Annotated in this window: 61 protein-coding genes, 1 tRNA gene and 1 pseudogene (2 of these 63 running past the window's edge); 31 read left to right on the top strand and 32 right to left on the bottom strand. The window is 62.6% G+C overall.

The genetic code is table 11. From position 1 onward, the window contains the following. A protein-coding gene (clpP, locus tag NKJ18_RS16755; RefSeq protein ID WP_023682306.1) for an ATP-dependent Clp endopeptidase proteolytic subunit ClpP crosses the window boundary here: on the bottom strand, positions 1-558 show its 5' portion. 72 nt of this gene lie to the left of the window's left edge; the window shows 558 of its 630 coding nt (coding positions 1-558); it begins with the start codon at positions 556-558; the stop codon falls past the left edge of the window. A 309-nt stretch (positions 559-867) separates the two neighbouring features. On the opposite strand from clpP, the gene NKJ18_RS16750 reads away from it, so the two are divergent. Both NKJ18_RS16750 and NKJ18_RS16745 read left to right on the top strand, forming a co-directional pair. Further along, a complete protein-coding gene (locus NKJ18_RS16750; protein ID WP_352758901.1) occupies positions 868-1,458 on the top strand; it encodes a hypothetical protein in 591 nt (196 codons plus the stop codon). A 107-nt stretch (positions 1,459-1,565) separates the two neighbouring features. After that, on the top strand, positions 1,566-2,813 hold the full coding sequence (locus NKJ18_RS16745) for a cytochrome P450 (protein ID WP_352758898.1): 1,248 nt from the start codon (positions 1,566-1,568) through the stop codon (positions 2,811-2,813). A 44-nt stretch (positions 2,814-2,857) separates the two neighbouring features. On the opposite strand, the gene NKJ18_RS16740 is transcribed toward NKJ18_RS16745, so the two are convergent. From NKJ18_RS16740 to NKJ18_RS16705, 8 genes are all read right to left on the bottom strand, one after another. Continuing rightward, positions 2,858-3,160: a type II toxin-antitoxin system RelE/ParE family toxin gene (locus tag NKJ18_RS16740; protein WP_352758896.1), complete on the bottom strand. Its 303-nt coding sequence runs from the start codon at positions 3,158-3,160 to the stop codon at positions 2,858-2,860. Then, on the bottom strand, positions 3,157-3,447 hold the full coding sequence (locus tag NKJ18_RS16735) for a ribbon-helix-helix domain-containing protein (RefSeq protein ID WP_352758893.1): 291 nt from the start codon (positions 3,445-3,447) through the stop codon (positions 3,157-3,159). The genes NKJ18_RS16740 and NKJ18_RS16735 overlap by 4 nt, the downstream gene beginning before the upstream one ends. A gap of 100 nt (positions 3,448-3,547) precedes the next feature. Beyond that, positions 3,548-3,874 (bottom strand): cupin domain-containing protein, encoded by a 327-nt coding sequence (locus tag NKJ18_RS16730; RefSeq protein ID WP_502906165.1) that lies wholly within the window; start codon positions 3,872-3,874, stop codon positions 3,548-3,550. Between the two features lie 175 nt (positions 3,875-4,049). Then, positions 4,050-5,330, bottom strand: a complete 1,281-nt coding sequence (locus NKJ18_RS16725) for an O-acetylhomoserine aminocarboxypropyltransferase (RefSeq protein WP_352758888.1) — start codon at positions 5,328-5,330, stop codon at positions 4,050-4,052. 167 nt (positions 5,331-5,497) lie between these two features. Then, positions 5,498-6,019, bottom strand: a complete 522-nt coding sequence (locus NKJ18_RS16720) for a CoA-binding protein (RefSeq protein ID WP_023669414.1) — start codon at positions 6,017-6,019, stop codon at positions 5,498-5,500. Then, a complete protein-coding gene (locus NKJ18_RS16715; protein ID WP_352758885.1) occupies positions 6,016-6,798 on the bottom strand; it encodes an AAA family ATPase in 783 nt (260 codons plus the stop codon). The genes NKJ18_RS16720 and NKJ18_RS16715 overlap by 4 nt, the downstream gene beginning before the upstream one ends. Before the next feature lie 8 nt (positions 6,799-6,806). Beyond that, positions 6,807-7,229 carry a VOC family protein gene (locus tag NKJ18_RS16710; protein WP_023689472.1) on the bottom strand — a complete coding sequence of 141 codons (423 nt, stop codon included), beginning with the start codon at positions 7,227-7,229 and terminating at the stop codon, positions 6,807-6,809. An 11-nt stretch (positions 7,230-7,240) separates the two neighbouring features. Next, positions 7,241-8,062, bottom strand: a complete 822-nt coding sequence (locus tag NKJ18_RS16705; protein WP_023689473.1) for an enoyl-CoA hydratase — start codon at positions 8,060-8,062, stop codon at positions 7,241-7,243. Between the two features lie 146 nt (positions 8,063-8,208). On the opposite strand from NKJ18_RS16705, the gene NKJ18_RS16700 reads away from it, so the two are divergent. The 3 genes from NKJ18_RS16700 to rpsI all read left to right on the top strand — a co-directional run bounded on the left by NKJ18_RS16700 (position 8,209) and on the right by rpsI (position 9,838). Next, positions 8,209-8,673, top strand: coding sequence for a PaaI family thioesterase (locus NKJ18_RS16700; protein ID WP_023693292.1), 465 nt, complete (start codon positions 8,209-8,211; stop codon positions 8,671-8,673). A gap of 216 nt (positions 8,674-8,889) precedes the next feature. After that, positions 8,890-9,354, top strand: a complete 465-nt coding sequence (rplM, locus tag NKJ18_RS16695) for a 50S ribosomal protein L13 (RefSeq protein WP_023669409.1) — start codon at positions 8,890-8,892, stop codon at positions 9,352-9,354. 1 nt (position 9,355) lies between these two features. Further along, positions 9,356-9,838 (top strand): 30S ribosomal protein S9, encoded by a 483-nt coding sequence (gene rpsI / locus NKJ18_RS16690; RefSeq protein ID WP_023669408.1) that lies wholly within the window; start codon positions 9,356-9,358, stop codon positions 9,836-9,838. Positions 9,839-10,105: 267 nt separating this feature from the next. Here rpsI and NKJ18_RS16685 read toward each other — a convergent pair whose 3' ends face one another. Next, complete coding sequence (locus tag NKJ18_RS16685) at positions 10,106-11,005, bottom strand: LysR family transcriptional regulator (RefSeq protein WP_023693291.1); 900 nt, start codon at positions 11,003-11,005, stop codon at positions 10,106-10,108. A gap of 91 nt (positions 11,006-11,096) precedes the next feature. Here NKJ18_RS16685 and NKJ18_RS16680 point away from each other — a divergent pair, with 91 nt between their 5' ends. Continuing rightward, positions 11,097-11,969: an aldo/keto reductase family oxidoreductase gene (locus NKJ18_RS16680; RefSeq protein WP_352758882.1), complete on the top strand. Its 873-nt coding sequence runs from the start codon at positions 11,097-11,099 to the stop codon at positions 11,967-11,969. Between the two features lie 200 nt (positions 11,970-12,169). Here the strand turns inward: NKJ18_RS16680 and NKJ18_RS16675 are convergent. Further along, positions 12,170-12,389 (bottom strand): annotated as a pseudogene (locus tag NKJ18_RS16675) (glycerophosphodiester phosphodiesterase family protein); the annotation flags it as partial. A 98-nt stretch (positions 12,390-12,487) separates the two neighbouring features. On the opposite strand from NKJ18_RS16675, the gene speB reads away from it, so the two are divergent. The 3 genes from speB to NKJ18_RS16660 all read left to right on the top strand — a co-directional run bounded on the left by speB (position 12,488) and on the right by NKJ18_RS16660 (position 15,346). After that, positions 12,488-13,489 (top strand): agmatinase, encoded by a 1,002-nt coding sequence (gene speB / locus NKJ18_RS16670; RefSeq protein ID WP_023669405.1) that lies wholly within the window; start codon positions 12,488-12,490, stop codon positions 13,487-13,489. A gap of 29 nt (positions 13,490-13,518) precedes the next feature. Continuing rightward, the gene (gene argC, locus NKJ18_RS16665; protein ID WP_023700521.1) at positions 13,519-14,445 is read left to right on the top strand and encodes an N-acetyl-gamma-glutamyl-phosphate reductase; all 927 of its coding nucleotides are present in this window, start codon (positions 13,519-13,521) and stop codon (positions 14,443-14,445) included. A 61-nt stretch (positions 14,446-14,506) separates the two neighbouring features. Continuing rightward, positions 14,507-15,346: an aminoglycoside phosphotransferase family protein gene (locus tag NKJ18_RS16660; protein ID WP_023669403.1), complete on the top strand. Its 840-nt coding sequence runs from the start codon at positions 14,507-14,509 to the stop codon at positions 15,344-15,346. Between the two features lie 53 nt (positions 15,347-15,399). On the opposite strand, the gene NKJ18_RS16655 is transcribed toward NKJ18_RS16660, so the two are convergent. After that, positions 15,400-16,524, bottom strand: coding sequence for a COX15/CtaA family protein (locus NKJ18_RS16655; RefSeq protein WP_023669402.1), 1,125 nt, complete (start codon positions 16,522-16,524; stop codon positions 15,400-15,402). Positions 16,525-16,674: 150 nt separating this feature from the next. Here NKJ18_RS16655 and NKJ18_RS16650 point away from each other — a divergent pair, with 150 nt between their 5' ends. Then, entirely contained in the window at positions 16,675-16,890 is a 216-nt protein-coding gene (locus tag NKJ18_RS16650; protein WP_023669401.1) for a DUF2842 domain-containing protein, read from the top strand. Between the two features lie 15 nt (positions 16,891-16,905). Here NKJ18_RS16650 and NKJ18_RS16645 read toward each other — a convergent pair whose 3' ends face one another. Beyond that, entirely contained in the window at positions 16,906-17,964 is a 1,059-nt protein-coding gene (locus tag NKJ18_RS16645; RefSeq protein WP_023834213.1) for a polysaccharide deacetylase family protein, read from the bottom strand. A gap of 91 nt (positions 17,965-18,055) precedes the next feature. Between NKJ18_RS16645 and NKJ18_RS16640 the strand changes: the two genes are divergently transcribed. After that, positions 18,056-19,285 (top strand): GNAT family N-acetyltransferase, encoded by a 1,230-nt coding sequence (locus NKJ18_RS16640; RefSeq protein WP_023689477.1) that lies wholly within the window; start codon positions 18,056-18,058, stop codon positions 19,283-19,285. Positions 19,286-19,288: 3 nt separating this feature from the next. Here NKJ18_RS16640 and NKJ18_RS16635 read toward each other — a convergent pair whose 3' ends face one another. Then, complete coding sequence (locus tag NKJ18_RS16635; RefSeq protein WP_023669398.1) at positions 19,289-19,999, bottom strand: GntR family transcriptional regulator; 711 nt, start codon at positions 19,997-19,999, stop codon at positions 19,289-19,291. 263 nt (positions 20,000-20,262) lie between these two features. Between NKJ18_RS16635 and NKJ18_RS16630 the strand changes: the two genes are divergently transcribed. From NKJ18_RS16630 to NKJ18_RS16605, 6 genes are all read left to right on the top strand, one after another. Beyond that, complete coding sequence (locus tag NKJ18_RS16630) at positions 20,263-21,363, top strand: ABC transporter ATP-binding protein (protein ID WP_352758879.1); 1,101 nt, start codon at positions 20,263-20,265, stop codon at positions 21,361-21,363. Positions 21,364-21,397: 34 nt separating this feature from the next. Continuing rightward, complete coding sequence (locus NKJ18_RS16625) at positions 21,398-22,687, top strand: ABC transporter substrate-binding protein (RefSeq protein ID WP_023700524.1); 1,290 nt, start codon at positions 21,398-21,400, stop codon at positions 22,685-22,687. A gap of 237 nt (positions 22,688-22,924) precedes the next feature. After that, complete coding sequence (locus tag NKJ18_RS16620) at positions 22,925-23,836, top strand: ABC transporter permease (protein ID WP_352758876.1); 912 nt, start codon at positions 22,925-22,927, stop codon at positions 23,834-23,836. 1 nt (position 23,837) lies between these two features. Beyond that, a complete protein-coding gene (locus NKJ18_RS16615; RefSeq protein WP_023669394.1) occupies positions 23,838-24,656 on the top strand; it encodes an ABC transporter permease in 819 nt (272 codons plus the stop codon). A 2-nt stretch (positions 24,657-24,658) separates the two neighbouring features. Then, positions 24,659-25,405 (top strand): aspartate/glutamate racemase family protein, encoded by a 747-nt coding sequence (locus tag NKJ18_RS16610; RefSeq protein WP_352520116.1) that lies wholly within the window; start codon positions 24,659-24,661, stop codon positions 25,403-25,405. Positions 25,406-25,410: 5 nt separating this feature from the next. Beyond that, positions 25,411-26,247: a GNAT family N-acetyltransferase gene (locus NKJ18_RS16605; protein WP_023689483.1), complete on the top strand. Its 837-nt coding sequence runs from the start codon at positions 25,411-25,413 to the stop codon at positions 26,245-26,247. A 98-nt stretch (positions 26,248-26,345) separates the two neighbouring features. On the opposite strand, the gene NKJ18_RS16600 is transcribed toward NKJ18_RS16605, so the two are convergent. Next, entirely contained in the window at positions 26,346-28,556 is a 2,211-nt protein-coding gene (locus NKJ18_RS16600) for a GumC family protein (RefSeq protein ID WP_352758873.1), read from the bottom strand. A gap of 264 nt (positions 28,557-28,820) precedes the next feature. Between NKJ18_RS16600 and NKJ18_RS16595 the strand changes: the two genes are divergently transcribed. The 5 genes from NKJ18_RS16595 to NKJ18_RS16575 all read left to right on the top strand — a co-directional run bounded on the left by NKJ18_RS16595 (position 28,821) and on the right by NKJ18_RS16575 (position 34,293). Then, on the top strand, positions 28,821-29,384 hold the full coding sequence (locus NKJ18_RS16595) for a polysaccharide biosynthesis/export family protein (RefSeq protein WP_023669390.1): 564 nt from the start codon (positions 28,821-28,823) through the stop codon (positions 29,382-29,384). 7 nt (positions 29,385-29,391) lie between these two features. Further along, positions 29,392-30,522, top strand: coding sequence for a glycosyltransferase (locus NKJ18_RS16590; protein WP_023669389.1), 1,131 nt, complete (start codon positions 29,392-29,394; stop codon positions 30,520-30,522). 85 nt (positions 30,523-30,607) lie between these two features. Then, positions 30,608-32,143 (top strand): undecaprenyl-phosphate glucose phosphotransferase, encoded by a 1,536-nt coding sequence (locus tag NKJ18_RS16585; protein WP_023669388.1) that lies wholly within the window; start codon positions 30,608-30,610, stop codon positions 32,141-32,143. Continuing rightward, complete coding sequence (locus tag NKJ18_RS16580) at positions 32,140-33,384, top strand: O-antigen ligase family protein (RefSeq protein WP_352758870.1); 1,245 nt, start codon at positions 32,140-32,142, stop codon at positions 33,382-33,384. The genes NKJ18_RS16585 and NKJ18_RS16580 overlap by 4 nt, the downstream gene beginning before the upstream one ends. Positions 33,385-33,603: 219 nt before the next feature. Then, a complete protein-coding gene (locus NKJ18_RS16575) occupies positions 33,604-34,293 on the top strand; it encodes an FkbM family methyltransferase (protein ID WP_245260854.1) in 690 nt (229 codons plus the stop codon). A 108-nt stretch (positions 34,294-34,401) separates the two neighbouring features. On the opposite strand, the gene NKJ18_RS16570 is transcribed toward NKJ18_RS16575, so the two are convergent. Together NKJ18_RS16570 and NKJ18_RS16565 are read right to left on the bottom strand one after the other, a co-directional pair. Next, positions 34,402-35,409, bottom strand: a complete 1,008-nt coding sequence (locus tag NKJ18_RS16570; protein ID WP_352758868.1) for a glycosyltransferase family 8 protein — start codon at positions 35,407-35,409, stop codon at positions 34,402-34,404. A gap of 23 nt (positions 35,410-35,432) precedes the next feature. Beyond that, a complete protein-coding gene (locus NKJ18_RS16565; RefSeq protein ID WP_352758866.1) occupies positions 35,433-36,401 on the bottom strand; it encodes a glycosyltransferase family 8 protein in 969 nt (322 codons plus the stop codon). 143 nt (positions 36,402-36,544) lie between these two features. Between NKJ18_RS16565 and NKJ18_RS16560 the strand changes: the two genes are divergently transcribed. Next, positions 36,545-36,621, top strand: a tRNA-Pro gene (locus NKJ18_RS16560). 51 nt (positions 36,622-36,672) lie between these two features. Here the strand turns inward: NKJ18_RS16560 and NKJ18_RS16555 are convergent. Continuing rightward, positions 36,673-37,134 (bottom strand): YbaK/EbsC family protein, encoded by a 462-nt coding sequence (locus tag NKJ18_RS16555; protein WP_352758864.1) that lies wholly within the window; start codon positions 37,132-37,134, stop codon positions 36,673-36,675. A gap of 244 nt (positions 37,135-37,378) precedes the next feature. Between NKJ18_RS16555 and NKJ18_RS16550 the strand changes: the two genes are divergently transcribed. Beyond that, positions 37,379-37,831 (top strand): cupin domain-containing protein, encoded by a 453-nt coding sequence (locus tag NKJ18_RS16550; protein WP_023730864.1) that lies wholly within the window; start codon positions 37,379-37,381, stop codon positions 37,829-37,831. 77 nt (positions 37,832-37,908) lie between these two features. Here the strand turns inward: NKJ18_RS16550 and NKJ18_RS16545 are convergent, their stop codons facing one another. After that, complete coding sequence (locus NKJ18_RS16545) at positions 37,909-38,190, bottom strand: helix-turn-helix domain-containing protein (protein ID WP_023689492.1); 282 nt, start codon at positions 38,188-38,190, stop codon at positions 37,909-37,911. A 296-nt stretch (positions 38,191-38,486) separates the two neighbouring features. Here NKJ18_RS16545 and NKJ18_RS16540 point away from each other — a divergent pair, with 296 nt between their 5' ends. Continuing rightward, positions 38,487-39,101 (top strand): hypothetical protein, encoded by a 615-nt coding sequence (locus NKJ18_RS16540; protein WP_352758861.1) that lies wholly within the window; start codon positions 38,487-38,489, stop codon positions 39,099-39,101. 161 nt (positions 39,102-39,262) lie between these two features. After that, positions 39,263-39,454, top strand: a complete 192-nt coding sequence (locus NKJ18_RS16535) for a hypothetical protein (RefSeq protein ID WP_081732515.1) — start codon at positions 39,263-39,265, stop codon at positions 39,452-39,454. Between the two features lie 234 nt (positions 39,455-39,688). Here the strand turns inward: NKJ18_RS16535 and NKJ18_RS16530 are convergent, their stop codons facing one another. After that, positions 39,689-39,892 carry a hypothetical protein gene (locus tag NKJ18_RS16530; RefSeq protein WP_023669377.1) on the bottom strand — a complete coding sequence of 68 codons (204 nt, stop codon included), beginning with the start codon at positions 39,890-39,892 and terminating at the stop codon, positions 39,689-39,691. Between the two features lie 411 nt (positions 39,893-40,303). On the opposite strand from NKJ18_RS16530, the gene NKJ18_RS16525 reads away from it, so the two are divergent. Further along, positions 40,304-40,573 carry a hypothetical protein gene (locus NKJ18_RS16525; protein WP_023669376.1) on the top strand — a complete coding sequence of 90 codons (270 nt, stop codon included), beginning with the start codon at positions 40,304-40,306 and terminating at the stop codon, positions 40,571-40,573. A gap of 73 nt (positions 40,574-40,646) precedes the next feature. Here the strand turns inward: NKJ18_RS16525 and NKJ18_RS16520 are convergent, their stop codons facing one another. From NKJ18_RS16520 to NKJ18_RS16490, 7 genes are all read right to left on the bottom strand, one after another. Beyond that, positions 40,647-40,949: a hypothetical protein gene (locus tag NKJ18_RS16520; RefSeq protein WP_023669375.1), complete on the bottom strand. Its 303-nt coding sequence runs from the start codon at positions 40,947-40,949 to the stop codon at positions 40,647-40,649. An 85-nt stretch (positions 40,950-41,034) separates the two neighbouring features. Further along, complete coding sequence (locus NKJ18_RS16515) at positions 41,035-41,577, bottom strand: MerR family transcriptional regulator (RefSeq protein WP_023669374.1); 543 nt, start codon at positions 41,575-41,577, stop codon at positions 41,035-41,037. A 134-nt stretch (positions 41,578-41,711) separates the two neighbouring features. Further along, positions 41,712-42,035: an integration host factor subunit alpha gene (locus tag NKJ18_RS16510; RefSeq protein ID WP_006201891.1), complete on the bottom strand. Its 324-nt coding sequence runs from the start codon at positions 42,033-42,035 to the stop codon at positions 41,712-41,714. 104 nt (positions 42,036-42,139) lie between these two features. After that, the gene (locus NKJ18_RS16505) at positions 42,140-43,111 is read right to left on the bottom strand and encodes a beta-ketoacyl-ACP synthase III (RefSeq protein WP_352758858.1); all 972 of its coding nucleotides are present in this window, start codon (positions 43,109-43,111) and stop codon (positions 42,140-42,142) included. A 9-nt stretch (positions 43,112-43,120) separates the two neighbouring features. After that, positions 43,121-44,191 (bottom strand): phosphate acyltransferase PlsX, encoded by a 1,071-nt coding sequence (gene plsX / locus NKJ18_RS16500; RefSeq protein WP_023669372.1) that lies wholly within the window; start codon positions 44,189-44,191, stop codon positions 43,121-43,123. Between the two features lie 147 nt (positions 44,192-44,338). After that, entirely contained in the window at positions 44,339-44,887 is a 549-nt protein-coding gene (locus tag NKJ18_RS16495; RefSeq protein ID WP_023727526.1) for a YceD family protein, read from the bottom strand. 15 nt (positions 44,888-44,902) lie between these two features. After that, entirely contained in the window at positions 44,903-45,445 is a 543-nt protein-coding gene (locus tag NKJ18_RS16490; RefSeq protein WP_023669369.1) for a ubiquinol-cytochrome C chaperone family protein, read from the bottom strand. A 115-nt stretch (positions 45,446-45,560) separates the two neighbouring features. Between NKJ18_RS16490 and NKJ18_RS16485 the strand changes: the two genes are divergently transcribed. Next, positions 45,561-46,073 carry an outer membrane protein assembly factor BamE gene (locus tag NKJ18_RS16485; protein ID WP_023669368.1) on the top strand — a complete coding sequence of 171 codons (513 nt, stop codon included), beginning with the start codon at positions 45,561-45,563 and terminating at the stop codon, positions 46,071-46,073. A 100-nt stretch (positions 46,074-46,173) separates the two neighbouring features. Here the strand turns inward: NKJ18_RS16485 and NKJ18_RS16480 are convergent, their stop codons facing one another. Further along, positions 46,174-47,214, bottom strand: coding sequence for a helix-turn-helix domain-containing protein (locus tag NKJ18_RS16480; RefSeq protein WP_198024431.1), 1,041 nt, complete (start codon positions 47,212-47,214; stop codon positions 46,174-46,176). Between the two features lie 209 nt (positions 47,215-47,423). Here NKJ18_RS16480 and NKJ18_RS16475 point away from each other — a divergent pair, with 209 nt between their 5' ends. Continuing rightward, entirely contained in the window at positions 47,424-48,338 is a 915-nt protein-coding gene (locus NKJ18_RS16475; RefSeq protein WP_023727524.1) for a LysR substrate-binding domain-containing protein, read from the top strand. 58 nt (positions 48,339-48,396) lie between these two features. Here the strand turns inward: NKJ18_RS16475 and NKJ18_RS16470 are convergent, their stop codons facing one another. Both NKJ18_RS16470 and NKJ18_RS16465 read right to left on the bottom strand, forming a co-directional pair. After that, complete coding sequence (locus NKJ18_RS16470) at positions 48,397-48,954, bottom strand: hypothetical protein (RefSeq protein WP_023705063.1); 558 nt, start codon at positions 48,952-48,954, stop codon at positions 48,397-48,399. Positions 48,955-49,029: 75 nt separating this feature from the next. Beyond that, entirely contained in the window at positions 49,030-49,491 is a 462-nt protein-coding gene (locus tag NKJ18_RS16465) for an anthrone oxygenase family protein (protein WP_023727523.1), read from the bottom strand. A 295-nt stretch (positions 49,492-49,786) separates the two neighbouring features. Between NKJ18_RS16465 and NKJ18_RS16460 the strand changes: the two genes are divergently transcribed. Beyond that, positions 49,787-50,332 (top strand): dTDP-4-dehydrorhamnose 3,5-epimerase family protein, encoded by a 546-nt coding sequence (locus NKJ18_RS16460; protein ID WP_245260290.1) that lies wholly within the window; start codon positions 49,787-49,789, stop codon positions 50,330-50,332. Between the two features lies 1 nt (position 50,333). Then, positions 50,334-51,332 (top strand): glycosyltransferase family 2 protein, encoded by a 999-nt coding sequence (locus tag NKJ18_RS16455; protein WP_352758854.1) that lies wholly within the window; start codon positions 50,334-50,336, stop codon positions 51,330-51,332. Between the two features lie 76 nt (positions 51,333-51,408). On the opposite strand, the gene NKJ18_RS16450 is transcribed toward NKJ18_RS16455, so the two are convergent. After that, positions 51,409-53,550 (bottom strand): sodium-translocating pyrophosphatase, encoded by a 2,142-nt coding sequence (locus NKJ18_RS16450; RefSeq protein ID WP_352758852.1) that lies wholly within the window; start codon positions 53,548-53,550, stop codon positions 51,409-51,411. Between the two features lie 259 nt (positions 53,551-53,809). After that, a protein-coding gene (locus tag NKJ18_RS16445; protein WP_023669360.1) for an ABC transporter permease crosses the window boundary here: on the bottom strand, positions 53,810-54,212 show its 3' portion. The gene runs 365 nt beyond the window's last position; only the last 403 of its 768 coding nucleotides appear in the window; its start codon lies off the right edge, out of view; the stop codon is at positions 53,810-53,812.

The following is a 54,212-nucleotide window of genomic DNA, read 5'->3' as shown; positions in this document are numbered from 1 at the left end:
GTCGGCTGTCATGAAATGGTCGCGGTCAAGCGTCTTTTCAATGTCTTCGTAGCTCTTACCGGTGTGTTTGACGTAGACCTCGTTGAGGCGGCGCTTCAGCTTGATGATGTCCTGCGCGTGCCGCTCGATGTCGGAGGCCTGGCCCTGGAAACCGCCGGAAGGCTGGTGAACCATGATACGGGCGTTCGGCGTGGCAAAACGCATGTCCTTGTGGCCGGCGGTCAGAAGCAGCGAGCCCATCGACGCCGCCTGGCCGATGCACAGCGTCGACACCGCCGGCTTGATGAACTGCATGGTGTCGTAGATCGCCATGCCCGAGGTCACCACGCCGCCCGGCGAGTTGATGTAGAGATTGATCTCTTTCTTCGGGTTCTCGGCCTCGAGGAACAAAAGCTGTGCACAAACCAGCGTCGCCATACCGTCTTCGACCGGGCCGGTGATGAAAATGATGCGCTCTTTCAGCAGGCGCGAGAAAATGTCGTAGGCCCGCTCGCCGCGATTGGTCTGCTCGACCACCATCGGAACGAGGTTCATGTAGGTTTCGACGGGGTTCTTCATGGGCTACCCTTTTTGGAGATGGGGATTCCGGCGCCGGAACATCGGGCAGAATCGGTTCTTGACGGTTAGAATGTAAATAGGATGCCGGCTCACCCTAGCGCAAGGCCGCCTCCTCCTAGCCATCTGGTTAAGTCGAATCAAGGTTTCCGCGCAAGGGAAAGTCCGAACGCGGCCAGCGGCGTTTTTGCGGTGTAGCAATTCCTTAACCGCGTCGCTTAACGAATGCGGCGAAACCGCTTTCCCCCGGAGAACCTTCCCCTACAATTCAACATTGAACCTCACGTTTCGGGTTCAAACAGGGGGAGTGCCATGATCAGGAAAACTGCTTGCCTCGCCATCTCCGGCCTTGCCGGTCTCGGCATGGTGTCCGATGCGGTTGCCGGCGGCCGGGCCGCCGAATGCTATGAGCCGGTGCACAGGCCGGCGCTCTATGACACCGTCTATGAAGACGTCATGGTCAGTCCCGGCGGGCAGTTGGTCGACTATGATCCGCCGATCTATGGCACCATGGAGCGCGTCGAGCAGATCGCGCCGCCCCGAGTCACCTATGACATCGTACCGGCGAGAACCCGCACCGTTTACCGCACGGTCCAAGTCGACGATGGCGGCTATGCCTGGGAATGGCGCGTCATCCACGGCCGCAAGGTGCTGTGCAAGGTGTGGCGCAAGGCCCGCTACGCGCGTGTGGCCGAAACGGTGGTGGTTGAACCGGAGCGCACCCGCCGGGTTGTGCTGCCGGCCGAATATGGGAGCGTCGCCCATGAAGTGCTGGTGCGGCCCGAGCGGCGGCACGTCACCCAGATAGCGCCGTCATACCAGAGGATGGCGCGCCGGGTGGTGGTGCAGGAAGGCTCGACCAGCTGGCGCCGCGTGCATATTGCCAGGCATTGCGAGGATTAGACTTCGGTACTTCGCCGAGGTCCGCCTCGGTTGGCTCAATCCATAGGGCCGTCGGGTGCCAACATCCGGTCTGGCACCAAGCCGGCAAGCCGCGGTAATGGTCTGGCATGACCACATCCATGCCGCCCTACCTCGCCTTTGATCCAGCCACGCGCCGCCTGCGGCTCGATCCGCACGAACCGGCGTTTTTCCAGAACCCCTACGACGCCTATGCCGTCCTGCATGGCGCATCGAATGCCTTCTTCTGGGAGGAATTCGGCTTCTGGTGCTTTGGCGGCTTCGACGACGTCAACCGGCTGTTGCGCGACCGCCGCTTCGGCCGCCAGAACCCGGCCGGCATTCCCGACAGCCGCGGCATCGGCGAGGATCGCTCGCATTTGGCCGCTTTCGACGGCATCGAGAGCAATTCGATGCTGGAGCTGGAGCCGCCGGTGCACACCAGGCTCAGAACCCTGGTCAACCGCGCCTTCGTCTCGCGCCAGGTAGAGCGGCTGAGACCGCGCGTCGAAGCGCTGGCCAATGAACTGATCGACCGTTTCGAACCGCGCCAGATCGATCTATTGCCCAGCTTCGCCGCGCCCTTGCCCATCACCATCATTGCCGAAATGCTTGGCGTGCCGGTGGAAATGGGGCCGCAACTGCTCGACTGGTCGCACCGGATGGTGGCCATGTACATGCATGGCCGCACGCGCGAGACCGAGGAAGCGGCCAATCGCGCCGCGCGCGATTTTTCCGACTTTTTGCGCGGCTATGTCACCGAGCGGCGCAAGAAGCCTGGCGACGACCTGCTGTCGCTGCTGATCGCGGCGCAAGAGGATGGCCAGAAGCTTTCTGAGGACGAGTTGGTCTCGTCTGCCATCCTGTTGCTCAATGCCGGCCACGAGGCGACCGTCCATCAAACCGGCAACGCCGTGCGCACGCTGCTGGCGCAAGGCGGCGACCCCGGCCGTTTCTTCGCCTCGCCGGAAGCAACCGCTGCGACGGTCGAGGAGTGCCTGCGCTTCGACGCGCCGCTGCACATGTTCACCCGCTACGCCTACCAGGAGGTCGAGGTGACATCCGGGGTTGTCGTACAGCCGGGCGAGACGATCGGCCTGCTGCTCGGCATGGCCAATCATGATCCGCTTGCCTTTGCCGAACCCGGCGCCTTCCGGCCCGGCCGACTAGACCAGAAGAATGTCTCGTTCGGCGCCGGTATCCATTTCTGCATCGGTGCGCCGCTGGCGCGGCTGGAATTGCAGGTGTCGCTGAAAACCCTGTTCGAGCGGCAGCCGCAACTCCATCTTGCGGAGCAGCCGCGCTTCCGCGACACCTATCATTTTCATGGGCTGGAAAAGCTCGCCGTCGGGTTCTGACGCGAGGATGGGGGTTCTATGCAGGCGGCAACCAGCCCCTTGGCTCAATCCTCGCCGGGAAGCTCAAGCGTACGCCCTGCGTAGAGAATCCGCAGTATGATCACCGTGTCACCGGTGACTTCAAATGCAATGGCAGCGCGACGACGCCAGCCAACGGTGCGCAAGCCAGGAGCAATCTCGTCATGACGTGTTCCCCGCTCGGGAAATGTCTCGAAGCTCAGGCAATAATCAACAATCCGTCCGACAAAGTTCAGCGCCGCATCGACGCCCGCCCTTGGCGCTAATTCGGCCAGCAACTCGGCAATGTCTTGCTGTGCCGCGGCGTGAAACCTCACCCGGTATTTCATGCACCGGTGCGCGGCCTGGCAGTGACTTTTCGAGCGTAGTCCGAAAGGTTCTTGCGTACCTCTTCGGCCGTCAAAAGGCGCTCGGGATGCGCGCGAGCATCCTCAAGGGTCGGCACCACTTCCTCCAGTAGCCAACGCTGCATGGCCGAATCGCGCGCTACCAGGGTGCGCAAGCCATCGCGGATAACTTCGCTTTCGCTGGCGTATTTGCCTGAGGAAACCTTATCCTTCACCATCTGCGCGAGGTCCTGCGGCAGGGTGATGGTCAGCGGTTGGGTCGTTCGCATGGTCGCATCCTTCCGATCCTCACTCTATAGCATAGTGTATGACTTAGTCATACACTATGTCGAGATCGGATCGCTGGGCCAGAACCCTTGCACCGCGAAATCAGAGCTTGATCACATACTCCTTGCGGGTGGTTTCAAGCACTTCCCAGCTGCCCTTGAAGCCTGGCCTGAGCACGAAACTGTCGCCGGCCCGGACCGTGCGCGCCTCGCCGCCATCCTCGGCAACCACCGAGACGCCGGACAGGATGTGGCAGAACTCCCATTCGTCATATTCGATGCGCCATTTGCCCGGCGTCGCTTCCCAGATGCCGGCATAGAGCCCGCCGTCGCGCTCCTCGACATTCCAGGTGCGGAACTTCGGATCGCCCGCAATCAGACGATCCGGCGCCGGGGCGCCAATCTCGGCGTCGACGCTGTCGGTCAATATGGCCAGGTAATGCGCGGACAGGGTTTGTCTCCAACAGGTTAGTGAGTAGTGAGTAGTGAGTAGTGAGTAGTGAGTAGTGAGTAGTGAGCGGAAAGCGCTCCCTCGAGCGGGTGGCTAATCACTAATCACTGCTAACTAGTGAATACCGACTACTACTCACTACTCACTAAAAAAATCAAACTTTGTCCAAAGCCTGTTCCAGATCGGCGACGATGTCGTTGACATCCTCGATACCGACGGAAAGCCGGACCGTGTCCGGTCCCGCACCCGCCTTGACCTTCTGCTCGTCGGAAAGCTGGCGATGCGTGGTCGATGCCGGATGGATGACCAGCGACTTGGTGTCGCCGACATTGGCGAGGTGCGAGAACAGTTCGAGCGCCTCGACGAACTTGATGCCGGCCTCGTAGCCGCCCTTCAGGCCGAAGGTGAAGACAGCACCGGCGCCTTGCGGCGAGTATTTCTTCTGCAGCGCGTTGTTCTTGTCGCTGGGCAGGCCGGGATAGTTGACCCAGGCGACCTTGGGGTGGTTGGACAGCCAGCCGGCTACGGTGATCGCATTGTCGCAATGGCGCTGCATCCTGAGCGGCAGGGTCTCCAGCCCGGTCAGGATCAGGAAGGCATTGAACGGCGAAATCGCCGGGCCGATGTCACGCAGGCCGAGCACGCGCGCGGCGATGGCGAAAGCGAAATTGCCGAAGGTTTCGTGCAGCACAAGGCCGCCATATTCGGGGCGCGGCTCCGACAGCATCGGATATTTGCCGGACTTCGACCAGTCGAACGTGCCGCCATCGACGATGGCGCCGCCGATCGAATTGCCGTGGCCGCCGATGAACTTGGTCAGCGAATGGACGACGATGTCGGCGCCATGCTCGATCGGCCGCACCAGATAGGGCGAGGCCAGCGTGTTGTCGACGATGAGCGGCAAGCCGTGCTTGCGGGCGATGTCGCCGATTTTCTCTATGTCGACGAAGGTGCCGCCGGGATTGGCCAGGCTCTCGATGAAGATCGCCTTGGTCTTGTCGTCGATCTGGCTTTCGAAAGTGGAGATGTCGTTGGTGTCGGCCCAACGCACCTCCCAGCCGAAATTCTTGAAGGCATGGCCGAACTGATTGATCGAACCACCGTAAAGCCTTGTGGCAGCGACGAAATTATCGCCAGGCCGCATGAGATTGTGGAACACGATCACCTGTGCGGCATGGCCGGAAGCGACGGCAAGTGCCGCCGTGCCGCCTTCGAGCGCCGCGATCCGCTCTTCCAGCACCGCCTGGGTCGGGTTCATGATGCGGGTGTAGATGTTGCCGAAGGCCTTCAGCCCGAACAGCGAGGCGGCATGGTCGGCATCGTCGAACACAAAGGAGGTCGTCTGGTAGATCGGCGTGGCGCGTGCGCCCGTTGCCGGGTCGGGCTTGGCGCCGGCATGGACGGCGAGCGTGTTGAAACCGGGCGTGCGGGTCATCGAAAACCTCCCTGAGCGGTAAACGTGTGAATGGTGAAATGATGAATGGTGAGCGATAAATGGTGGTCGCAAAGTCGGCCAGTCCCACCTTGATTGCAAGCCGCTCATATGCGGCTTTACCCGGCTTCCAGGAAAATCCTTCTATTCACCATTCACCATTCACTGCCTTACTTCTGGCGCACACCGAAACTCTGGAATCCCGACCGCATCAGCGGCTTCTTCGACGACAGCACACCGGAGTTGACGCCGGTCCAGCCAATCTCGCCCGACAGCTTGCCATATTCGATCTTCGGGCAGCGGTTCATCACCACCTTGATACCGGCCGCCTCGGCACGCGCGGCCGCCTCGTCGTCGCGCACGCCAAGCTGCATCCAGACGACTTTCGGCAAGGGGTCGAGCTTCAGCACCTCATCGACAATGCCGGGCACCGCTGCGGAGGCGCGAAAGATGTCGACCATGTCGACCGGTTCAGGCAGATCGGCAAGGCTGGCATAGGTCATGCGGCCGAGGATTTCCTTGCCGGCCTGCCCCGGATTGATCGGAAACACCGAAAAGCCCTTGGCCAGCAGGTATTTCAGCACGAAAAAGCTTGGCCTGACATCGTTGGCCGACGCGCCGACCATGGCGATGGTCTTCACAGAATTGAGGATGCCGCCGATATAGGCATTGTCGTAGCTATCGTGATTCACTCGTCGGTCTCCCTCAGTGCTTCCTCCATAAAGGACTGCGGGTCCGTGCAGAAGTCGCGCATCATGCGAAAATGATCGGTATCGGTGAAATCTGTGGGGTCGAGGCCGAAGCGGCTGATACGGAACAGCCGCGCGCCCGGACAACCCGTCAGCAGCGGCGAGTGCGTCGCCATGATCACTTGCGCCGTGCCGGACCGGTCCATCCGCCGCAGCATCTTTAGCAGCTCGATCTGCCGCGATGGCGACAGCGCGCTTTCGGGCTCGTCGAGGATGTAGATGCCTTGCCGGCGGCAGCGCTCCTCGAAGAAGCGGATGAACCCTTCGCCATGCGACCACGATAGAAAGTCCGGTGGCGGCGGTCCGAACGGGTCTTCGAGTGCCGCCTGGTCGAGATAGCGCGCGACCGAGTAAAAAGATTCGGCACGAAAGAACCAGCCGGCGGTGACTTTTGGCAGCCAGTGGCCGCGGAATGTATTCGCCAGTGCCGCACCGCTCTTGTCGATGGCGATGGAATGATCGACCGGACGATAGCCCTTGCCGCCGCCGGCCTCGTCGTAACCGGCCAGCGCGCCGATGGCTTCCAGCAGTGTCGATTTGCCGGTGCCGTTTTCACCGACAATGATGGTGATCGGCGTGGTGAATTCGAGCTCGAATTCACGGCCGCGAAACAGCGGCAGGTTCCATGGATATTTTTCCCAATCTTCCACGCGCTCGGGGTCAATCAGGATGCGTTTGAGATAAGGCGCCTTAAGCCGCGTCAGTTGCTTGCGATAGCCCATGCGGACGCTCAGTCCGGCAGCGAGATGGTGCCGTCATCCGCGATCGGGAAGGCCGGATTGTGTGCGACTTCCCAGACATGGCCGTCGGCATCGGCGAAATATCCATACCAGCCGCCCCAGAAGGCGCGGCCTGCCGGCTTGACGATCCTGCCGCCGGCCTTCTCGGCGGCCGCCAGCACGTCGTCGACTTCGGCATCGGAGCGGGTGTTGTAGGCGAGGTAGACCGCCGACGGTGCTGCGGCGAAGGCAATGCCTGAATCCTCCTCGGCGCTTGGCCTCGGGAACAGGCCGAGAATGGCGCCGCCCATCTGGAAGAAGGCGACGCCATCGGTGATGCCGGCGTGGCGCTTCAAGCCCATGCCTTCGTAAAAGCGCACGGCGCGCTCGAGATCGTCGGTGGCGATGGTGATGATGGAGATGCGCGGTTCCATGGATCGAAAACCTATTCGTCCGTCCATTCCGGTTTGCGCTTGCCGATGAAGGCGCCGATGCCTTCCTCGGCGTCGCGGGCCAGCATGTTCTCGACCATGACGCGGCCGGTATAGGCATACGCGTCCGCCAACCCCATCTCGGCCTGCGCGTAAAAGGCTTCCTTGCCGGTCTTGACCACCAGAGATGATTTGGAGGCAATGGTTTGCGCGTATTTGGTGACGATCTGATTCAGGTATTCGCGCGGCACGACGCGGTTGACCAGGCCGAATTCCTTGGCGGTTGCGGCATCGATGGTCTCGCCGGTGAGCAGCATTTCCATGGCGTGCTTGTGAGACACGTTGCGTGACAGCGCCACCATCGGCGTCGAACAAAACAGGCCGATATTGACGCCCGGCGTGCAGAAGGTCGCTTCATGCGAGGCAATGGCGAGGTCGCAACTGCAAACCAGTTGCAGCCCCGCAGCGGTGGCTAGGCCATCGACTTCGGCGATGATCGGGAGCGGATGGCGCACGATCTGCTGCATCAACGCCGCGCAAGCCGAAAATGTCTGCTCGAAAAACCCCTTGCCCTTGTCGGCGTCGGCGCGGCGCGCGGTCATTTCCTTGAGATCGTGACCGGCGCAGAAGACTTTCCCGGCGGCCGCCAAGACGATGACGCGGACCGATTTGTTGGCCTTGGCACGGTCGAGCTCGGCGCTCAATGCCGCCATGACGGAAAGCGACAAGGCATTGGCGGGCGGATTGGCGAGCGTCAGGCGCAGCACGCCCTTGTCCAGCCCGGCGATGACCGGCCCGTCTATGGCAACAGGTTTGATCGAAAGGATTTCGGCCATGACAAGGGTCTCCGCGATTCCGCCGGGCGCCGCCAGACTATCTAATATCGGATCGAGTTTCATCAACACCCATCGCTTGCGCCAGAGGTGTTGCCAGAAGCGCATCATTGCGTTCATACAGGCCCGGCATAGAACGAGAGACCGACATGCCCGCCCAGGACAATCTCAAGCCGGTGCTGACGGCGGCTGAAGTCAATGCGCTGATGGCCAGCGTCTACCCCCAGCTCAACGACGAGTTCACGTCGTATGAGGCGCTCGATGTGTTTCCCGGCGGCTGCACGGTGCGGCTCAACGCCAGCGAACGGCATTTGCGTCCCGGCGGCACGGTGTCCGGGCCCTCGCTGTTCACGCTGGCCGACATTGGCGGCTATGTCTGCGTGCTCAGCCATGCCGGGCCGGATGCGCTTTCGGTTACCGTCAACCTCAACATCAATTTTGTCCGCAAGGCCGAAGCCGGGCCGATCGACGGCCATTGCCGCATCCTGAAGCTGGGCAAGAGCCTGATGGTGTTCGATATCGACATCGTCGCCGGACCGAAGGGACACACGGTAGCGCATGCGACCGGCACCTATTCGATCCCGCCGAAGCGCGCCGCCGATGTGGTAAAATAATACCTTTTGATCAAACCTTTGTTTTTATTACACTTTACGAGCAGACGTGCTTTTCCCGCGCCTTGACGTGCACCACCCCCTCGCCTATAAGCCGTCACGAAGCAGCGGCCCGCAAAGGCCGCCGTTTTGTTATTGGCGGCGGGCAAGTGCCTTGTCGCCAATCCAAGCAACAAGAAACGCCTTCTTCGGAAGGTCAAAATCGAAAGCAGAAAATCCATGGCAACCTTTTCGCAGAAGCCTGCGGATGTGGTGAAGAAGTGGGTGCTGATCGACGCCGAGGGTCTCGTCGTCGGCCGTCTCGCCACTGTCATCGCCAATCATCTTCGCGGCAAGCACAAGCCCACCTTCACCCCGCATGTCGACGACGGCGATAACGTCATCGTCATCAATGCCGACAAGGTGGTGTTCACCGGCAAGAAGTTCACCGACAAGGTCTATTACTGGCACACCGGTCACCCCGGCGGCATCAAGGAGCGCACCGCGCGCCAGCTGCTCGAGGGCCGTTTCCCCGAGCGTGTCGTCGAGAAGGCCGTCGAACGCATGATCCCGCGCGGGCCGCTCGGCCGTCGTCAGATGAAGAACCTCCGCGTCTATGCAGGCACGGAACATCCGCATGTCGCCCAGCAGCCCGTCACCCTCGACGTCGGCGCGCTGAACGCCAAGAACAAGAAGGTTGCATAAGATGGCTGAGCTTTCCTCGCTCGCAGAATTGGGCGCCGCCACCGGCAACACCAACACCCAGCCGGCAGCACCCGTCCATGTCCAGAAGCTCGACAAGTCGGGCCGCGCCTATGCCACCGGCAAGCGCAAGAACGCCATCGCCCGCGTCTGGGTGAAGCCGGGTTCGGGCAAGATCGTCGTCAACGACAAGGAATTCGCGACCTATTTCGCGCGTCCGGTCCTGCAGATGATCCTCAACCAGCCGATCATCGCTTCCAACCGCGCCGGCCAGTACGACATCGTCGCCACCGTCATCGGCGGCGGCCTGTCCGGCCAGGCCGGTGCCGTTCGTCACGGCATCTCCAAGGCGCTGACCTACTATGAGCCGGCACTGCGCGCCGTGCTCAAGAAGGGCGGCTTCCTGACCCGCGACAGCCGCGTCGTCGAGCGCAAGAAGTACGGCAAGGCGAAGGCCCGTCGTTCCTTCCAGTTCTCGAAGCGCTAAGCGCTGCGACGTTCCAGACATCGAAAGGCCGCCTCCGGGCGGCTTTTTCTTTTGGCTCGCGCCAGTCACCCCCCCCGGCCCTGCGCGCCGACCTCCCCATCGAGGGGAGGTAGGAGGTCGCGGCAGTTTTGCCGCCCGGACAATCCACGATGGTCCAGCGGCTAGCAAACCAGTTCGACCATAAAAACGCGGCACCCTACCTCCCCTCGATGGGGAGGTCGGCGCGAAGCGCCGGGTGGGGTGATGGCGCCGGCCTCGGTTCAAGTCTCAGAACTTGCCGGCCTTGATGTAATCGATAAACGCCCGTAGCGGCGCTGGAACCAGACGCCGTCCGGGATAGTACAGAAATGGTCCGGGAAAACTCTGCCACCACGGTTCGAGCACGGGCTCCAGGGCGCCGCTTTCGAAGTGAGGGCGAAGCCAGCCCTCGAAGAGAGCGACGATGCCGCTGCCGGCAATGGCCGCATGGACGGCAAGATCGCTCGCCCCGCCGATCCGCACGATCAACGGCCCCGTCGTGTCGACACGCACCACCTCGCCGTCGCGCTCGAATTCCCACGGCAGCATCGCACCGCTGGCAAAACGACCGCGCAGACAAGCATGGCCAAGCAGGTCGCTCGGGTGCTGCGGCCGCCCATGGCGCTCGAGATAGGCGGGGCTGGCGCCAGTGGCGAAGCGCTGGACGCGCGGTCCGATCGGCACCGCGATCATGTCCTGCTCCAGTCGCTCGTCATAGCGGATGCCGGCGTCGCAGCCCGCCGCCAGCACGTCGACGAAGTTCTCATCGGCGATGACCTCCAGCCGAATGCCGGGATAGGCGGCGAGGAAGCCCGGAACGATGTCGGGCAATATCAGCCGCGCGGCGCTGACCGGGACGTTGAGGCGCAGCGAACCAGCCGGCCTGTCGCGAAAGCCATTGACCACGTCGAGGGCCGCCTCCACCTCCGACAGCGCCGGGCCAAGCCGTCCGAGCAGGCTGAGACCTGCGTCGGTCGGAACGACGCTGCGTGTCGTGCGGTTGAACAGCCTGACGCCGAGCTGCGTCTCCAGGCGGCGCACCGCTTCGCTCAGGCCCGACGCGCTGCCGCCGCCGGCGCGAGCCCCTTCGCGAAAGCCGCCGGCACGCGCCACCGTCACGAAAGCGTTCAGATCGCCAAGGTCCATCATTGTTCGCCATTCCGCACAAGCTGTACGGATTGTACCTTATTATCCCGAGGTTGAGCAGCGTCTATCTTCGCCTCCTCAAAGGAGACCGACCATGTCCACCATCCAAAAATCCGGCACATTCACCCTCGGCAGCCACACCGTGAAACGGCTCGGCTACGGCGCCATGCAACTTGCCGGCCCGCACGTTTTCGGTCCGCCGATGAATCATGACGCGGCCATTGCAGTGCTGCGCGAAGCGGTGGCCTCCGGGGTCAACCACATCGACACCAGCGACTATTATGGCCCGCATGTCACCAACCAGCTGATCCGCGAAGCGCTGGCGCCCTATCCGCAAGACCTCGTCATCGTCACAAAGATCGGGGCGCGGCGCGGCAGCGACGGCTCATGGCTGCCTGCCTATTCCGCCAAGGAACTTGAGCAGGCCGTGCACGATAATCTCAGGAATCTCGGTCTTGAGGTGCTGGATGTCGTCAATCTGCGCATCATGTTCGGGGTGATGGGTCCCGCCGAGGGCTCGATCGAGCCGCAGTTGACCGCGCTTGCCGAACTGCAGCGCAAGGGTCTGGTGCGCCATATCGGCCTGAGCAACGTCACCCCAGCGCAGGTCGAGGAAGGCCGTGGGATCGCCGAGATCGTCTGCGTGCAGAACCAGTACAATCTGGCGCATCGCGACGACGACGGGTTGATCGATGAACTGGCGCGCGCCGGTATCGCCTACACGCCGTTCTTCCCGCTCGGCGGTTTCAGCCCGCTGCAGTCGTCGACCTTGTCGGATGTGGCCGCGCGGCTCGGCGCCACACCCTTGCAGGTTGCGCTCGCCTGGCTGCTGCGCCGCTCGCCGAACATCCTGCTGATCCCGGGGACGTCGTCGATCGGGCATTTGAGAGAGAACCTGGCGGCGGCGGAACTGGAGCTGTCGGCCGATGTGCTAAGGGAATTGGATGGGGTGGCGAAAGCGGCGTGAAGATTTTGCGGGCGGCGCTGTCACCCCACCCGCGCCTTCGGCGCGACCTCCCCATCGAGGGGAGGTAGGAGGTCGCGGCAGCCTTGCATGCCTCGCAATCGCTACGACTGTCGGAATCTAAAGCGCCAACGCCCTACCTCCCCTCGATGGGGAGGTCGGCGCGCAGCGCCGGGTGGGGTGATGGCGCCGACGTACGATTACTAATTGATACTCGCCGTATTCGCGGCTCGGCCGGCTTCGCCTCATCCACATAAGGCACCCTAAACCCGTTGGCCCCCAGCCAGCCAATGGCAGCCTTCGGTTCGTCGGTCTGGATGATGGTGGCGCCGCGTTCGGCCCAGAAACCGTGGTCTCGGCCGGCATGCCGGCCTGCACCGCCAGTTCATCGCCGCAGCCGCCGGAGAGGAAGCCGCCGGGCCTTGCACCTTGGCGATACAAGTCCTTCGCCAAGCTGTGACTGGCATCTTGCGTGCCGGTTCTGTAGTTGTGGCAGCCCGATGAACAAAGAAGGACCCGTAATGGCGAACCAGACCATCGACAACGCGTTCACCGCCCGCTCCAAGACGGGGCCTTCCTTCGAGCCGACCTATGCCGGCGCGCTCTCGTTCATGCGGCGCAAATACACCAAGGATGCAAAGGGCGCGGACGCCGTCGTGTGGGGCATTCCGTTCGATGCCGCCGTCACCAACCGGCCGGGCGCGCGCTTCGGGCCGCAGGCGATCCGCCGCGCCTCGGCGATCCTCGACAACGACCCGCAATATCCGTTCTCGCGCGACCTGTTCGAGCATCTCGCCGTCATCGACTATGGCGATTGCCTGCTCGATTCGGGCAATCACCAGAAGACACCAGGCACGATCGAGCGCGAGGCGGCGAAGATCCTGAAATCGGGTGCCTTCCTGTTGTCGCTCGGCGGCGACCATTTCGTCACCTGGCCGCTGCTCAAGGCGCATGCCGCCATCCATGGGCCGCTGGCGCTGGTGCAGTTCGACGCGCATCAGGACACCTGGCCTGACGATGGCAAGCGCATCGACCACGGTTCGTTCGTCGGGCGCGCCGTCAATGAGGGCATCATCGATCCTGATCGTTCGATCCAGATCGGCATCCGCACGCATGCCCCCGATACGTTCGGCATCAAGATCCTTTACGGTCACGAGATCGAGGAGATGCGGGCTTCCGACATCGCCTATGCGATCGTCGACCGCACCGGCGGCAGGAAGACCTATCTCACCTTCGACATCGACTGCCTCGACCCGGCCTTTGCGCCCGGCACCGGCACGCCGGTTGCCGGCGGACCGTCCTCGGCGAAAATCCTGTCGACGCTGCGCCAGCTCGGCCAAGTCGATATTGTCGGCGCCGACGTCGTCGAGGTTGCGCCGGCCTATGATCACGCCGATATAACGGCGATCGCCGGCTCGATGGTGGCCATGCACTATCTCGGCCTGGTGGCCGAGCGAAAAGCGCGGGCGGAAGAGCTGAACAGCGGCAACCATGGCGCGGCAAACCATGGCCAGGGCATATAGGCCTGAATTAGCAGGGAATTGACGGGCACATGAAACCGAAAATCTTCATCGATGGCGAACACGGCACCACCGGCCTGCAGATCCGGGCGCTGCTGGCCGAGCGCGGCGACCTCGAGATCATCTCGATCCCGGCCGAGCGCCGCAAGGAAACGGCGGCGCGCGCCGAGTTCCTCAATGCAGCCGATGTCGCCATCCTGTGCCTGCCGGATGCGGCTGCCAAGGAAAGCGTATCGCTGATTGCCAACGACACCACCAAGGTGATCGACGCCTCCACGGCGCATCGCGTAGCCGAGGGCTGGGAATATGGCTTTGCCGAGATGGAAAAGGGCCAGGCCAAGATCATCGCCAATGCAAAACGCGTCGCCAATCCCGGCTGCTGGCCGCAAGGACCGATCGCGACACTGCGGCCGCTGGTCGCCGCCGGCCTGCTGCCGGCGGATTTCCCGATCACCGTCAATGGCATTTCGGGCTATTCGGGCGGCGGCCGGCCGATGATCGAGGACTATGTCGCCAAGGGCGAGGATGCCTCTGAATTCCAGGTCTATGGGCTGACCCTGCAGCACAAGCATGTGCCGGAGCTGCGCACCTATGCGAAGCTGTCGCACGATCCGATCATGCAGCCGGCGGTCGGCAATTTCGCCCAAGGCATGATCACAGTGGTGCCGCTGCAGCTCGGCGGGCTCGACCATGTGCCGGTCGGCGCCGAACTGCACGCGGCAATCGCCGACCATTTTGCCGCCATCAAGGGCGGCGTGGTCGAGGTAGCTCCTTACGAGCACGTGGAGCGCCTGCCCGAGATCAATCCCGAGGTCTATAACGGCACCAACCGCATGAAGGTCTATGTCTTTGCCAATGACGACAGGGCGCAGGCGCTGCTGATTGCGGTCTATGACAATCTCGGAAAGGGCGCCTCGGGTGCTGCCGTTCAGAACATGGATCTGATGCTCGGCCTTTAATTCAGTTGGAGAGAGCATGTTGCCCGAAAACCGCTTAACACTTTTCGGCATCACGCTCTGAATGGACGCGCCTGCATTTCCAAAGCGCTGGAAGATCAGCGCGCCCGAGCTCATTGCGGAGACGTTTTCGAGCCGCATCTGGAAGGTGCGGCGTGAGGACGGCTCGCCGGCCATCGTCAAGGCGCTCAAACCATTCGACGATGTCGAGGACGAGTTGCGCGGCGAGCACTATCTCGCATGGCGGCGCGGCGAAGGCGCGGTGCGGCTGCTTGGCCGGGACGGCCACCGCATGCTGCTCGAATATGCCGGCGACACCCTGCTTTCCGACGTTCTGGCCAAAGAAGGCGACAACGCCGCGACCGCAATCGCGGCCGAGTTGATGGGGAGACTGTTCTCGCCCTCAAGACACCCTGCCCCGCCGGACCTGCAGCCGCTGCGGACACGGTTTGCCAGCCTGTTCAAAAAGGCCGGAGCCGATCGCGACGCCGGAGAGCACAGCCTCTATATCGAGGCCGCCGAAATCGCGGACCGGCTGCTCGATGCCCCGCATGCGGTCAAGCCGCTGCATGGCGACCTGCATCACGACAACATTTTGCACGGTGCGCGCGGCTGGCTGGCGATCGACCCGAAGGGCGTGCTCGGCGATCCCGGCTTCGACGCCGCCAATCTGTTCTACAACCCACTGGGGCGCGACGACCTCTGCCTCGATCCCGAGCGCATCGCGCATATGGCTGAGATCTTCGCCAGGACACTCGGCCAGACGCCGGCTGCCATTCTCGACCATGCCATCGCCTATGGCTGCCTGTCGGCCGCATGGCATCATGAGGACGAGAATGCGGTCGACGAGAACCGCGAGCTGTCGGTTGCGGGAGTGATCCGAAAGGTGCGGCTCAGCTTCTGACCGGCGCAGCCTCGCGCTTTAGACGTAGCGAGGCAGTTCGTTCGCGAAATAGATTATTGCGACGGCCAAGACACCGTAGACGATGTACCTGCGTTCATGGGCGGCCGCGTTGGCAGTGGATAGGCGCCCTTGTTGCCGCGCCAGTGGGCGGCGGCAAATCCCAGCAGGACCAGCGCGAAGGCCTGATGGGTCAGCGCCATGTGCAGCGGCACCTGCATCAGCAGCGTGCCGATGCCGATCGAGGCCTGCACCAGCACCAGCAGAAACAGCAGCGTTGCGCGGCGTGCGTGTGTCGTGCCCGGCAGCCGCCGGCGCGTCGCTATCATATGCCAGAGCGCGATGGCAAAGACCGTATAGGCGCCGAGCCGGTGGACGAACTGCACCGTCTTCGGGTTCTCGAAGAAATTGCGCCAGGCCGGTTCGAGCAGCAGCAGCTCGCCGGGGATGATCTTGCCGTCCATCAGCGGCCAGGTGTTGTAGCTCAGGCCGGCGTCGAGCCCTGCGACCAGCCCGCCGAGATAGATCTGGACCAGCGCCAGCAGCACGATGAAACCGGCCAGTCTTTGCGTCGACCGGCCGGCGGCAGGCTCCGAATGCGGCGCCAGCCCGCGCGCGACCACCATGGTGGCAGTGAAGATCAGGGCGGCAAGCGTCAAATGCGTCGCCAGCCGGTACTGGCTGACGGAGACGCGGTCGACCAGGCCGGAGGCCACCATCCACCAGCCGATGGCGCCTTGCAGGCCACCAAGCAGCAGAATACCGACCAGCTTTGGCCCAAGGCCGCGCTCGATGCGGCGCGTCGCCCACAAGACCAGCAACGGCAGGCCGAAGACCAGGCCGACACTGCGCGCCAGGATGCGGTGCGCCCATTCCCACCAGAAGATCGATTTGAAGGCGTCCAGGCTCATGCCCTTGTTGAGCTCGGCATATTGCGGAATCTTTTGATAAAGCTGGAATTCCTCCTGCCACTCCGCGTCATTGAGCGGCGGTATCACACCGTGGATCGGCTTCCACTCGGTGATCGACAGGCCGGAATTGGTGAGCCTGGTGGCGCCGCCGACCAGCACCAGCGCAAACAGCACCAGAAGCACGACATACAGCCAGCCGCGCACCAGCGCCCGATTTTTCAAGTCGCGATCGCGGTCAATGTAAGGCGCGGCGGCTGATATGGCGGCCATGGTTGGTCCCGGCAGGTTGACGTGGCGGATTGGTGAACCATCGCAACCCGGCTGACAAGACCGGACGGCGCGGCACGCCGTCGCGCCGCATCTCCCGGGTTGCACAGGCGCGCGGTTGGGCCTAAGCGGAGGCGATCAACGAGAACGCTCATGCCCATCCGCCTGAAAAAGCTGATCGGAACTTTCCTGCTGGTGGCGCTGGTCATCATCTATGCGCTGGTCGCGTCGATCATAGCGGTCGCGCAGCTGTCGCAATCCAGCCCGCTGGTGCACTTCCTGTTCTTCCTGTTCAGCGGCCTGTTCTGGGTGCTGCCTGCGATGGGCATCATCAAATGGCTGATCCTGGAGCCGCCGCCGAAAGGCTGAAGAGCCCGCCCCAGGTTAGATGGTGACCACCATTTTGCCGGCATTGGCCAGCGGCGTCGTTAAGCCCGACAACATGGTGCGGATATGGGCGACGCTCTGGTAGCGGCCGTTGATCGAAATGCGCGGCAGCGCGTGCAGGAAGCCGGCGTGCTCGGCGTGCAGCACGCCGTGGCGAGTGGTCACCGCCGAGGCGAAGCCGGCGTCGCGGGCAAAGCCCACTTCGCGGCAGCCGACAGCGCTGGCGTAACCATAGGGGTAAGCGAGATGACGGGGGTCTTCGCCGAGCTGCGCCTGCAGTTGGCGCCTGACGTCGACGATCTCATGGCGCGCATCGCCTTCGTCGAGCCGCTTCAGATTGCGGTGGTTGACCGTATGCGCGCCGATCGTCACCAGCCTGTGCCCGGCCACGGCGCGGATATCGTCCCAAGTCATCAGCGTGCTTGGGCGCAAGCCATCGAGGTCGATGCCGTTCGAGCGCGCCAGATCGCGCAGCACAGCGCGCTGATCCTCCTCGCGCACCTCGAGCGTCAGATAGGCATGCAGACGCGCATTGGCGTGGAGTTTCTTGCCGTGGGTCGAGCAGTCGATGGTCACCGGCCCCTTCGGCGTCGCCAGCGTCAAACGCTCCCGCGCGTTGACGATATCCTCGACCACGTCCCACCATAAATCGGCGCTGCCGTCGATCAGACCCGGCGCGACATAGATGGTGATCGGCGCGTCGTGCTTTTCCAGCACTGGCAGCGCTTCGGTCATGTTGTCGCGATAGGCGTCGTCGGCGGTGATGGTGGCGAACTGGCCGTCCTTGCCGCCGGCCTTGATGCGCTCGATCGCCTCGTCGAGGGTGACGAAGGCATAGCCCCTCGCCTTCATGTCGGCGACGAGAGCGTCGAGGAATCGCGGGGCGATGTTGAGGTGGCGGTTGACGCCGTCCGGCTTCTCCGGCGTGGCGGTGACCCGATGCAACATGAGGATTGCGCCAATGCCGCCGACGAACGGCTTGGCCAGCGGTGCAAGGCCGGTAAAGCGGGCGATATTAAGCGCCAGTTTCCGAACTGCCTCACCACCGTCGATCATTCATTCACCTTTTGCGCCTAGGCTCGATCCAAGCACGGAACGCGCCGACGCGAACTCCTGATCGCGACGAATACGCCTTAAGGATTGAGGTATGGTTGACGCCACCGCGTCATTTGACGGCAATCGGCTCGCCGCAAGCAAGGCGTCTGCGCGTGCGCCGGCTGCCGACCAGACCAGTCTGTCGGTGTCGATCGCAGATGCTGCCGCGCTCGCCTCTTACGGCGAATTCTGCCGTTCGGCGCTGTTTGCGCCGGCGCAAAGCGCGGCCTGGGTTCATGCCTGGACGGCGCAGGCCAATCCCGATGCGGTCGTCGCCACGCTGACAATCGAGGATAGGCCGGTCTTTGCACTGGCACTGCAAATCACGCGAACTGGTCCATTCCGCGTCGCCCGCTTCATGGGCGGGCGCCATGCCAACGGCAATTTCGCCGCCGCCGATCCGGCATGGCTGGCAAAGGCCGATGCCGGGGGGATCCGCAGGCTGGTGACGGCGATCGGCAAGGCGCGCCCCGACATCGATCTCGTTGCCTTGGAAAGGCTGCTCCCCGACCTCGATGGCGTTGCCAATCCGCTGGCGGCGTTCTCCAACTTTCCGAGCCCAAACCTGTCGCTCGCCGTCAATCTCGACGGTGGTTTCGATGTGCTGCTGTCGCGTGTGGGCGGCAAGCGCAAGCGCAAGAAGCACCGTTCGCAGACACGCAAGTTCGAGGCGGTCGGCGTTCATCGCCGCATCGAGGCGCAGACACCGGAAGACGTGAACCGGCTGCTCGACGCTTTCTTCGAGATGAAGGAGTTCCGCTTCGCCAAGATGGGCATCGCCAATGTCTTCGGCGAGCCGGAGGTGCGGGCTTTCTTCCGTGCCCTCTTCGCCGGCGCGCTGGCCGAGGAGAAACCGGCCTTTGTGCTGCATGGGCTCGAAGTGGCCGGCAAGCTGCGCGCAATCACCGGCTCGAGCCGCTCGGGCAAACGCCTGATCTGCGAATTCGGCGCCATCGCCGAGGACGATCTCGGCCACACCAGCCCCGGCGATTTCCTTTTCTTCGACATCATCGAGGAAGCCTGCCAAACAGGCTTCGATGTCTATGATTTCTCGGTCGGCGACGAGCCCTACAAGCGGCTCTGGTGCGATATCGAGACCCAGCATTTCGAGGTGCTGGCGCCCCTGACGCTGAAGGGACGCGCCCTGGCGTCGGCGCTGCGGCAGGGCGCACGGGCGAAAGCCTTCATCAAGAACAACCCGACGGTCTGGAAACTGACCAAGATGCTGCGCCGCAAGGCCGCCGGACAGGCAGCGCCCGCTCCCACGGACGACGAAAACTAGCGTTCAGAAATTCAGCGCTTCGCGGAGCGCCGGGCCGGCCCTGACCCGCAGGTCGAGATCCGCCTCGATGTGGTCGATATGGTGCAGCATCAGCCGGCTCACCAACCCGCAATCGCCGCTCTCCAGCGCGCCGACCATTTCCGTGTGCTCACTGTGCCCGCAGGCCGACACGCCGGATCGTCCGTAAAGGGCGATCACCAGCGACGAACGCGCCACCAGCTCCTCCATGAAGCGCTGCAGGATGGCATTGCCGGCGACGGAGGCGAGCAGCAGATGGAAATCGCCCGACGCCTTGATTTCGGAGCGCCGCGCGGTTGGGCCGCGCTCGGCGATGAAGCGGCCTTCCTCGTCGAGCTGCGCGCGGAACGCAGCGATATCGGTGGCTGTGACCCGCCCGCAGGCGGCAATGGCGATGCCCGGCTCGATCAGCCGGCGCGATGCGAACACCTGGCGCGCTTCCTCGGGCGAAGGGTTGGCGACGAAGGCGCCACGGTTGCGCTCGGTACGCACCAGCCCCTCGAAGGACAGCATCTGCAGCGCCGCGCGCGCGACCGTGCGCGAGACGTCGAACAGCGTGCCGACCTCGCCTTCCGACAGCTTGGTGCCGGGCGTCAGCCGACGGTCAACGATGGCGTCCCGCAGATTGTCGCGAATCGCCTGGGCGCGATCCTGGTTGGCGCTGTCGGCGGAATGGATCTGATCGGCAATGTTCATGGCGATGATGGTTCCCAGCCTCTTCTAGCGCAACTCGTCGCCTGCGCACGAGAGGCAAAGTGGACACGAAGCCAAAAAAGATTGCATACGATTATTGCGCGGATCGCGCACAATCGCCCATAATTTGTGCAATGCATAAGATAGCCCACCGGCTAGGCAGTGGGCACGAATTCCGATTTTGCTGATGATTCAAACGCTTGGCCGAATCTCGCCGATTGGCACGCATAATGCATTGGTTGACGCGACCAAACGGGGAAGCCTGAATGTCCAAAGCCGCCGAGATCGACATCGTCTCCGTTTCGAAAGTGTACGGAACGACGACTGCTGTCGAGGCCATCAGCCTGAAGATACCGGCAGGCACCTATTGCTGCCTGCTTGGCCCCTCCGGCTGCGGCAAGACCTCGACGCTGCGCATGATTGCCGGCCATGAAAGCATTTCGTCGGGCGATGTCCGCCTCGGCAACATCGTCGTCACCGACCTGCCGCCGGCAAAGCGTGGCACGGCGATGATGTTCCAGTCCTATGCGCTGTTTCCGCATCTCGACCTTGTCGACAATGTCGCCTTCAGCCTGAAGATGAAGGGCGTCGACAAGGAGCAGCGCCGTGCCAAGGCGCTCGACATGCTCAAGCTGATGCAGATGGAGGCCTATGCGACGCGCCGGCCGGCGCAGCTTTCCGGCGGCCAGCAGCAGCGTGTTGCACTCGCCCGCGCTCTGATCACCGATCCCGAGGCGCTGCTGCTCGACGAGCCGCTGTCGGCACTCGACCCGTTCCTGAAGATACGCATGCGCGCCGAGCTGAAGAAATTGCAGACCTCGCTTGGCATCACTTTCGTCCACGTCACCCACAGCCAGGAAGAGGCCATGGCCTTGGCGGACCTGATCGTGGTGATGAATGACGGCCGCATCGAACAGGCCGCACCGCCCCGCGATGTGTTCGAACGGCCGGCCTCGGCCTTTGTCGCGCGCTTCATGGGCGACCACAATGTGATCTCCGGCCGGGTCACCGGCGCGCGCGACGGCATGGTCGTCTTCGACGTCAATGGTGGCGCCTCGCTCGCCGCCCGCGGGCAAGGCCGGGAGGCGGGCCAGGAGGTTGGCACGCCGATCGACATCGCCATCCGCACCGACCATGTGCGCATCGGCGAAGCGCCCTCGCCCGGCCTCGGCTTCACCGGCATCGTCTCCAACATCGAGTATCGCGGCGCCACGGTGAAGCTGTCGGTCACCGGTGCCGGCATCGACGATTTCACGGTCATCATCGACGATTCCGACTTCTTCGCCAAACCCGTCGCCCTTGGCGGCGCCGTACCGCTCGCCTGGGATTCCGAGGACGCCATCGTCCTCGGGCGCCTTCATTCATGAGTTCGACGAAGCAAAACAAAACAGGGGAATAGGAATGACAAAAACAGTAGAAACAAAGACCGGAATTTCGCGCCGTTCGTTGCTCAAGACAGGTGCGGCCGCCGTCGGCCTCGCCGCAGGCTCGGGCGCCATTACAGGCTTCCCGACCATCTGGGCGCAGTCCAACATCACGCTCCGCCAGTTCGGCACCGGCGTGTCGAACCTGAACGCGATCGCCGACAAGTGCAAGGCCGACCTCGGCATCACGCTGGAAATGACGGCGACCGATTCGGACGCGGCCGCCCAGCGCGCCGTGACCCAGCCCGACAGCTATGACATCGCCGACATCGAATACTGGATCTGCAAGAAGGTGTTCCCGAGCGGCGTGCTGCAGCCGATGGATGTCAGTAAGCTGAAATACTACGACGAACTGGTACCGTTGTTCAAAACCGGCAAGCTGACGCCCGACAGCATCATTGCCCAAGGCACCGCGCCGCACACGGTCGGCTATGTCGAAGCGCAGGACTCAAAGACCTTCGCCAAGGCGCCGACCAAGTGGTTCACCATGGTGCCGACGATCTACAACGCCGATACGCTAGGCATCCGGCCCGACCTCGTCGGCCGCGACATCACCACCTGGGCCGACATCATGGACCCGGCCTTCAAGGGCAAGACCGCGATCCTCAACATCCCGTCCATCGGCATCATGGATGCGGCCATGATCATGGAGGCCACAGGCAGCATCGAATATGCTGACAAGGGCAACATGACCAAAGAAGAGATCGACAAGACGATCGACTTCCTCATCAAGGCCAAGCAGGCCGGCCAGTTCCGCGCCTTCTGGAAGTCGTTCGACGAGAGCGTCAACCTGATGGCATCGGGCGAAGTGGTCATCCAGTCGATGTGGTCGCCGGCCGTCGCCGCCGTCCGTTCCAAAGGCATCGCCTGCCGCTTCCAGCCGCTCAAGGAAGGCTACCGCTCATGGGGCGGCGGCCTTGGACTTGCCGCCCATCTGAAAGGCGCCGAGCTCGACGCGGCCTACGAATACATCAACTGGTATACGTCGGGCTGGGTCGGCGGCTATCTCAACCGCCAAGGCTACTATTCCGCCAATATGGTCTCGGCCAAGAAGTTCATGTCCGAGGACGAATGGGGCTACTGGATCGAAGGCAAGCCGGCCAAGGGCGAGATCAAGGCGCCGGACGGCACCGTCATGGAAAAGGCCGGCGCCGTGCGCGACGGCGGCTCGTTCGAAGAGCGTATGGGCAAGGTCGCCTGCTGGAACTCGGTCATGGACGAGGACCGCTACATGGTGAAGCGCTGGAACGAGTTCATCGCGGCGTAGAGCGGACGCGTTCACTGTGATGTTGCGATCCTTCGCGCCCCCCTCTGTCCTGCCGGACATCTCCCCCACTTGGGGGGAGATTGGCAGCGTCATGGCAGGCTCTTCGTTAGCAACGTTGGAGTTTGGCGAAGGCCGTTATGAGAGTTCGATCTCCCCCCTCGTGGGGGAGATGTCCGGCAGGACAGAGGGGGGCGCGAAGGATCGCAAGTCATCGCGATCACACGGAGGATTTTCCCAATGACAGTCGCGCTCGAAAGCCCCGCCATCGCAGCAGCCAAGCCCGCCAGACACCGCCGCTTCTCAATCAGTGCCGTCACGCCCTACCTCCAATCGGCGCCGCTGGCGCTCATCCTCGGTGCGTTCCTGCTCTTGCCAATCATCATGATCGTCGTCGTCTCCTTCTGGGATTATGACTTCGCCGCCATGTATCCGGATTTCCTGACGACGAACTATTCCGACGTGCTGGGATCATGGGTCACCTGGAAGACCTATCTCAACACCATCAAATTCGCCGCCATCGTCTGGGCTCTGACCTTGTTCATCGGCTTCTGGGTCGCCTATTTCCTCGCCTTCCATATCCGCACCACCGCCATGCAGATGGTGCTGTTCCTTGTCTGCACGGTGCCGTTCCTGACCTCCAACATCATCCGCATGATCTCGTGGATCCCGGTGCTTGGCCGTAACGGGTTGATCAACTCGACGCTGGTGCAATTGGGGCTGGTGCCAAAACCCATCGAATGGCTGCTCTATTCGGAATTCGCCGTGGTGCTGGCCATGGTGCATCTCTACACGCTGTTCATGGTAACGCCGATCTTCAACACGTTGATGCGCATCGACCGCTCGCTGGTCGAGGCCGCGCGCGATGCCGGCGCGTCCGGCTGGCAGATCTTGTGGAACGTCGTCATCCCGCTGGCCAAGCCCGGCATGGCGATCGGCACCATCTTCGTCGTCACGCTGGTGATGGCCGATTTCTCCACTGTGCAGGTGATGTCGGGCGGCCAGAGCGCGTCGGTCGCACTGATGATGAAGAACCAGATGTCGCTGCTGCAGTATCCCGCAGCCGCCGCCAATGCCGTAGTGTTGCTGGTGTTGGTACTGTTGATGGTCGCGGGCATCCTGCGCATCGTCGACATCCGCAAGGAGCTTTGAGGTGAGCCACGAAAAACGCACCCTCGAATTCTATGTGCTTGCGGTCTTCTTCACTCTGTTCGTGCTGTTCCTCTACGGCCCGCTGTCGGCGATCCTGATCCTTTCTTTCCAAGGCGAGACCGGCGGCCTCACCTTCCCGCTCAATGGCGTGTCGCTGCACTGGTTCGCCAATCTGTTCGAGCGCCAGGCGGTCGGCGATTTCGGCGGCAGCTTCAAGCGCTCGCTCGTGCTCGGCCTTATGGTGATGATCGTCACCGTCGTCGTGTCGCTGCTGGCAGGGCTCGCTTTCCGGCAAAAATTTCGTGGCGCCACCGCTTTGTTCTACCTGGCGGTCGCCAGCCTCGTAGTACCCTCGATCATCATTTCGCTCGGCATCGGCGTCGTCTTCCAGCAGGTCGGCTTCCGCCCAGCCTGGTACACATCGGCCTTCGGCGCGCACCTGACCTGGACCTTGCCCTTCGGCGTGCTCATCATGTTCGCCGTCTTCAACCGCTTCTCGCCCGCCTATGAGGAAGCCGCGCGTGACCTGGGCGCCAACTCCTGGCAGACCTTCGCCCATGTCGTGCTGCCGATGATCGCGCCGAGCCTGATCGGCGTCGGCCTGTTCGGCTTCACGCTGTCCTATGACGAGTTCGCCCGCACGCTGATGACGTCGGGCACCTTCAACACGCTGCCGCTCGAGATCTACGGCATGACCACCAATGTCACGACGCCGGTGCTCTACGCGCTGGGCACGGTGACCACCGTGTTCTCCTTCCTGGTAATCCTGGCCACACTGGGCGCCATCCTCTATGTTGGCCGCAGGCGGGCCAGGGTTTGATTGTGCAGATACTGGTGGTGAACCCCAACACGACGGCGAGCATGACCGAGACGATCGCGGCGGCGGCGCGCGGCGTTGCCGGCGCCGGGACCGAGGTGATCGCGGTCACCTCCTCGATGGGCCCGGCCTCGATCGAGGGCTATTATGACGAGGCATTGGCCGTGCCCGGCCTTTTGATGGAGATCGCCGCCGGCGAACGTGCCGGGGCTCAGGCCGCCATCATCGCCTGCTTCGACGATACCGGCCTGGATGCGGCACGCGCCATGGCCTCCATTCCGGTCATCGGCATCTGCGAGGCCGCACTCAGTGTCGCCTCCTACATTGCCCAGCGCTTCACAGTGGTGACGACCACCGAACGCTCGCGTGTCCCTGTCGAGGGGCTGGTGCACCGCTACGGCATGGCCGGGCGCGCGCGCGTGCGCGCCGCCGACATTCCCGTACTCTCGCTCGAAGACGCTGCTTCCGGCGCTGTCGAGAAACTGCGCGCCGAGATCGCCCGCGCCATAGCGGAAGACCGCGCCGAGGCCATCGTGCTCGGCTGCGCCGGCATGGCCGACCTGGCACACCGGTTGCAGCAAGAATTCGACCTGCCCGTCATCGACGGCATCGGCGCCGCCCTCAAACAGGCCGAGGCGCTGATCGCATTGGGCCTGTCGACCTCGAAGCGCGGCGCCTATGCCAGTCCGCTGGCCAAGCCCTATCGCGGCGTGCTGAAATCCTTCTCGCCGGGGGTGGTCGCCGCGGAGTGAACGCTATGAAGCCTACCGTCCGCGCATTGTCTCCGCCGGAACTGACCGTTCTCATCGACTGGGCGGCGGCTGAAGGCTGGAACCCTGGCCTTGATGATGCCGCGGCGTTCCGGCCAACCGATCCTGAAGGGTTCATCGGCGCTTTTGTCGACAACGAGATGACCGCCGCCATCTCGGCTGTCGCCTATGGCAGCAACTTCGGTTTCATCGGTCTCTACATCTGCCGACCAGACATGCGCGGCAAAGGCCATGGCAAAGCAGTCTGGAATGCGGGCATGGCCAGGCTGGCCGGCCGAACGGTCGGCCTCGACGGGGTCGCCGCGCAGCTGGCGAATTATCGCCGCACGGGATTCAGCTCGGCGTACGAAACCATCCGCTTCAGCGGCCGTATCGCGACCCCGCCCGTCCGAAGCGAAGGGGTGCGCATGATAACCACGCAACTCGTGCCCGACATCATCGCCTATGACGCCCGCTGTTTCCCCGCGCCTCGACGAGCCTTCCTGCACCGCTGGGCGCAGCCGCCGCATTGCGGGTTCGCCGCGATCAGTTCACTCGGCACCATAGGCTACGCCGTGGCTCGTCCCTGCCGTTCGGGTTACAAGATCGGCCCGCTGTTTGCCGACGACACCGAGACGGCGATGCAGCTCATGGGCAGTCTGGCTGCCGCATGCGAAGGTGGCGACCTGCATATCGACGTTCCTGCCGAAAATTTCGATTTCACCACGGCGCTTTCAGCAACTGGTTTCAGGCCGACCTTCACCACCACGCGCATGTACAAGGGCCCGCCTCCGAAGGTCGACTCGCGCCGAATATTTGGCGTGACGACCCTGGAGTTGGGGTAGATCCCGGCGCCGACTGACAGGCTTGGTTTTTCGGGAGCCGGCGGGCGATGGACGAGCCGATCCGTAGTAGCGCCGCCTAAGTCGAATTGTCTGATGTCTCAGGCGGCGCTACGTCGTCCCGGCACGGGGTTACCCGGCGTCTCGTGGCCGATCGGCGTCACCAGAGTGAGGTCGGGATAGCCGCTTTCGATCAGCTCGACGGCGGCCTGCGCCACCTCATCGTCCGCCTGCAGCATGGACATGAAGACCTCGGTGCTGTCGCCGACCAGTCGGCTGATGCCTTGCGCATCGGCCGGTCCGCATTCGACGATGACCAGATCATAGGCGGTGGTCAGCGACTGCATGATGATCGGCAGCCGGTCGGCGGCGCGCATGGCGCGAACCGGATCGGCGGTGCCGACGGGAACGACATGGCAGTCGGAATAGAGGTCAGCGTGAATGACGTCGCTGAACTGCGCTTCCGAAGCCAGCAGATTGGTGATGCCGGGGAAAAGTCCGCTGTCCAGCATCGGCCGCGAGGCGGCACCTGACGCCGTGAGATCGAGCAGCAGCACGCGCGGGCCAGCGTCGGAGACTTCGCGCGCTACCAGCACTGCCGATGCAGCCGCCTCATCGCCTTCGGGCGACACGAAGATGGCGCGCGCAGCACCGCTGGCGATCAGCTTTTCCGCCGCCTTCTCGACATCGATCTCGCCAAGGCTGGAGCGGACAGGTTCGGCTTGCGGTTCGGAACCGGCAGCCGCTGCTCCTTCCAGCACTGAAGGAGCCGGCTCGGGCTCTGGCACCAGTTCAGACTCCACGGTCGTCGGCTGATCGTCCACTTCCACGACCTCAGGAGCCGGTTCCGGGTGGACGACCGGCGCCGACATTGCCGACATCGCAACCTGCTCGATACGCTCGAAGCGCGCCCCTGGGGCCGGACGCATGGCGCGGCCGGAAAACAGCTCCTGCAGCAGCGTGATGACCGACATCAGCAGCAGCGAGCCGACTAAGGCGGCGCCGACGATCGGCACGAGCTTGGGGAAATAGGGTTCCGACGGCACGCGCGCCTCGGAAAACACGCTGGCATCGACCGGCAGATAGTTTTTGCGCGAGGACACTTCGCGGAAGCTCGCCATATAGGATTCAAGCTGCTGGCGCCGGACGTTCGCCTCACGCTGCAGCGCATCCAGCTGGACTTGCTCCTCGCCGGCCCGCGACGACGCCGCTTTCAGCTTGTTGACGTCCGATATCAGCTGGTTTTCGCGCGCCTGGGCGGTCTGCGCCTGCGTCAGCAACCCGCGCATGATTTTTTGCGCTTCGTTGCGGATCTGGCCGTCGAGATCGGCAAGCTGCGACCTCATCGCCCGCAGGCGGGGATGGTTGTCGAGCAAGGTGGTGGAAAGATCGGCGATGTTGGTTCTGAGCTCGATCTGACGCTCACGCAGCCGCTGGATCAGATCGGAAGACAGCACTTCGGGTACAGCGTCCAGCGAACCGCCATTCTGCAAAGCCTGGCGCACCCTTTCGGCCGTCGCCTCGGCCGAAGCGCGGCTGGCGCGCACACGCGACAGTTCGGTCGATAGCTCGGACAATTGCTGTGTCGCCAGCACCGAATTGTTGCCGCCCATCAACAGGTCCGACTGGGCGGAACGGAAGGCCGCGACCTTGGCCTCTGCATCCCTGACCTGCTTCTGCAGATCGTCGATTTCCGGCCCGAGGAAGGCGGTCGCGGCGGCGTTCGACTTGGTCTTGGCGTCCGCCTGATAGGCCAGGTAGGCCTTGGCGATGGCGTTCGGAATGTCAGCGGCAAGCTGGGGATCTTCAGAGGAAAATTCGACGGCGATGACGCGGGTCTTTTCCACGCCATAAACATTGAGCTTGTCGCGCATCTTCGTCAGCACGCGCTCTTCGAGCGGAATTTCTTCCGGATCGCTCTTCAGCCCGGCAATGACCAGGAGCCGGGTGACCGGCGACATGCCGAGCGCATAGTTGAACTCGGGCTTGTCGCCCAGCTTAAGGTCGGCAGCCACCTGCTTGAGAATGTCGGACGAGGAAATGACCTGAACCTCGGTTGCTACACCTTCCGCATCGAGCACAGGTTTGTCGTCTTCATTGGTGCCGGCAGGCCGCGTATAGGCCGATTCGCTCAACTGGATTTTCAGCTGCGTCGTGGCCTTATAATGTGGCGTGGCAAGCCACGCGAACGCGAAGGCGAGACCAGTGACGAGAAGCGTGATCACAAGAACGCGCAGCCAGTTCCGCGCCAGGCTGGCGAAGAGCTGTCTCAGGTCGACATCGACATCTGCGGCCGCGGACTGGTCGGACATGCATTCCTGCTCCGGACATGAGGCTAGATGGTAGCGTAAACAACTATGGTAACTCAGCCGTTAAGATCGCGGTAAGCAGCTGTTAGGGTTTGCTGACATCCGGTAAACAAAGCCAGCAAAACTATACGGCTTTTTGTCGATTGCCGCCAAATCGGCCGCGTCCCTTTACCGGCCATTAACCCTAACAGGATGATAACGAACCCAGATCCTTAAGGTTTGCCGCCGTGTCCTGGCGGCCATAGCGACGAAGGTGTGTGTCCGATCATGAAAAGCGCTGCTGGTCTGTTTCGCGCTCTGCTGGCCGTGTCGATGCTCGCCGGCTGCTCCAGCTACCGGCCGACGCCGGCGGCCTTCCACGAGGTACTCGACCAGCCCTATCGGCTCGGCGCCGGCGACCGTGTCCGCGTCACCGTGTTCGAACAGGACGGTCTGACCAACACCTACAGTGTCGATCAGTCCGGCTACATGTCCTTCCCGCTGGTCGGCGCGGTGCCGGCGCGCGGCCACACGGCCCAGCAGCTGGAAAAAGCGCTCGCCGACAAACTGCGCCAAGGCTATCTGCGCGACCCCGACGTGTCGGTCGAGATCGATCGCTACCGGCCGATCTTCGTCATGGGCGAAGTGGGCGCCGCCGGCCAGTATTCCTACGTGCCGGGCCTCACCGTGCAGAAGGCCATCGCGATTGCCGGAGGTTTCTCGCCGCGCGCCAACCAGGAAAGCGTCGACATCACCCGCGACATCAACGGCAAGGTGATGACAGGCCGGGTGGTTACCTCCGATCCGCTGCTGCCGGGCGACACGGTCTACGTTCGCGAACGCCTGTTCTGACATCAACGTGGCGGACCAGCTCAGGATCGTCCACTGCTTTCGCTCACCCGTCGGCGGGATCTTCCGGCATGTGCGCGACCTGACGGAGGCCCAGCTCGCCGCCGGACATGTTGTCGGCATCGTCTGCGATTCGACCACCGGCGGCGAATACGAGGAACGCCTGTTCGACCAGATGAAGGACAGCCTGGCGCTCGGCATCCATCGCACGCCGATGCAGCGCCATGTCGGGCCGGGCGACTTCGCCTCGGCCTGGCGTACCTATCGAATCATCAAGGAATTGCGGCCGGACGTGTTGCACGGGCACGGCGCCAAAGGTGGCGCCTATGCCCGTCTGTTCGGCTCATTGTTGCGGGTATCTAGGTCTCGCGTAGCCCGCCTCTATTCGCCGCATGGCGGCTCCCTCCACTATGACGAAACGACGACGACCGGGAAGCTGTTCTTCGCGCTCGAGCGCTTCATGGCGCGCTTCACCGACTGCCTGCTGTTCGTCTCCGACTATGAGCGGCGCACCTATCGCAAGAAGGTCGGCGAACCGCCTATCCCGAACACGCTGGTCTATAACGGCCTGCGCGCCGCCGAGTTCGAACCGGTGGTCGCACAGCCCGACGCAGCCGACCTGCTCTACATCGGCATGATGCGCGACCTCAAAGGGCCTGACATTTTCATCGAGGCGCTGGTGCTGGCCGGGTCCCAGCTTGAGCGCCGCTTGACCGCGGTCATGGTCGGCGATGGCGACGACCTGCCGCGCTACCATGCGCAGGTGAAACGGCTGGGCCTCGAAAAACAGGTCCGCTTCTTGCCGCCTATGCCAGCCAGGGAGGCATTTTCGCTGGCCGATCTGGTCGTCGTCCCCTCCCGCGCGGAAGCCATGCCCTATATCGTTCTGGAGACGCTAGCGGCCGGCAGGCCGATGATCGCCACGGCCGTCGGCGGCATTCCCGAAATCTTCGGTGAGGGATCCCCTGCCCTGATCCGTCCCGATCCGCGCCAACTCGGCGACAAGGTGGGTGAAGCGCTGCGCGATCTCGACGCCTACCGGCGCGTCATGCCCGATACGGCCAGCCTCAAGGCGCGATTCGGCGCCGATGTGATGGCCGCCGAAATCGAAAAGGCCTATTTCGCCGCGCTTAACAGATAGAGGACCCTCCAAAACCACAAGTTGTCTCAAGGTTTTTTTAGCTCTCTTTCTGCTATCGTCATCGCGGAAGCTTGTGGGAAACCCGATGAACGAGACCGACCCCACGCGCCGCTTTTCGGCCGATGCGGTGCGCAAATTCGACAGTCCTGCCGAGAGCCCCACGCCCGGCGGCATGAACAGTGTTGCCCGCCAGGTCGCCTCGCAATACCGGCGCGATACGATGTCGCCGGTCATGGTCAGCGGCGTATTGCGCATAGGCGAATTCGGCTTGCTGTTCCTGTCGGGGCTCGCGCTCTACTTCCACTTTGTCGGCTTCTTCAACTATCTCGCCTGGCAATATCCGCTGACCATTGCCGCGGCGTCATTCGTGGCCGTGGTGCTGCTCGACGTCAGCGATTGCTACCAGATCTCCGCCTTGATGCGACCGATCTCCAATCTCGGCCGCGTGCTGATGGTCTGGGCCGGCACCTTCGCGCTGATGGCGCTGACGGCCTTCATCATGAAAATGTCGGAGGATTATTCGCGTCTGCTGTTCGGCACCTGGTTTGTCGTCGGCCTGCTTCTGCTGTTCGGCCTCAGGCTGGTGATGTCGAAGCTGATCCGGCGCTGGGCGCGCAACGGCCGCATGGAACGCCGCGCCGTCATCGTCGGCGGCGGCAAGGCGGCCGAGATGCTGATCCGCTCGGTCGAGAAGCAGCCAGACAACGACATCCGTATCTGCGGCATCTTCGATGACCGCGGCGACAAGCGCTCGCCGCCGATCGTGGCCGGCTATCCCAAGCTCGGCACCATTTCGGAGCTGATGGAATTCGCCCGCATCGCGCGCATCGACATGCTGATCGTGTCGCTGCCGCTGACTGCCGAAACGCGCGTGCTGCAACTGCTGAAGAAGCTGTGGGTGCTGCCGGTCGACATCCGGCTCTCGGCGCATTCCAACGCGCTGCAGTTTCGCCCGCGCGCCTATTCCTACATCGGCTCGGTGCCGATGCTCGACATCTTCGACAGGCCGATCAACGACTGGGATTCGGTCGCCAAGCGCGCCTTCGACATCGTCTTCTCGCTGATCGGCATCATCCTGTTTTCACCGGTGATGCTGGCGACTGCCATCGCCATCAAGCTCGACAGCAAGGGTCCGGTGCTGTTCAAGCAGAAGCGGCACGGCTTCAACAATGAGATCGTCGAAGTCTACAAATTCCGCTCCATGTATACCGACCGCTCCGACCCGACCGCCAAGCAGACGGTGACCAAGAACGATCCGCGCGTCACCCGCGTCGGCCGCTTCATCCGCAAGAGCTCGATCGACGAGCTGCCGCAGTTCTTCAACTCGCTGTTCGGCACGCTGTCACTGGTCGGTCCGCGCCCGCATGCGATTGCCGCGCAGTCGCACAACCTTCTCTACAATGAGGTGGTCGACGGCTATTTCGCCCGCCACAAGGTCAAGCCCGGCGTTACCGGCTGGGCGCAGATCAATGGCTGGCGCGGCGAGATGGACACCAATGAGAAGATCCGCATGCGCACGGAATACGACCTCTATTACATCGAGAACTGGTCGATGCTGTTCGATCTGCGCATCCTGCTCATGACGCCGCTGCGGCTGCTCAACACGGAAAACGCCTATTGAGCGCGATTTCCCATGATGTGCCGCAGGCTGCGGTCAATGCCAAGCTGATCGGGCTGATATCCTCCGGCGCGGTGTTTTTCGGCGTCTTCCTGTCAGGCTTCGTCATCGACGAACCGGCGCCCTACGATCTTTTCATGCTCGGGCTGATCGGGGTGTGGGTGCTGTTTGGCCTGCGCATATCGCGCGCCGCCGTGCCGCTGCTCGTGCTGCTGATCACGATGAACATCGGCGGCATGATTGCCATGACGCAGATGGCCGATCTCGCCAACACACCGCTCTATCTCGCCGTCTCGCTGTTTCTCGCGTTCACCGCGGTGTTCTTCTCGTCGGTGACGGCGGTGCAGCCCGGCCTCTACCGGCTGATCTTCATCGCCTATGTCGTCTCCGCGGTGGTGACCTCGCTGCTCGGCATTGCCGGCTATTTCCACGCTTTCCCGGGCGCTGAAATCTTCACCAGATACGACCGCGCCCAGGGCGCCTTCCAGGATCCGAACGTGTTCGGGCCGTTCCTGGTGCTGCCCGGCATCTATCTGCTCTATCTCCTGTTGACCGGCTCGATCGCGCGCATGCCGCTTCTGGCGGTGCCGCTGCTGATCATCACCGCCGGCATTTTCTTCTCCTTCTCGCGCGGCGCCTGGGGCATGTTCGCCGTCTCGGCCATCCTGCTCACCGGCGCCCTGTTCCTGCAAAGCAACAGCGGCAAGTTCCGGCTGCGCGTCATCATCATGACCATTGCCGCCGTCACCCTGCTGGTGGTCGCCATGATCGTCATTCTGCAGCTGCCCGGCGTCGGCGAGATGTTTTCCAGCCGCGCCCAGCTGGAACAGAGCTACGACACGGCGCGCCTTGGCCGCTTCGCCCGCTACACGATCGGCTTCGAGATGGCGCTCGAATATCCGCTCGGCATCGGCCCGCTGGTGTTCGGCACCATTTTTGGCGAAGACACGCACGACATCTGGCTGAAGACGTTGATGGATTATGGCTGGCTCGGCTTCGTCTCGTTCCTGTCGCTGACGCTGTGGACGATCGCCGCCGGCTTCCGCATCCTTTTGCGCGACCGGCCATGGCAGCCCTATCTGCTCTGCGCCTACGTCGCTTTCATCGGCAATATCGGGCTCGGCACCTTCATCGACATCGACCACTGGCGCCATGTCTACCTGCTGCTCGGCCTGATCTGGGGCGCGATCGCGCTGGAATACAGGCATCAGCGCGGGTTGCGGGCGGTGGCGCAACCGAGGTAGCCGAGTAATCCTAAAGGACAGGAACAGCCGCGCACGCCAATACCGGGGTTGTGCAGGCCCTCGCAGGCTTTGATCTGCTTGCTCCAACCCCTGGTCGAATTGAGCACGGGTTGCCGGCGGCGCATTTATGTTGTGATGGTGGGAAAACGTCGCTAAACGCGACTGACAAAATTCCAATTGAGTTGGCGTGCTTGCCGGGCTGGATAATATTCCGGGTTGGTGGGCGCCACTAATCTGACGGGCGTGGTTATGCTGAGGGAAAGCTATTTCGAATTCATGCTGCGCTGGTACGCGTATCGCCGATGGCACAGGCCCCCGCGGCGTGTGCGGCAGGCCGAATACGACTTCCATCAGCTTATGAAAAAGCTTCCCGCCGATAGTCTGTTCATCGATCTCGGCGCCAATATTGGCGACGTCACGGGACATGTACTAGCCTATGGGATGCGGGTGATTGCTTTCGAGCCTGACCCTGTTGCTCGCCAGATTTTGACGAAAAGGTTTGGCAACAACGACCGGGTGACGATCATTCCGAAGGCTGTTGGTGGATCAGCGCGAGCGGCCACATTCCATCAGAGGCCGGACGTCAGCGATCTCCGCAGGACCGAATCGTCGTCCCTGATCCAGACACACGAACACACGAACGGGAAAAGCTTTGAAGTTGAGGTGGTTGACCTGGTGCAGTTCCTGCAAGGTCTCCATGAGCCGATCGCCATCGTCAAGATGGACATAGAAGGGGCCGAAGCGGAATGCATCGAAGCCATGCTGGACGCCAGCATTCACCGTTCGATTGGACAAATCCTGGTCGAGACACATGAACGGTTCTCGCCAGACCTGGCCGACCGGATCGGCAAGCTGCGGGGCCGGATCGCGCAGGAAGGCATCCGCAACATCAATCTGGATTGGAGCTAAGTATCGGCTCGGCCTTGAGCGTGCTAGCCGGAGGGCATCAACCAGCGAGGCAATAGACTTATCGAGGAAGATTGGCGGGAGGAACCGCGTCCGGCGGAGCGTCAAGTTCTATCTGGCTATGCCAGCTACCCGTTCGGGGTATTGCACGGCCAACATCGAAGTGTCCGCATGGCTGGCAAAGATGGCGCTGACCTTTTCGGCGTCGAACCGCGCCCGTCGCTTGCGCTTCTCGTCGTTCAGCAAAATCCCGCTGATGGCGTCGAACTTGCGGCCGAGGTTTTTCAATATGCCTCTCTTGATCGGCCAGTTGCTGTTGAAACGGCCGGCCCAGGGCGTGCCTTTCGCCAGATCACGATAGATCGCCATGGCGCCGACCTCGACACCGATCGGCGGACGGTCCCAGGGCTTGCCCCAGGCGAAGTGGCGGGCGTAGCAGCGGCTGAAAGAAATCTGGCTGGTGTAGTTGGTCATCACGTTCCAGAACGGGTGCATCGTCTGCCACCTGCCCTCGAAAGCCACGTTCAATGCACCTTGATCCATCCCGTAAACCTGCTCGGAGGCCAACTGCCGGGTACGCTCCAGAAGCCCCTCCTGCCTGACCAGTGGCATGTTGAACACCAGCACGCCGGCATTGAACTTCGGCGCGCCTGGCTGCATCGGTAAATGCTGTCGATACTTTACGTCGAAATAGGTCTGCTCATCGTGTGCGGCCAGCAGCGGAGCGTTGAGCGGGACGTTGCAGAGGTCTTCTATCGATCTGTTGAAAAGCACATCGGCGTCGGAATAGGCGATGCGGTCATATGGTTCGAACTCCGGCAATTGATCGGCAAACAGCCTGATGTAGGTCGCAAGGGTTGGGTGCGTTCCGCGGTTGAAGTTTGTCGCTTCCATGAATTTCGTGACATCCAGGATGCGGATCTTCCCACCGAGCAGACGCTCTCCGATAGCTCGGTCTTCGTTGGAGATGACACCGGTGTGCAAAATAAAGCCGTCGAGGTGGTCCGACACATCCAGCACGCGGCGCGCCGCCAGGCAGGCATACGGGAAATACCTCTGGTCGGTGGCGAAAAAGAAACACGATTTTTGCGGCATGCTACAACCTGTTGCCTGACCCATTCGCGAGAGCTCCGTTGCGGGTCTCAGGCGAAACCACCGAGTACTTCCGGAAACTGCACAGCCATCGCCCCGGCGTCAGCATGCTCGGCATATATCTTATGCACCTTGCTGCCGTCGTACCGTGCGCGCCGCCGATACCGGTCCTTGTTCGGCAACATCCCCATGATACCGTCGAACCTGCGGGCGAACCGCCTCATGACGCCCCGCTCGAAGGGAATACGCTGCCGGAAGGGCTCAAGCCACGGCGTATTCCTTGCCAGATCGCGCCAGACGGCAAGCGCCTCAGGCTCCACATCGACCTGGCTCCCCCATGGCTTGCCGCCGGCGAAATGCCGCGCATAGGCTTGGGCGAACCGAAACTCCTTCGTATCGTTGGACATCAAATTCCAGTTCGGGTGCATCGTCTGCCACTTGCCCTCGAAGACGAAGTTCAGCGCGTTCTGATCGTTCATTTGCCCGGCAACGGCAACATCTCTGGCGCGGTGCAAAAGTCCCTGTTGACGCACCGGCGGCATGTTGAAGACGATGATGCCGGCGTTGAAATAAGGCGCCCCCGGCTGCATCGACAGTTTGTTCCGATAGCCCGGGCGGAAATACATGTAATCGTCGTGAGCGGCCAACAACGGAGCATGAAGTGTCTGGCCCACGAGATCCGCGATATCTCGATTGAACAGAACATCGCAATCGACATGGGCGATGCGGTCATAGTCCGCGAACTGAGGCAGTTGGTCGGCGAAAAGCCGAACAAAAGTGCCGACATTGCTTGGCCGGAAAGTATGGCCAGCCTCCGCAAACAGCCCCGAAACGTCCATTATGCGAAGACGGTTCTTCAGCAGGCGTTCAGCAACACGCATATCGGCATCACGTGCGCCGACATGCAGGATGAAGCCTGGCGTTGCGTCTCCCGAAACATCCAGAATTCTGCGCGCCGCCAAGCATGCATACGGAAAATAATTGGCGTCGGCCGCCAGAAAAAAACAGGAATTTGCCACGCGCAATCCTTCGTATCGATACTGCGCGAGCCATATCGCCTTGGCGTTGCGGCGACAAGGCCGAATGCTGGCGACTTTCAGGCCCGGCGCGCCGTTTTAGCGCTTGCACCATACCCCTTGAAAATATATGGCTTTGCGCGGTCCGGAGTGTAGCGCAGCCCGGTAGCGCACTTGACTGGGGGTCAAGGGGTCGTCGGTTCGAATCCGGCCACTCCGACCATTTTTAGACAGGACTTGCCCCCAAAGGTCCTGCTTCTCAAATCACCAACATTCATCCTTGGCACACATCAACCCATTCGGCGCCGACAATCTGTGCCATGCGCAGCGGGCTGAGCCTTACAGCGGCGTTGGTGGCGCCGGCCGCGGGCACGACTTCATCGAAGGCGCGCAGCGAGACGTCGCAATAGATTGGCAGCGGCGCCGGCAGGCCGAATGGGCAGACGCCGCCGACGGGATGGCTGGTAATCGCGACAACCTCGTCGGCGTCAAGCATGCGCGGCTTGCCGCCGAAACGGTCCTTGAATTTGCGGTTGTCGAGCCTCGACATGCCGCCGGCCACGATCAGCATGGTCTCACCGCCGACGCGCAGGCAGATGGTCTTGGCGATCTGCGCCGGCTCCACGCCATGCGCCTCAGCCGCCAGCGCCACCGTCGCGGAACTCGCTTCGGTGACGAGCACTTCGACATCGGGCGCATGGGCAGCCAGGAAGGCGCGCACGGATTCAAGGCTCATCTCGGCATTGTCCCATTCGAAAACGGTTAGCGTTCACACTGGATAGCTTCACGCTCGGTCGGCGGCAACCTCCCCGCCCCTCGACGGCTGCAGCGGTACCAGGCCGGGCGGGTCGCGCCGCATGTCAGCAACACAAGGCGCATCCCCCATGCGGGAGATGTGTTCGGGCTGCTGCATTGGTAGGTCGCAATGGATCAGGGCCGGCGCTGATGCTGTGCTCCCACGACCAACCGGAGAGATCATCATGCTCAAGCTCGCCTCGGCTCTGGCGCTGCTGCTTATCGGGACGGCGCCGCTGCTTGCCGACGACATGCCGATAAACGCGGACGCCATCAAATGGGGCCCTGCTCCTGCTGTCTTGCCCGCCGGCGCGGACATGGCTGTCATCGCCGGGGACCCCTCGAAGGATGGCATCTACGTGCTGCGGTTGAAGCTGCCGGCCGGCTACAGGATTGCCGCGCACAACCATCCCACCTCGGAATATGTGACGGTGATTTCCGGCAATTTTCATATCGGCATGGGCGACAAGCTCGACGAGACCAAGGGCATCGAACTGACCGCCGGCGGCTTCGGCGTAGCCCCACAGGGAATGAACCATTACGCCTGGACGACAAGCGCTACGATCGTCCAGGTTCATGGCGAGGGGCCGTTCGCGATCACCTACGTCAACCCGGCGGACGATCCGAGCAAGAAGTGACATTCGCCGTTGGGCGAATGCAACAAGCCCGCCAGGGCAAACCATGGCGGGCTTGTTGAACGACGCTTGGCCGTTGTTTATGAAACGGACCGGTTTTCCACAGGCGCCGTGGGCGCCGGGGCATCGATCAGGGCCGTTTCCGGCAATTGCAATGCTGCGGCGATCCGGCGAAGTTTCGTCGGATCGGTGTCCTTGCCGCTCTCTATGTCGGCAATCTCGCTGGTCGACAGACCGCAGGTCAGGGAAAGCTCTTCAATACTGTATCCCTTTGTCTCCCGGATGGCTTTGAGGCCGGGGTGCTCGAGCGCAACGTCGGCCGCCAGCCTGGAGAAGGGTTCGTGTTTTGCAGTTTGGGGCATTGGCAACTCCATGGGGCTAAAGAGTTTTGGATCAAATGATAGGGTGTTGCCTGAGAGCCGGGACAATGCCCGCTTGACGGCGATTTGCCAAGGCCCAAACCGACCGTCACAGCATCGTGAACCGGCGTCAAAACCGCAGGCGCCAGGGCACATATAGGATCTCCGCCCCGATCTCCCAATCAAGTTCTTTTGAAGGGCCGAACGCCGAAGTGTTCAGCGGTTTTGCGCCGCTCGCGCGTTAGCCTGATGTTGCTGGCAGCCGCATCGGGCCAGCTTTTCCCAAGAGGATCAGATCCATGACATTCAAGACATCAGCCATCGTGCTCGCCACGATTTCAGGCCTCGCTGGCGCGAGCATGGTCGCGGCGCAGGCCGCCGAGGCCGTGCGCATTCGCGGCACGGTGACCGCCTTTGCCGGAGCGACGCTGACGGTGAAGACCCGCGAAGGCGCTACCGACGCCATCGCGCTGGCTGAAGGGTGGAAGATTTCCGGCGTCGCCAAGGCGGATGCCGGGGATATCAAGCAAGGCGATTTCCTCGGCATTGCCTCTGTTTCGAAGGCCGATGGCGGCAGCGGCGCGCTTGAGGTGGTGATCTTCCCGGCCGCGCTGAAGGGCGCCGGCGAAGGCGACCGCCCGTGGGATCTCGAGCCCAACAGCCGGATGACCAACGGCACGGTCGCCGATGTCACCGAGATTGCAGGTCGCACGGTGACGCTGACCTACGACAATGGCCAGAAAAAGCAGATCGCGATCCCGCAGACGACGCCGGTGGTGACCTTCGCGCCGGCGACGCCCGCCGACCTCAAGCCTGGCGCTGTGGTGTTCGTCAACGCCGAGCGCGGCAGCGACGGCCAACTGACCGCGGGCCGGGTCGTTGTCGGCACCAACGGCGTCATTCCGCCGATGTAAGTTGCCGACGAAGCCGCCATACACAATCCAGAAACAAAATTCTACAGTCCGGAAAAACTGTCGAAAAGTTCGGAGGCGATAGTCATGACTGCGGGGTTCACCGGGACCGATCTTGCTCGGTGACGGTCAAATTCAGCCCGCGCAGAAAAGGAAACGAAGTCATGAAGAAGTCCCTCCTGTCGGCTCTCGGGCTGGCTTTTGCCCTGGCTGTCTCTCTGCCGCTCATCGGCGCCAGCAGCGCCGACGCAGCATCGCTGCACAAGAAGCATCACCATCATCATCATCACAACAAGCATCACCGCCGTCACCATCACCACCACCACCACCACAAGGTGGAGGCCAAGAAGGCCTGACACGGCCGACTTGCCCAACGGGAAGGCTGGCCCTGGAGTCCTCGCCAAGGCCGCCTTCCCGTTGGTTTTTGCCAGGCGACACGTGGAAAAGCTGAAGGCAGGATTCGATGGCGCCGATGCGCCAGAACGCGAGCAACCACAGCGCACCCCAACCAACGTATCAGGCGCAAGGCCGACAACACAGCGGTTGCCAGTTGCAGGACACCTCGGGTCTCTCAATGCTGTCGGAACCCGCTAGGACGGCGCCGCGAACGCGAGCACTATTGCGATCAAAATCAAAAGCGGTCCCATCCATTTGAAATGCTTCGCGACCTGCAGCCACCATGGCTGCTGACCTTTCTGGGCCTGAAAAGGACTTTGGAGCAGCCCAAAACCAACGCCTGTCATCCACAGCCCAGCGCAGAACATGATGAACTCGTCGATGTAATTTGCGACCACGCCCGTCTCCTCCGCCGGTACCTTTGGACTGGCGTTATAGTCGCAGCCGGGAGTGGCAGAAAGCGCGGTGCCAAGTGGCGGCAATGACTGCTGCCGCCACCTGACAAGAGCCGGGCGCGGACTCGGTCTTGGCCGGCCATTTGGGCACGCCACGGTGTGACCTTCGCATGGGATGCCGCGCCGCTACGTCAGCGGCCTTCACGCGAAAATGCATGATCGATGCCGGCCCCGCCAGGCGCCGTCCGTTGGCGAAGGCTAAAAATCGACGTCGCGAAAACGCGAAGAAAATTCGAACCACGCATGAACCTTTGCTTTGGAGGCCGCACTAACCGGCATGGACGCCGAGAAGGCGATCCCAACACAGAAGGACGCCATGGTGGCGATCCTCGATCCAGAGAAGGAAATGCTCAAATGACCAACTTCAAGCGCATCACGCTCGCCGCGGCCCTCATCGTCTCGGCCTTCGGTTCGGCTTCCGTTCCGACCTCGGCTTTCGCCAACGGCACGCATCCCACGGGCGACGGCGGCGCGGTTTGCAAGGGCTCCGGTCATTGCCTGGTGCTCTCGATCGAGTGCAAAGGCACCTATACCGACGCCACGGACAAGAATGGCACTGTCTATGGCAAGTGCAGCCAGACCGCGCAGGTTTCGCCGCAGGCCAAGATCAAGCTCGCCAAGTAATCGGCCGCAGATCAGGGAAATGGCGGCCGTCCGCGGGACGGCCGCCATTTTGTTTTTGTTTTCGTGAATTGTTTTAGCGCCGGCTGAGCAACAGGCTGGCGAGAAGGCCGACCACGACCAACCCAACAGCAGCGGCTGTTGCCGGACGATCGCGCGCCGTCTTTTCGATCGCCCTGCCCTGCTTCCTGATCGCCGGCAGCGCATCGCTGACAAGGTCGGCAAGCTGCCCATAATAGTCCGAAGCGGCATCGCGCCCGTCCTCGTAGTAAGCACCGCCGCGTTTGGCCACGACTTTGCGCAACGCGGCGAGCTCTTTGGAAAGGGTCGCGACCTGCTTTTCGAGATCGAGATCGGAGAGGGTCGAAAGCGATACCATGATTGTTTTTCCTTCTTTTGAGAGAAGGCCAAACGCATGGCCGCAGAACCGGTTCCGGTCTGCTTGCCCGAGGGCAGCGGAAAGGTTAGCGCACCTGGTCGAGCAGGCGCTTGCACTCCAGGAGGTCAAACAGCGCCTCCTGCAGCAAGGCCCGGTTGTCGCGCGACAGTTTCGATGCGCCGGGCTGGACCGGACCTTCCTCCTCGGTCTTGCCGAGGCCGAAAAAGCGGCGGCTGGGTTTTACCTTGGGCTGACCGACCAGCATCTCGTCATCCATGCCGCGCGGCTGGGCGGCTGGCGTCAGCGGCACCTGATCGGCCTGCCTGCGCTGCGAGATCGCTTCGACGGCAGCCATGTCGCCATTGCCGATGGCGACCAGGAAATGGTTGCCGTTCTCGCGCAGCAGTTTCTGCACGCCCTTGATCGTGTAACCCTGGTCGTAGAGCATGTGGCGGATGCCCTTGATCAGTTCGACATCCTGTGGCCGGTAGTAGCGGCGGCCGCCGCCGCGCTTCATCGGCTTGATCTGGTTGAAACGGGTTTCCCAGAAGCGCAGCACGTGCTGCGGCAAATCGAGATCCTCCGCGACCTCGCTGATGGTGCGGAAAGCGTCGGGGCTCTTGTCCATGGGCGAAATCCTCACGCTGGACGGCGATCCGGCCCAGTCTGCCGAATCGGGTATCATTTCAGCGGTTTATGAAACAATATTCAAGCCCGGCGTCAAAACTGCCCGGCGTTTTCAACCGAAGCCTGCGGCAGAACCTATTTGCCGCCCTTGGCCTTGCTGTTCTGGTGCGAGCGCAGGATACGGCTTTTCAGCACGTTCGACGACTTGAAGGTCATCACCCGGCGCGGCAGGATCGGCACTTCCTCGCCGGTCTTGGGATTGCGGCCGATGCGTTCGTTCTTGGAACGGACGTGGAAGGTGGCGAAGGACGACAGCTTCACCGTCTCGCCGCGTACGATGGCTTCACAGATTTCGTCCAGCACCGCTTCGACGAGTTCTGCCGATTCAGTGCGTGACAAGCCGACCTTACGGTAAACAGCTTCGGCAAGGTCGGCGCGCGTAAGTGTCTTTCCCCCCATGCGACCGTCCCATCAGTTCAAAAAACATAAATCGATACAGGTAAAGGCAGAGCCTAAGTAATTGATCCGGCAAGGTCAAGGACCGAAACCGGACCGTTCGGCACTTACCAGCGAACGAGAACCGCGCCCCAGGTGAAGCCGCCGCCCATCGCTTCCAGGAGCACGAGGTCACCCTTCGTGATGCGACCGTCGGAGACAGCCACCGAAAGCGCCAGCGGCACGGAAGCAGCCGAGGTGTTACCGTGCAAATCGACGGTGACCACCACCTTTTGCTCTGCAATCCCGAGCTTCTTGGCCGAAGCGTCAATAATGCGTTTATTGGCCTGATGCGGCACGAACCAGTCGAGGTCGTCGGCGGTTATGCCGGCCTGCGAAAACGTCGCCTCGATGACGTCGGTGATCATGCCGACGGCGTGCTTGAACACCTCGCGGCCTTCCATCCTGAGATGGCCGACCGTGCCGGTGGTCGAGGGACCGCCATCGACGAAAAGCTTGTCCTTGTGGGCGCCGTCGGAGCGCAGGCTCATCGCCAGCACGCCACGGTCGGCAATGCCGCCGGTGCCCTCATCCGCTTCCAGCACCAGAGCGCCGGCGCCGTCGCCGAACAACACGCAGGTCGAGCGGTCGCTCCAGTCGAGGATGCGCGAAAAGGTCTCCGCGCCGATCACCAGCACGCGCTTGGCGAGGCCGCCTCTGATGTAGAGGTCGGCGGTGGTCACCGCATAGACGAAGCCCGAGCACACCGCCTGCAGGTCGAAGGCAAAGCCGTGATGCATGCCGAGCCGGTTCTGGATCTCGACGGCGGTCGCCGGAAAGGTGTTGTTGGGCGTCGAGGTCGCCAGCACGATCAGGTCGATGTCGGCAGGCGTAAGACCAGCATTGTCGAGCGCTGCGCGCGCCGCCGCCTCGCCCAGGGATGCCGTCGTCTCGTCATCGGCGGAGATATGACGCTGGCGGATGCCGGTGCGCTGGGCGATCCACTCGTCCGAGGTCTCGACCATGCCTTCGAAATCGGCATTCTTCATGATGCGGCGGGGCAGCGCAGCACCGGTGCCGCGCACGACTGATCTGATCAAAGCTCTTTCCTATTCCTTTTCGTCGACGGTGGCGTCGGATTTCCTGTTTGCCTGGGCATGCGGGTTGCGCGCATGGAACAGGTCGAGATCGGCCTCGATGCGGTCGATCAGATTGTTGCGCACCATGTCGTAGCCAAGCTCGATGGCCGCCGCGAAACCGTCCGAATCGGCGCCGCCATGGCTCTTTACCACGATGCCGTTCAGACCCAGGAAAACACCGCCATTGGAGCGGCCCGGATCGAGCTTTTCGCGCAGGCGGTCGAAAGCGCCCTTGGCGAAGACATAGCCGATCCTGGCCATCAGCGTGCGGTTCATCGCGGCGCGCAGATAGCCTGAGATCTGGCGCACAGTGCCTTCTGCCGTCTTGAGCGCGATGTTGCCGGCGAAGCCCTCGGTGACGACCACGTCGACCGTGCCCTTGCCGATGTCGTCACCCTCGACGAAGCCGTGATAATTCATCGAGGCCATGTTGGCCTCGCGCAGCATGCGCCCGGCTTCCTTGACCTCTTCCTGACCCTTGATCTCCTCGACGCCGACATTGAGCAGGCCGACTTTCGGCCGGTCGATGCCGAACACCGAGCGCGCCATGCCGGTGCCGAGAATGGCAAAGTCGATCAGCTGGTGCGCATCGGCGCCGATGGTGGCGCCGACATCCAGCACCACGCTCTCGCCGCGCATCGTGGGCCAGATCGCCGCGATCGCCGGACGGTCGATGGTCGCCATCGTGCGCAGGCAGAATTTCGACATCGCCATCAGCGCGCCGGTATTGCCGGCCGAAATGCAGGCCTGCGCGCTGCCACTCTTGACTGCTTCGACAGCCTTCCACATCGACGACTTCCAGCGGCCGTGGCGCAGCGCCTGGCTCGGCTTGTCGTCCATCCTGACCGCGACTTCGCAATGGTGGAACTCGCTGACCTCGGCCAGTTTGGGGAATTTGGCGAGTTCGGGGCGCACCAATTCCTCGCGCCCATATATGACGAAGCGGATGTCGGGACGCCTGACGGCGACCGTCATGAGTGCCGGGATGACCACGTTTGGCCCGTGATCGCCACCCATGGCATCGATGGAAATCCTGATCACGCGGTCTTTATCTCACTAGCTTGGGCCAGGGCACATGGCCCGCGAAAGAAATACTAAACTCGCGAAATTCGGGGGCTCGCGAAGGTTCGGCGAAAATAGCGGTTTTGGGCTGCCGCACAACCGGCTTTTCTCCGATCGCTTCGTGTTTTAGGATTTTCCAAGCAAGGATCGCAGCTTTTGCTGGAATTCATTCTCGATGGGCTCGTTCGGGCCGGCGGCATCGAGCGAGGCGCCTGCCTTGCGCGGATAGGGATCGATCGCCAGCCCGAAGAACTGTTCGGCGAGCGCGCCGACGTCGATCGTGTCGCCGGAGAAAGTTTCCGGGCTGTCCGGCCCTTCGGCGTCGAGCAGGATTTCGCCACCGCCTTCGAAACCTTGCCGTCCGAGTTTGGATTGTTCGGGCAGGAACAGCGCCTCGACCTCTTCGTCGATATGGGCCGCGACCGGCTCAAGGGTGACGATGCAGGCCTGGGTGATATCAGCCTCGACGCGGCCGCTGACCTTGACGCCATTGCGCTTCCACGGCGCCACCAAAAGCTCAGCACGGTAGTTTTCGACCGAAAGCAGCTCGTGCTCGCGCGCAAGCATTGCGCGCTGCGCGGCGTCGGCGTCGATCACCACCTGCAAACCTTTGTGCGGCAGGCGGCCGACATTGGCCGCAAATGAGACCGGGCTAGGCGTGTCCACATGTTTCATCTTGGTCTCCCCTCCTCACTCCGCTTTCGCGACGGGAAACGCCACGGCACCGGAAACGATCGATTCGGACGGCTGTGCTTCAAGCTGCCTTGCGGCATCGATTACATAGGACGCCAGCGGCAAGGCTTGCGGCCAGGCGCCGGCATCGGGTCTGACATTGCGCGCCAGGGCGGCAGCAAGCGCGTCGCGGTCGCTGCGTTCCAGCGCGTCGTCATAGGCGGCGGTACGGCCGTAGAACATTTTGGCCAGCCTCTTCATGCGCTTGGGCACGCCGACATCGCCAACGCCCAGTTCCCGCAGCGAATGCTCGACATCGAGAAAGAACTCGTCGATCAGCACCTGCGCGACCTCATGCGCGACGCCCTCTTCGCCGCGCAGCCGGTGCTGAAACAGGAACATATGCAGCGACAGCATCTCGAAACGGCCGAGCGGCGTATCCGGCACATTCCAGTGGGAATAAAACACGGTCTGCCGCGCCGCCGCCACGATTTGTGCGTAAAGCGCCTCGGTGATAGCGCGGTTGGCGTTGCGTTCGCGGCCAAAAAGGCGCTGGAACATTGAGGGTGGTCTCCTGGGGACCGATTGTTTGAATGGGCCTTGTTGCATCGGCAAGCAAGCTGGTTTACCGGTTTTGCCGCCCAGCGCAAGTTGCGGCCAGCTAATGGAGTTGTTGTTGCGCGCGCTGAAATTCAAGTCGACTTTTCTGCCTGGGGCCACCGCCGCGGTTTCGCTGGTGCTGGTGGCTTCCGCGCTGTCGGGCTGCAATTCGTCCAAGATGTTCGGCGACCTTAACCCTAGCGAGACGCTGACGCAGGGCTATGTTATCGACCAGCAGGCTGTCGATTCGGTGCCGGTGGGCTCCAGCCGCGAACAGGTGCTTCTGGCGCTCGGCACGCCATCGACGAAAGCCACCTTCGACAATGAGGCGTTCTATTACATTTCGCAAACGCGCAAGCGCTATGTCGCTTTCGACAAGCCGCGCCTGGTCGACCAGAAAGTGCTCGCGGTCTATTTTGGCGAGGACGGGCGCGTCACCCAGATTGCCAATTACGGTCTGAAGGACGGCAAGATCTTCGACTTCATCTCGCGCACCACGCCGACCGGCGGCAAGGACCAGAACTTCCTCAGCCAGATCATCAAAGGCGCCAGCAAGCTGGCGCCCCCCATTCCTGGCGGCGGCGCCTAAGAAGCGACCGCCTTCCTTAGATTTTTGCTTCCCCCGAAGCGACACCATCTCAGGCGACCAAAAGCCCGCGGGAGCGATCCTGCGGGCTTTTGTTTTGAGGTCATGCGGCCGCAACACCCGTCGCGCTTTGCCGCGCGTGGCCTGTTCGGCCGCCGGGCTCCAGCGAGGCGCGGTGCACAGCCGCACTCTGCCGCGCTTCCGAAGGCGTCATGCCGAAATGCCGGCGGAAGGCGTGGTTGAAGGTCGAGAGATCGCCGAAGCCGGCGTCGAAGGCGATGGCGCCGATGGTGCGGTGTGCCAGGCGCAGGTCGGATAGCTTGCTGCAAACCAGCGCCAGCCGCCGGCCAAGCACGAACTGCGACAGCGAGGTACCCTCACCCTCGAACAGCTTTCTGATATAGCGCGCGCTGACGCGGTGGCGCCCGGCCAGCGCGTCGGACCCGACATCGCCGGAAGCCAGATTGCTTTCGATATCGGCTTTGATGGCGCGCAGCCGCGCGGCGCGTATGCCGCGGCCTGCGGCGACCTCAGTGGCGTCCTGCGTTGCCCCGACCACGACCGCGACAAGGTCCTGTATGTGCTTGGCGGCAAGCCAGCGCAATTCGGACGCGGCCAGGTTCGGCTCCTGCATCAGCAGACGGACATAGCTGGTCAGCAGCAAGAACTTTTCGCCCACGCATGACATCGGCGTCATCAGGGCGGCATCCGCATTCGCAGCCACGGGCCCGAGCGCTGCCTTGGGGATGGTGATGAAGAGATGATGCGACATCGCCCGCTCGATCACATGCGGATCAGAGGAGGACAGAAGGATTGCCTGGCCGGCCTCGATGCTGGCCTCGCGGCCGAGATGCGAGAAGGTGGCAGCGCCCTCCAGACACATGAAGAAAATGTAGTCATCGGTCCCCTTGGCCATGGCGCTGGAACGGATGGTGCGGAAGGCGGTGGTCCTCGAATCGGCAATGCCGACGCCCGGCAGCCGCAGGATGGTCGCGTCGACGGAGAGCTTTTCCTCCGTGACGTTAAAATCCATGTCGGTCACCATCCGGCGCAACAGGTCGCAATAGACGTTTCTCCATTCGGCTCGGGGCCACATGGCGGTCGAAAAGCGCGCATGCGCAAACTCGGGGGGTCGAATAGTCATGGGGTACTCCCAAGCGATTGTCTTCATTTCACTGTCGTTCGTAGTCGAGGCTCGTTCCATGAACGGCCTCTCATTCCGACGGCGGCAATCGGGGGGCAGTGGATGGCTACAATGATTTGCGCACTTGGACAAAAGACTATTTACGAAGCTATGGATGAGCTTAGTTCATTCATGCTAAGGAACCCATGGGCAGGATAGGGTAACGGCAAATGACAAGACGGCTCCCACAACTGGAATCCATTCGGGCTTTCGAGGTCATTGCCCGGCTGGGCAGCTTCAAGCGCGCCGGCGATGAGCTGAATGTTACGCCAAGCGCGCTCAGCCACCGCATCGCCGATCTCGAAGCCGATCTCGGCGTGCTTCTGTTCACCCGCCATGTCCGCCGCGTCGAACTCACGCTTGAAGGCGAAAGATTGTCCGCAGGCGTGCGACGCGCATTGCTGGAAATCCAGAGCACGATCGCGAGTGTCGCGCGCAACGAGCGCACGAGGCTGAGGGTCACCGCCATTCCTTCGCATGCCGTACGCTGGCTGGCCCCGCGCCTGCACAGGTTTCGCAAAAAGCATCCCGAAACAGAGATCGACATCAATGCGGATCTTGCAGTCGTCGACCTTTCGCAGCGAACAGTCGACATCGCATTGCGCTTCGGCGGCGGACACTATCCGGCCGTCAAGACCGAATGGCTGATGGCAGATGCGATCTTTCCTGTCGTCAGTCCCGACTATCTCGCCGCCAACGGCCCGGTCAGAGACCAGCACGATGTGCTGCGACTGTTTCGCATCCTCGACACGACGGCCGAAAATGACGAGAGCGGCGCCAATTGGCGCCACTGGTTCGAGAGAAACAATCTGCCGCTGGATACGGTTGGCGACGGCATGAATCTGAACGGCACCTTGCTGGCGGTCGAAGCGGCGGCGAGCGGTCTGGGCGTCGCCATCGCGAGGAAGTCGCTGGTCGAGAGCGATTTGCGCACAGGCAGGCTCGTCCGCCTCCTGACAACGGACATACCGACGAACTGGAACCACTACGTCGTCGTCCACCCGTCCATCTCCGCCTGGGAGCCTGCCAGATCATTCATCAACTGGCTGAAGGCGGAAGCCGGCGACAGCGCCGGCGCCGGTTGACCTCGGCGGCCGTTTGGGAACTCTCCTCGGGAGGTCAGCAGAAGGCGCCCCCCGGTGCTCACGGACTCATTGCACCGGCCGGTTGGTCATCCTTGCGGCCCGACTGGTTCGCGGCCTTGGCGGCAAGCGCTGCCGCCATCTGGCTCTCCAGCTCGCGCAGCTTGGCGTCGAGTGTCGCCATGCCGCCCCAGCCGAATGTCGCGCGGTACAGCGGTGCGATCTCGGGCGTCAGGAATTCGACGAGGGTTTCGTCCTCGACCCAGACCTTGAGCACCTTGAACAGGCGCGCATCGATCAGCTCGCTATGCCAGCCCATGCGGGCGGCAATGCCCTGGATGGTTTCGGTCGAATTGGGCGTGCTGAGCAGCACATGCGAGCCGGAGCGCAGGCGCATGTTCGGGTCGAAGCCGATGCCGAGCGGCGCTTGCTGGTCGAGAACCGTGCCGCACGGCAGGATTTCGATCAGCGAGCCGAAATCGTCGCCGAGGCAGACGAACCATGCTCCCTCAGGAAATGGCGGCGACGGCGCACGAACCGCGGTGGCGACAAGCATTTCGGCAAGGACGCTGGCGACGGCCTGCGGATCGCGGGCGTTGAATGAAGCGTGGTGCAGCATGGCAATACTCCTGTTTTCAACGGCGGCGGCCGGCAGAAGTGCCGACCCATGCCGCGGCGTTCCGCGAAAACTGAATCACCGGCTGAGCGTCAGGATGACCGCGGCAAACAGGCAGGCGTATTCGGCCAGTCCAAGCACAAGGCGCAGATTGTGGTTGGCCGCCCAGCTGTCGCGCGTCTGCGCCCAATCATCGGGGATGGTCACCGGCGTCCAGCTCTGCACCTGTTTGTTGAGCGGCACCTGACGGCTGACGGTGAAGCCAATGTCGATCACCACCAGCGCCGCGGCGACGATCGTCAGGATGCGCGGCAGGCCGGCATCGACCGCAAACATCGCCGTCGCCGCGATCAGCACCAGCGTCGTCAGCCTGACGACCGGCATCACCCGGGTAAACGTCCGGTCGCGCATCTGATGCATGGCCATGTACTGGCCGGCGGTAAGATCATCGATGCGAAAATCATGGATTACGCCCGAGACGTAGATGCCGGCAATAATTCCAGCCAGCGCAAGCGAAGCCGTCATCAAAAACATGTCCATGTCTTTTCCTGCCGAAATGCCTTTCCCTGCCCGAAATCGCCGCGAGGGCGAGCAGACACCGCGTCGATCGCAATGTCCTGGCCATGGCCGGGGTATTAAAGCAGGCGAACGGTCCGGGCTTGGGCAGAACGGAACGATGTTTGGGCAATGCGGCCCTCCGATTGCATCAAAACATCAAGTGCCGTGAGATCGAAACCCATCAGCAAACCTTGACGCGTACTTGCCAGCGACCGGTCAAATTCGTATCAGACCGTGCTGGCCAATGGCGCATCACGCTGAATTGGGAGGAGCATCCGTGCCGGAAAAAACCCGGACAAAACCGACAGACTGGATGGCGACCGGAACGGCTGACGGCCAGGTGGTCACGCCTGACTGGATACCCATCGAGCCGGTGGCGATCGATGGCGTGAGGGTCAAGGAGATCAGGCCGGTCGCAACCTCCACCGGCTATCTGACCGAGATCTTTCGCGAGGAGTGGGAGCTCGATTCGGAGCCGGTCGGCCAGGTCTTCCAACGCACCTTGTATCCCGGCGCGGTGACGGGCTGGCATGCCCATGCGGTGACGACCGACCGGCTGTTCTGCTGCGTCGGCAGCGTTCGCATTTCGCTGTTTGACGGACGCAAGGCCTCGCCGACCTTCGGCGCCGTCTGGCACAAGATTATCGGCCCGTTGCGCCCGGCGGTCGTCATCATTCCACCCGGAATATGGCACGGTGTTGTTTCGCTCGGAGCGGAGACGGCGGTGCTGCTCAACCTCGTCGACAAGGCCTATGCCTACGATCAGCCCGACCATTGGCGCCTGCCGCCAGACACCGACCACATTCCCTACAGACTGGTGTAGCGTGGAAGCATCGGCGCAGCGCGATCAGGCCGGCGGCGAACCGCTGGTTTCGATCGTGGTCGCGACGCACAACCGGCCGGCAGCGCTGCGGCAGGCATTGACCAGCGTCATGCGCCAGACGTTGCAAGGCTGGGAAGCCTTGGTCATCGGCGACGATTGCAGGCCGGATACGGCGGCCGTTGTCGCTGAATTTGACGATGCCCGCATCGTCTACATCGATCTTCCTGTCAATTTCGGCGAACAGTCCGGTCCCAACAATATCGGCTTTGCCAGGGCGCGTGGCCGCTTCGTCGCCTTGCTCAACCACGACGATCTGTGGTTTCCCGACCATTTGGCGGCGATGACCGGCTGGATCGACGCCTCGGGCGCCGACGTGGTGCTGGCGCGCGGTGCCGTCATCCAGCCGCCGTCGGCGGCCGGCAATCCTGTCAATTCGATCTTCGGGATCGGCAAGGATGGTTTTTACGACCCCGTCACGACGGAAGGATTTGGCTCGGCACACATGTTTCGCCGCGCTTCGTTCAGCCTGCTCGGACCTTGGCGACCCGCCAGCCAGTGCTTTTGCGAAAGCTCGCAGGACTGGCTGTTTCGGGCATGGCGAAAGGGCGCGGTGATCGCGACGATGCCGCACCTCACGGTGATCAAGTTGCATTCCGGCATACGCAAGGGTTCCTATCTCGGCGACAATGCGCAGGAACAGAAGGATCTTCTGGATGCCATGCAGACGCCAGACGCCTTGCGCGTGAAAATCCTTGGCTGCGCGGGCGAACCCATTCGCCTGGCGGCATCGAGTTATCTCAGGCGCAGGCTGATGGCGGCTCTTGGCATCCATCCCCGCGCCCGCGCCTTCCGCCGCAAGTATAAGCGAGGCGCCTTCCTTGCCAAGCTGCGGCGCCTGCGTGGCCTGCCGCCGATGCCTGAGCGCGAACCTGGCGTGAGCGAATTGCTGGATCGCTACAGCAAGCGCGGCGATGCCGGGACCGAGCCGGATGAGGGTTGACTGCCACCAGCGTAAATCTCAAACAAAAACCGCGGGATCGCTCCCGCGGGTTTGTTCCTGAAGCAGTGGCGTTGCCTTAGCCGTGCGCGAGCACGGCCAGCAGCAGAAGCGCCACGATGTTGGTGATCTTGATTGCCGGGTTGACCGCCGGGCCGGCGGTGTCCTTGTAGGGATCGCCAACCGTGTCGCCGGTGACCGAAGCCTTGTGCGCTTCGGACCCCTTGAGGTGCTTGACGCCGTCCTTGTCGACAAAACCGTCCTCGAACGACTTCTTGGCATTGTCCCAGGCGCCGCCGCCCGAAGTCATCGAGATGGCGACGAACAGGCCGTTGACGATGACGCCGAGCAACGAGGCGCCGAGCGCCGCAAAGGCGGACGCCTTGGAGCCCGAGATCAGCTGCACGCCGAAATAGACGACGAGCGGCGCCAGCACCGGCAGCAGCGAGGGGATGATCATTTCGCGGATCGCCGCCTTGGTCAGAAGGTCGACGGCCCGGGCATAGTTTGGCTTGGAGGTGCCGGCCATGATGCCCGGATCCTCGCGGAACTGCTTGCGCACTTCCTCGACGATGGCGCCGGCCGCACGGCCGACGGCCGTCATGGCGATGCCGCCGAACAGATACGGGATCAGACCGCCGAAGATCAGGCCGGCTACGACGTAGGGATTGGAGAGGTCGAAGGAGACATCGCCCATGCCCTGGAAGTACGGATATTTGTCGCCATTGGCGGCAAAGAACTTCAAATCGTTCGAATAGGCCGCAAACAGCACCAGCGCGCCGAGGCCGGCCGAACCGATGGCATAGCCCTTGGTCACCGCCTTGGTGGTGTTGCCGACCGCGTCGAGCGCGTCGGTGGAGTGGCGCACTTCCTTGGGCAGGCCGGCCATTTCGGCAATGCCGCCGGCATTGTCGGTGACCGGGCCGAAGGCGTCGAGGGCGACGATCATGCCGGCAAGGCCGAGCATGGTGGTGACCGCGATCGCCGTGCCGAACAGGCCGGCGAGCTGGTAGGTCGAGATGATGCCGCCGACGATGACGATTGCCGGCAGTGCGGTCGATTCGAGCGACACCGCAAGTCCCTGGATGACGTTGGTGCCGTGACCGGTCACCGAGGCCTGGGCGATGGAGTTCACCGGGCGCTTGTTGGTGCCGGTATAGTATTCGGTGATCACCACGATAAGACCGGTCACAACGAGACCGATCAGGCCGCAGATGAACAGGTTCTTGCCGATGATGGTCATGCCGGCGACGGTGCCGACCTCGCCCCAGCCGACGGTTGCCGAGGTAGCGACACCGAGACCGACGATCGACAGCAGGCCGGTGACGATCAGGCCTTTGTAGAGGGCGCCCATGATCGAGCCGTTGGAACCGAGCTTGACGAAGAAGGTGCCGACGATCGAGGTCAGGATACAGGCGCCGCAGATGGCGAGCGGATAGAGCATCGCCGCACCCAGAGCGGCGGTTCCGCCGAAGAAGATGCCAGCCAGCACCATGGTGGCAACGACGGTCACCGCATAGGTCTCGAAGAGGTCGGCGGCCATGCCGGCGCAATCACCGACATTATCGCCGACATTGTCGGCGATGGTGGCCGGGTTGCGCGGATCGTCTTCGGGAATACCGGCTTCGACCTTGCCCACGAGATCGCCGCCGACGTCGGCGCCCTTGGTGAAGATGCCGCCGCCCAGACGGGCGAAGATCGAGATCAGCGAAGCGCCGAAGCCGAGCGAAACCAGCGCATCGATGACGATGCGGTCATTGGGCTGCAGGCCCATCGGGCCGGTCAGAATATAGTAGTAAATCGACACGCCGAGCAGCGCCAGGCCAGCCACCAGCATACCGGTGATGGCGCCCGACTTGAAGGCGATGTCGAGACCGGCGGCGAGGCTGTTGGACGCCGCCTGCGCGGTGCGCACATTGGCGCGCACCGAGACGTGCATGCCGATGAAACCGGCGGCGCCCGAAAGCACGGCGCCGATCAGGAAGCCGACCGCGGCGGTGATCGAAAGCAGCCACCAGGCGAGCACGAGCACGACCACGCCGACAATGGCGATGGTGGTGTACTGGCGCGCCAGATAGGCTTGCGCGCCTTCGCGGATGGCGGCGGAGATTTCCTGCATGCGTGCGTTGCCCTGATCGGCTGCAAGAACCGATCGTGTCGCCCAGATGGCGTAAAGGATTGAAAGCAAGCCGCAGGCGATGACGGCAGAAATGATGGTCATTGCCGAATTTTCCTCGATTGATGGCCCAAAAGAACCCCTCCCTGGGCCGTTGGTGCGGGGAGCGGATAAAGCCTAGGCGGAATCCGTCCTTCGCAGCGGTGTATGCGAAACAGGGCTCGGAACGTCAAGATATTGTTCGGTTTTTGCCCCGCTTTCAGCCAAAAGTTTAGGCCAGAACATTCCCGTGGCCGATGCCTTGCTATTAGATCGGTTGAAATGACGCTGCGTCAGTCACTGCTTGCCCGCAGTCCAGCGAAGGTCAGTCGCCAGTCTCCTGCCCCATCTTGCGCGCCGTGTAGCGTTCGACCGCCGAAAGGCCGTCATAGATCAGCACCGCAAGGGCAGCGACGATCAGGCCGCCTTGCAGGACGAAGGCGAGATTGTTGGACAGCAGGCCGGCGATGATCACCTCGCCCAGCGTCTTGGCGGCAACCGTCGAGCCGATCGTCGCCGTGGCCAGGCTGATCACCACCGACAGCCTTATTCCGCCCAGAATGATCGGCGCGCTCAGCGGCAATTCGACCTTGACCAGTCTTTGCCAGCCCGTCATGCCGGCGCCGCGCGCGGCCTCCATGATGTTGCCGGGCAGCGTTGTGAGGCCGGTCAGCGCGTTCTCGAAGATCGGCAGCAGGCCGTAGAGAAACAGCGCAATCAGCGTCGGC

This window comes from Mesorhizobium sp. M0217, assembly GCF_040321955.1.
Taxonomy (GTDB): domain Bacteria; phylum Pseudomonadota; class Alphaproteobacteria; order Rhizobiales; family Rhizobiaceae; genus Mesorhizobium.
This window is presented reverse-complemented; position numbering and strand designations above follow the sequence as displayed.

What these genes read in the sequence shown, in the direction of transcription:
- NKJ18_RS16750 (WP_352758901.1), top strand. Translation starts at nt 868, where the DNA reads ATGATCAGGAAAACTGCTTGCCTCGCCATCTCCGGCCTTGCCGGTCTC.
- NKJ18_RS16745 (WP_352758898.1), top strand. Translation starts at nt 1,566, where the DNA reads ATGACCACATCCATGCCGCCCTACCTCGCCTTTGATCCAGCCACGCGC.
- NKJ18_RS16740 (WP_352758896.1), bottom strand. Translation starts at nt 3,160, where the DNA reads ATGAAATACCGGGTGAGGTTTCACGCCGCGGCACAGCAAGACATTGCC.
- NKJ18_RS16735 (WP_352758893.1), bottom strand. Translation starts at nt 3,447, where the DNA reads ATGCGAACGACCCAACCGCTGACCATCACCCTGCCGCAGGACCTCGCG.
- NKJ18_RS16725 (WP_352758888.1), bottom strand. Translation starts at nt 5,330, where the DNA reads ATGACCCGCACGCCCGGTTTCAACACGCTCGCCGTCCATGCCGGCGCC.
- NKJ18_RS16715 (WP_352758885.1), bottom strand. Translation starts at nt 6,798, where the DNA reads ATGGGCTATCGCAAGCAACTGACGCGGCTTAAGGCGCCTTATCTCAAA.
- NKJ18_RS16710 (WP_023689472.1), bottom strand. Translation starts at nt 7,229, where the DNA reads ATGGAACCGCGCATCTCCATCATCACCATCGCCACCGACGATCTCGAG.
- NKJ18_RS16705 (WP_023689473.1), bottom strand. Translation starts at nt 8,062, where the DNA reads ATGGCCGAAATCCTTTCGATCAAACCTGTTGCCATAGACGGGCCGGTC.
- NKJ18_RS16700 (WP_023693292.1), top strand. Translation starts at nt 8,209, where the DNA reads ATGCCCGCCCAGGACAATCTCAAGCCGGTGCTGACGGCGGCTGAAGTC.
- rplM (WP_023669409.1), top strand. Translation starts at nt 8,890, where the DNA reads ATGGCAACCTTTTCGCAGAAGCCTGCGGATGTGGTGAAGAAGTGGGTG.
- rpsI (WP_023669408.1), top strand. Translation starts at nt 9,356, where the DNA reads ATGGCTGAGCTTTCCTCGCTCGCAGAATTGGGCGCCGCCACCGGCAAC.
- NKJ18_RS16685 (WP_023693291.1), bottom strand. Translation starts at nt 11,005, where the DNA reads ATGATGGACCTTGGCGATCTGAACGCTTTCGTGACGGTGGCGCGTGCC.
- NKJ18_RS16680 (WP_352758882.1), top strand. Translation starts at nt 11,097, where the DNA reads ATGTCCACCATCCAAAAATCCGGCACATTCACCCTCGGCAGCCACACC.
- speB (WP_023669405.1), top strand. Translation starts at nt 12,488, where the DNA reads ATGGCGAACCAGACCATCGACAACGCGTTCACCGCCCGCTCCAAGACG.
- argC (WP_023700521.1), top strand. Translation starts at nt 13,519, where the DNA reads ATGAAACCGAAAATCTTCATCGATGGCGAACACGGCACCACCGGCCTG.
- NKJ18_RS16660 (WP_023669403.1), top strand. Translation starts at nt 14,507, where the DNA reads ATGGACGCGCCTGCATTTCCAAAGCGCTGGAAGATCAGCGCGCCCGAG.
- NKJ18_RS16655 (WP_023669402.1), bottom strand. Translation starts at nt 16,524, where the DNA reads ATGGCCGCCATATCAGCCGCCGCGCCTTACATTGACCGCGATCGCGAC.
- NKJ18_RS16650 (WP_023669401.1), top strand. Translation starts at nt 16,675, where the DNA reads ATGCCCATCCGCCTGAAAAAGCTGATCGGAACTTTCCTGCTGGTGGCG.
- NKJ18_RS16645 (WP_023834213.1), bottom strand. Translation starts at nt 17,964, where the DNA reads ATGATCGACGGTGGTGAGGCAGTTCGGAAACTGGCGCTTAATATCGCC.
- NKJ18_RS16640 (WP_023689477.1), top strand. Translation starts at nt 18,056, where the DNA reads ATGGTTGACGCCACCGCGTCATTTGACGGCAATCGGCTCGCCGCAAGC.
- NKJ18_RS16635 (WP_023669398.1), bottom strand. Translation starts at nt 19,999, where the DNA reads ATGAACATTGCCGATCAGATCCATTCCGCCGACAGCGCCAACCAGGAT.
- NKJ18_RS16630 (WP_352758879.1), top strand. Translation starts at nt 20,263, where the DNA reads ATGTCCAAAGCCGCCGAGATCGACATCGTCTCCGTTTCGAAAGTGTAC.
- NKJ18_RS16625 (WP_023700524.1), top strand. Translation starts at nt 21,398, where the DNA reads ATGACAAAAACAGTAGAAACAAAGACCGGAATTTCGCGCCGTTCGTTG.
- NKJ18_RS16620 (WP_352758876.1), top strand. Translation starts at nt 22,925, where the DNA reads ATGACAGTCGCGCTCGAAAGCCCCGCCATCGCAGCAGCCAAGCCCGCC.
- NKJ18_RS16605 (WP_023689483.1), top strand. Translation starts at nt 25,411, where the DNA reads ATGAAGCCTACCGTCCGCGCATTGTCTCCGCCGGAACTGACCGTTCTC.
- NKJ18_RS16600 (WP_352758873.1), bottom strand. Translation starts at nt 28,556, where the DNA reads ATGTCCGACCAGTCCGCGGCCGCAGATGTCGATGTCGACCTGAGACAG.
- NKJ18_RS16595 (WP_023669390.1), top strand. Translation starts at nt 28,821, where the DNA reads ATGAAAAGCGCTGCTGGTCTGTTTCGCGCTCTGCTGGCCGTGTCGATG.
- NKJ18_RS16585 (WP_023669388.1), top strand. Translation starts at nt 30,608, where the DNA reads ATGAACGAGACCGACCCCACGCGCCGCTTTTCGGCCGATGCGGTGCGC.
- NKJ18_RS16570 (WP_352758868.1), bottom strand. Translation starts at nt 35,409, where the DNA reads ATGGGTCAGGCAACAGGTTGTAGCATGCCGCAAAAATCGTGTTTCTTT.
- NKJ18_RS16555 (WP_352758864.1), bottom strand. Translation starts at nt 37,134, where the DNA reads ATGAGCCTTGAATCCGTGCGCGCCTTCCTGGCTGCCCATGCGCCCGAT.
- NKJ18_RS16550 (WP_023730864.1), top strand. Translation starts at nt 37,379, where the DNA reads ATGCTCAAGCTCGCCTCGGCTCTGGCGCTGCTGCTTATCGGGACGGCG.
- NKJ18_RS16545 (WP_023689492.1), bottom strand. Translation starts at nt 38,190, where the DNA reads ATGCCCCAAACTGCAAAACACGAACCCTTCTCCAGGCTGGCGGCCGAC.
- NKJ18_RS16540 (WP_352758861.1), top strand. Translation starts at nt 38,487, where the DNA reads ATGACATTCAAGACATCAGCCATCGTGCTCGCCACGATTTCAGGCCTC.
- NKJ18_RS16535 (WP_081732515.1), top strand. Translation starts at nt 39,263, where the DNA reads ATGAAGAAGTCCCTCCTGTCGGCTCTCGGGCTGGCTTTTGCCCTGGCT.
- NKJ18_RS16525 (WP_023669376.1), top strand. Translation starts at nt 40,304, where the DNA reads ATGACCAACTTCAAGCGCATCACGCTCGCCGCGGCCCTCATCGTCTCG.
- NKJ18_RS16520 (WP_023669375.1), bottom strand. Translation starts at nt 40,949, where the DNA reads ATGGTATCGCTTTCGACCCTCTCCGATCTCGATCTCGAAAAGCAGGTC.
- NKJ18_RS16515 (WP_023669374.1), bottom strand. Translation starts at nt 41,577, where the DNA reads ATGGACAAGAGCCCCGACGCTTTCCGCACCATCAGCGAGGTCGCGGAG.
- NKJ18_RS16510 (WP_006201891.1), bottom strand. Translation starts at nt 42,035, where the DNA reads ATGGGGGGAAAGACACTTACGCGCGCCGACCTTGCCGAAGCTGTTTAC.
- NKJ18_RS16495 (WP_023727526.1), bottom strand. Translation starts at nt 44,887, where the DNA reads ATGAAACATGTGGACACGCCTAGCCCGGTCTCATTTGCGGCCAATGTC.
- NKJ18_RS16490 (WP_023669369.1), bottom strand. Translation starts at nt 45,445, where the DNA reads ATGTTCCAGCGCCTTTTTGGCCGCGAACGCAACGCCAACCGCGCTATC.
- NKJ18_RS16480 (WP_198024431.1), bottom strand. Translation starts at nt 47,214, where the DNA reads ATGACTATTCGACCCCCCGAGTTTGCGCATGCGCGCTTTTCGACCGCC.
- NKJ18_RS16475 (WP_023727524.1), top strand. Translation starts at nt 47,424, where the DNA reads ATGACAAGACGGCTCCCACAACTGGAATCCATTCGGGCTTTCGAGGTC.
- NKJ18_RS16470 (WP_023705063.1), bottom strand. Translation starts at nt 48,954, where the DNA reads ATGCTGCACCACGCTTCATTCAACGCCCGCGATCCGCAGGCCGTCGCC.
- NKJ18_RS16465 (WP_023727523.1), bottom strand. Translation starts at nt 49,491, where the DNA reads ATGGACATGTTTTTGATGACGGCTTCGCTTGCGCTGGCTGGAATTATT.
- NKJ18_RS16450 (WP_352758852.1), bottom strand. Translation starts at nt 53,550, where the DNA reads ATGACCATCATTTCTGCCGTCATCGCCTGCGGCTTGCTTTCAATCCTT.